60 protein-coding genes, 2 tRNA genes and 1 pseudogene (1 of these 63 running past the window's edge) are annotated in these 54,455 nt (G+C 62.7%); 35 read left to right on the forward strand and 28 right to left on the reverse strand.

Annotated features, from left to right (window positions below):
* Window positions 1-137 (forward strand): annotated as a pseudogene (locus NOV72_RS32905) (IS4 family transposase); the annotation flags it as partial.
* Between the two features lie 75 nt (window positions 138-212).
* On the opposite strand, the gene NOV72_RS28850 reads toward NOV72_RS32905, so the two are convergent.
* Together NOV72_RS28850 and NOV72_RS32910 are read right to left on the reverse strand one after the other, a co-directional pair.
* A complete protein-coding gene (locus NOV72_RS28850) occupies window positions 213-788 on the reverse strand; it encodes a phasin family protein (RefSeq protein WP_061121751.1) in 576 nt (191 codons plus the stop codon).
* Window positions 789-1,184: 396 nt separating this feature from the next.
* Window positions 1,185-1,769, reverse strand: a complete 585-nt coding sequence (locus NOV72_RS32910) for a hypothetical protein (RefSeq protein ID WP_245933198.1) — start codon at window positions 1,767-1,769, stop codon at window positions 1,185-1,187.
* On the opposite strand from NOV72_RS32910, the gene pbpG reads away from it, so the two are divergent.
* On the forward strand, window positions 1,756-2,751 hold the full coding sequence (gene pbpG / locus NOV72_RS28855; protein WP_245933199.1) for a D-alanyl-D-alanine endopeptidase: 996 nt from the start codon (window positions 1,756-1,758) through the stop codon (window positions 2,749-2,751). The two genes, NOV72_RS32910 and pbpG, sit on opposite strands and share 14 nt — an antisense overlap.
* A gap of 75 nt (window positions 2,752-2,826) precedes the next feature.
* On the opposite strand, the gene NOV72_RS28860 is transcribed toward pbpG, so the two are convergent.
* Window positions 2,827-3,633 carry an IclR family transcriptional regulator gene (locus NOV72_RS28860; protein WP_106857941.1) on the reverse strand — a complete coding sequence of 269 codons (807 nt, stop codon included), beginning with the start codon at window positions 3,631-3,633 and terminating at the stop codon, window positions 2,827-2,829.
* A gap of 180 nt (window positions 3,634-3,813) precedes the next feature.
* Between NOV72_RS28860 and NOV72_RS28865 the strand changes: the two genes are divergently transcribed.
* Entirely contained in the window at window positions 3,814-4,548 is a 735-nt protein-coding gene (locus tag NOV72_RS28865; RefSeq protein ID WP_106857942.1) for a (Fe-S)-binding protein, read from the forward strand.
* 10 nt (window positions 4,549-4,558) lie between these two features.
* The gene (locus tag NOV72_RS28870; protein ID WP_106857943.1) at window positions 4,559-5,971 is read left to right on the forward strand and encodes a lactate utilization protein B; all 1,413 of its coding nucleotides are present in this window, start codon (window positions 4,559-4,561) and stop codon (window positions 5,969-5,971) included.
* A gap of 38 nt (window positions 5,972-6,009) precedes the next feature.
* Here NOV72_RS28870 and NOV72_RS28875 read toward each other — a convergent pair whose 3' ends face one another.
* Window positions 6,010-6,534 carry a hypothetical protein gene (locus NOV72_RS28875; RefSeq protein WP_106857944.1) on the reverse strand — a complete coding sequence of 175 codons (525 nt, stop codon included), beginning with the start codon at window positions 6,532-6,534 and terminating at the stop codon, window positions 6,010-6,012.
* A gap of 254 nt (window positions 6,535-6,788) precedes the next feature.
* On the opposite strand from NOV72_RS28875, the gene NOV72_RS28880 reads away from it, so the two are divergent.
* Window positions 6,789-7,007: a hypothetical protein gene (locus NOV72_RS28880; protein ID WP_106857945.1), complete on the forward strand. Its 219-nt coding sequence runs from the start codon at window positions 6,789-6,791 to the stop codon at window positions 7,005-7,007.
* A gap of 75 nt (window positions 7,008-7,082) precedes the next feature.
* On the opposite strand, the gene NOV72_RS28885 is transcribed toward NOV72_RS28880, so the two are convergent.
* Entirely contained in the window at window positions 7,083-8,282 is a 1,200-nt protein-coding gene (locus NOV72_RS28885) for an amino acid aminotransferase (protein WP_106857946.1), read from the reverse strand.
* 324 nt (window positions 8,283-8,606) lie between these two features.
* Here NOV72_RS28885 and uvrB point away from each other — a divergent pair, with 324 nt between their 5' ends.
* The 6 genes from uvrB to NOV72_RS28920 all read left to right on the forward strand — a co-directional run bounded on the left by uvrB (window position 8,607) and on the right by NOV72_RS28920 (window position 14,756).
* A complete protein-coding gene (gene uvrB, locus NOV72_RS28890; RefSeq protein WP_106857947.1) occupies window positions 8,607-10,703 on the forward strand; it encodes an excinuclease ABC subunit UvrB in 2,097 nt (698 codons plus the stop codon).
* 349 nt (window positions 10,704-11,052) lie between these two features.
* Window positions 11,053-11,598, forward strand: coding sequence for an iron transporter (locus NOV72_RS28900; protein WP_106857949.1), 546 nt, complete (start codon window positions 11,053-11,055; stop codon window positions 11,596-11,598).
* 55 nt (window positions 11,599-11,653) lie between these two features.
* Window positions 11,654-11,986 (forward strand): cupredoxin domain-containing protein, encoded by a 333-nt coding sequence (locus NOV72_RS28905; protein WP_106857950.1) that lies wholly within the window; start codon window positions 11,654-11,656, stop codon window positions 11,984-11,986.
* Between the two features lie 67 nt (window positions 11,987-12,053).
* Window positions 12,054-12,905 (forward strand): FTR1 family iron permease, encoded by an 852-nt coding sequence (locus NOV72_RS28910; protein ID WP_106857951.1) that lies wholly within the window; start codon window positions 12,054-12,056, stop codon window positions 12,903-12,905.
* Entirely contained in the window at window positions 12,902-14,305 is a 1,404-nt protein-coding gene (locus NOV72_RS28915) for a 4Fe-4S binding protein (RefSeq protein ID WP_181291181.1), read from the forward strand. The genes NOV72_RS28910 and NOV72_RS28915 overlap by 4 nt, the downstream gene beginning before the upstream one ends.
* Before the next feature lie 37 nt (window positions 14,306-14,342).
* Window positions 14,343-14,756: a GlcG/HbpS family heme-binding protein gene (locus NOV72_RS28920; RefSeq protein ID WP_106857953.1), complete on the forward strand. Its 414-nt coding sequence runs from the start codon at window positions 14,343-14,345 to the stop codon at window positions 14,754-14,756.
* A gap of 259 nt (window positions 14,757-15,015) precedes the next feature.
* Here NOV72_RS28920 and hemP read toward each other — a convergent pair whose 3' ends face one another.
* The 4 genes from hemP to NOV72_RS28940 form a co-directional block, all read right to left on the reverse strand.
* Window positions 15,016-15,264: a hemin uptake protein HemP gene (gene hemP / locus NOV72_RS28925; RefSeq protein ID WP_106857954.1), complete on the reverse strand. Its 249-nt coding sequence runs from the start codon at window positions 15,262-15,264 to the stop codon at window positions 15,016-15,018.
* 147 nt (window positions 15,265-15,411) lie between these two features.
* On the reverse strand, window positions 15,412-15,900 hold the full coding sequence (locus NOV72_RS28930; protein WP_106857955.1) for an SRPBCC family protein: 489 nt from the start codon (window positions 15,898-15,900) through the stop codon (window positions 15,412-15,414).
* A gap of 40 nt (window positions 15,901-15,940) precedes the next feature.
* Window positions 15,941-16,339 (reverse strand): OsmC family protein, encoded by a 399-nt coding sequence (locus tag NOV72_RS28935; RefSeq protein WP_106857956.1) that lies wholly within the window; start codon window positions 16,337-16,339, stop codon window positions 15,941-15,943.
* Between the two features lie 135 nt (window positions 16,340-16,474).
* On the reverse strand, window positions 16,475-17,347 hold the full coding sequence (locus NOV72_RS28940) for a pirin family protein (RefSeq protein WP_106857957.1): 873 nt from the start codon (window positions 17,345-17,347) through the stop codon (window positions 16,475-16,477).
* A 165-nt stretch (window positions 17,348-17,512) separates the two neighbouring features.
* Between NOV72_RS28940 and NOV72_RS28945 the strand changes: the two genes are divergently transcribed.
* Entirely contained in the window at window positions 17,513-18,475 is a 963-nt protein-coding gene (locus NOV72_RS28945) for a LysR family transcriptional regulator (protein WP_106857958.1), read from the forward strand.
* Between the two features lie 325 nt (window positions 18,476-18,800).
* Here NOV72_RS28945 and NOV72_RS28950 read toward each other — a convergent pair whose 3' ends face one another.
* The 9 genes from NOV72_RS28950 to NOV72_RS28990 all read right to left on the reverse strand — a co-directional run bounded on the left by NOV72_RS28950 (window position 18,801) and on the right by NOV72_RS28990 (window position 26,274).
* Entirely contained in the window at window positions 18,801-19,223 is a 423-nt protein-coding gene (locus NOV72_RS28950; RefSeq protein WP_106857959.1) for an ExbD/TolR family protein, read from the reverse strand.
* 18 nt (window positions 19,224-19,241) lie between these two features.
* The gene (locus NOV72_RS28955; protein ID WP_106857960.1) at window positions 19,242-19,988 is read right to left on the reverse strand and encodes a MotA/TolQ/ExbB proton channel family protein; all 747 of its coding nucleotides are present in this window, start codon (window positions 19,986-19,988) and stop codon (window positions 19,242-19,244) included.
* A 29-nt stretch (window positions 19,989-20,017) separates the two neighbouring features.
* Window positions 20,018-20,749, reverse strand: coding sequence for an energy transducer TonB (locus NOV72_RS28960; protein ID WP_106857961.1), 732 nt, complete (start codon window positions 20,747-20,749; stop codon window positions 20,018-20,020).
* A 303-nt stretch (window positions 20,750-21,052) separates the two neighbouring features.
* On the reverse strand, window positions 21,053-21,289 hold the full coding sequence (locus tag NOV72_RS28965) for a (2Fe-2S)-binding protein (protein WP_106857962.1): 237 nt from the start codon (window positions 21,287-21,289) through the stop codon (window positions 21,053-21,055).
* A gap of 175 nt (window positions 21,290-21,464) precedes the next feature.
* Complete coding sequence (murI, locus tag NOV72_RS28970; RefSeq protein ID WP_106857963.1) at window positions 21,465-22,346, reverse strand: glutamate racemase; 882 nt, start codon at window positions 22,344-22,346, stop codon at window positions 21,465-21,467.
* Window positions 22,347-22,350: 4 nt separating this feature from the next.
* The gene (gene bfr, locus NOV72_RS28975; RefSeq protein WP_008350427.1) at window positions 22,351-22,827 is read right to left on the reverse strand and encodes a bacterioferritin; all 477 of its coding nucleotides are present in this window, start codon (window positions 22,825-22,827) and stop codon (window positions 22,351-22,353) included.
* Between the two features lie 204 nt (window positions 22,828-23,031).
* Window positions 23,032-24,555 (reverse strand): fumarate hydratase, encoded by a 1,524-nt coding sequence (locus tag NOV72_RS28980; RefSeq protein WP_106857964.1) that lies wholly within the window; start codon window positions 24,553-24,555, stop codon window positions 23,032-23,034.
* A gap of 50 nt (window positions 24,556-24,605) precedes the next feature.
* A complete protein-coding gene (locus tag NOV72_RS28985) occupies window positions 24,606-25,145 on the reverse strand; it encodes a TIGR00645 family protein (RefSeq protein ID WP_216858898.1) in 540 nt (179 codons plus the stop codon).
* Between the two features lie 229 nt (window positions 25,146-25,374).
* Window positions 25,375-26,274, reverse strand: coding sequence for a DMT family transporter (locus tag NOV72_RS28990; protein ID WP_106857966.1), 900 nt, complete (start codon window positions 26,272-26,274; stop codon window positions 25,375-25,377).
* A 331-nt stretch (window positions 26,275-26,605) separates the two neighbouring features.
* Between NOV72_RS28990 and acs the strand changes: the two genes are divergently transcribed.
* The 4 genes from acs (at window position 26,606) to NOV72_RS29010 (ending at window position 31,147) form a co-directional block, all read left to right on the forward strand.
* Complete coding sequence (gene acs, locus NOV72_RS28995) at window positions 26,606-28,588, forward strand: acetate--CoA ligase (protein WP_106857967.1); 1,983 nt, start codon at window positions 26,606-26,608, stop codon at window positions 28,586-28,588.
* 78 nt (window positions 28,589-28,666) lie between these two features.
* Window positions 28,667-28,993 carry a DUF4212 domain-containing protein gene (locus NOV72_RS29000; protein WP_106857968.1) on the forward strand — a complete coding sequence of 109 codons (327 nt, stop codon included), beginning with the start codon at window positions 28,667-28,669 and terminating at the stop codon, window positions 28,991-28,993.
* Window positions 28,990-31,014, forward strand: a complete 2,025-nt coding sequence (locus tag NOV72_RS29005) for a sodium:solute symporter family protein (protein WP_106857969.1) — start codon at window positions 28,990-28,992, stop codon at window positions 31,012-31,014. Before NOV72_RS29000 ends, NOV72_RS29005 begins: the two co-directional genes overlap by 4 nt.
* 43 nt (window positions 31,015-31,057) lie before the next feature.
* A tRNA-Ser gene (locus NOV72_RS29010) sits at window positions 31,058-31,147 on the forward strand.
* A gap of 705 nt (window positions 31,148-31,852) precedes the next feature.
* Here the strand turns inward: NOV72_RS29010 and NOV72_RS29015 are convergent.
* From NOV72_RS29015 to NOV72_RS29020, 3 genes are all read right to left on the reverse strand, one after another.
* Entirely contained in the window at window positions 31,853-32,395 is a 543-nt protein-coding gene (locus tag NOV72_RS29015) for a hypothetical protein (RefSeq protein ID WP_181291182.1), read from the reverse strand.
* Between the two features lie 49 nt (window positions 32,396-32,444).
* Window positions 32,445-32,585: a hypothetical protein gene (locus tag NOV72_RS32465; protein WP_181291183.1), complete on the reverse strand. Its 141-nt coding sequence runs from the start codon at window positions 32,583-32,585 to the stop codon at window positions 32,445-32,447.
* A gap of 152 nt (window positions 32,586-32,737) precedes the next feature.
* A complete protein-coding gene (locus NOV72_RS29020) occupies window positions 32,738-33,541 on the reverse strand; it encodes a CHAD domain-containing protein (RefSeq protein WP_106858001.1) in 804 nt (267 codons plus the stop codon).
* Between the two features lie 428 nt (window positions 33,542-33,969).
* Here NOV72_RS29020 and NOV72_RS29025 point away from each other — a divergent pair, with 428 nt between their 5' ends.
* Window positions 33,970-35,556, forward strand: coding sequence for an inorganic phosphate transporter (locus NOV72_RS29025; protein WP_106857971.1), 1,587 nt, complete (start codon window positions 33,970-33,972; stop codon window positions 35,554-35,556).
* Between the two features lie 10 nt (window positions 35,557-35,566).
* Here the strand turns inward: NOV72_RS29025 and NOV72_RS29030 are convergent, their stop codons facing one another.
* The 4 genes from NOV72_RS29030 to NOV72_RS29045 form a co-directional block, all read right to left on the reverse strand.
* On the reverse strand, window positions 35,567-36,082 hold the full coding sequence (locus NOV72_RS29030) for a hypothetical protein (protein WP_106857972.1): 516 nt from the start codon (window positions 36,080-36,082) through the stop codon (window positions 35,567-35,569).
* A 152-nt stretch (window positions 36,083-36,234) separates the two neighbouring features.
* The gene (locus NOV72_RS29035) at window positions 36,235-37,734 is read right to left on the reverse strand and encodes an esterase-like activity of phytase family protein (RefSeq protein ID WP_106857973.1); all 1,500 of its coding nucleotides are present in this window, start codon (window positions 37,732-37,734) and stop codon (window positions 36,235-36,237) included.
* A 35-nt stretch (window positions 37,735-37,769) separates the two neighbouring features.
* Window positions 37,770-39,176 carry a glycerophosphodiester phosphodiesterase family protein gene (locus NOV72_RS29040; protein ID WP_106857974.1) on the reverse strand — a complete coding sequence of 469 codons (1,407 nt, stop codon included), beginning with the start codon at window positions 39,174-39,176 and terminating at the stop codon, window positions 37,770-37,772.
* 160 nt (window positions 39,177-39,336) lie between these two features.
* A complete protein-coding gene (locus NOV72_RS29045) occupies window positions 39,337-39,612 on the reverse strand; it encodes a hypothetical protein (RefSeq protein ID WP_106857975.1) in 276 nt (91 codons plus the stop codon).
* A 239-nt stretch (window positions 39,613-39,851) separates the two neighbouring features.
* Between NOV72_RS29045 and NOV72_RS29050 the strand changes: the two genes are divergently transcribed.
* Together NOV72_RS29050 and NOV72_RS29055 are read left to right on the forward strand one after the other, a co-directional pair.
* The gene (locus NOV72_RS29050) at window positions 39,852-40,424 is read left to right on the forward strand and encodes a hypothetical protein (protein ID WP_106857976.1); all 573 of its coding nucleotides are present in this window, start codon (window positions 39,852-39,854) and stop codon (window positions 40,422-40,424) included.
* A gap of 469 nt (window positions 40,425-40,893) precedes the next feature.
* Entirely contained in the window at window positions 40,894-41,436 is a 543-nt protein-coding gene (locus NOV72_RS29055) for a DUF2968 domain-containing protein (RefSeq protein WP_245933200.1), read from the forward strand.
* A 62-nt stretch (window positions 41,437-41,498) separates the two neighbouring features.
* Here NOV72_RS29055 and NOV72_RS29060 read toward each other — a convergent pair whose 3' ends face one another.
* Window positions 41,499-41,810: a hypothetical protein gene (locus tag NOV72_RS29060; RefSeq protein WP_245933201.1), complete on the reverse strand. Its 312-nt coding sequence runs from the start codon at window positions 41,808-41,810 to the stop codon at window positions 41,499-41,501.
* On the opposite strand from NOV72_RS29060, the gene NOV72_RS29065 reads away from it, so the two are divergent.
* Entirely contained in the window at window positions 41,809-42,051 is a 243-nt protein-coding gene (locus NOV72_RS29065; protein ID WP_106857979.1) for a hypothetical protein, read from the forward strand. The genes NOV72_RS29060 and NOV72_RS29065 overlap by 2 nt on opposite strands.
* Window positions 42,052-42,109: 58 nt before the next feature.
* Here the strand turns inward: NOV72_RS29065 and NOV72_RS29070 are convergent, their stop codons facing one another.
* Window positions 42,110-42,616: a PRC-barrel domain-containing protein gene (locus tag NOV72_RS29070; protein WP_106857980.1), complete on the reverse strand. Its 507-nt coding sequence runs from the start codon at window positions 42,614-42,616 to the stop codon at window positions 42,110-42,112.
* 111 nt (window positions 42,617-42,727) lie between these two features.
* Here NOV72_RS29070 and NOV72_RS29075 point away from each other — a divergent pair, with 111 nt between their 5' ends.
* Window positions 42,728-43,408, forward strand: coding sequence for a ribonuclease HI family protein (locus tag NOV72_RS29075; protein ID WP_106857981.1), 681 nt, complete (start codon window positions 42,728-42,730; stop codon window positions 43,406-43,408).
* 29 nt (window positions 43,409-43,437) lie between these two features.
* On the opposite strand, the gene NOV72_RS29080 is transcribed toward NOV72_RS29075, so the two are convergent.
* Window positions 43,438-44,181, reverse strand: coding sequence for an SDR family oxidoreductase (locus NOV72_RS29080; RefSeq protein ID WP_106857982.1), 744 nt, complete (start codon window positions 44,179-44,181; stop codon window positions 43,438-43,440).
* Window positions 44,182-44,397: 216 nt separating this feature from the next.
* Here NOV72_RS29080 and NOV72_RS29085 point away from each other — a divergent pair, with 216 nt between their 5' ends.
* The 14 genes from NOV72_RS29085 to NOV72_RS29150 form a co-directional block, all read left to right on the forward strand.
* On the forward strand, window positions 44,398-45,567 hold the full coding sequence (locus NOV72_RS29085) for a porin (protein WP_106857983.1): 1,170 nt from the start codon (window positions 44,398-44,400) through the stop codon (window positions 45,565-45,567).
* 67 nt (window positions 45,568-45,634) lie between these two features.
* Window positions 45,635-46,267, forward strand: a complete 633-nt coding sequence (locus tag NOV72_RS29090; RefSeq protein WP_106857984.1) for a LysE family translocator — start codon at window positions 45,635-45,637, stop codon at window positions 46,265-46,267.
* Between the two features lie 475 nt (window positions 46,268-46,742).
* Window positions 46,743-48,287, forward strand: coding sequence for a peptide MFS transporter (locus NOV72_RS29095; RefSeq protein WP_106857985.1), 1,545 nt, complete (start codon window positions 46,743-46,745; stop codon window positions 48,285-48,287).
* A 39-nt stretch (window positions 48,288-48,326) separates the two neighbouring features.
* A tRNA-Met gene (locus tag NOV72_RS29100) sits at window positions 48,327-48,403 on the forward strand.
* A gap of 283 nt (window positions 48,404-48,686) precedes the next feature.
* A complete protein-coding gene (locus tag NOV72_RS29105) occupies window positions 48,687-48,983 on the forward strand; it encodes a transcriptional regulator (RefSeq protein WP_106857986.1) in 297 nt (98 codons plus the stop codon).
* Window positions 48,984-49,062: 79 nt separating this feature from the next.
* A complete protein-coding gene (locus tag NOV72_RS29110) occupies window positions 49,063-49,434 on the forward strand; it encodes a hypothetical protein (RefSeq protein ID WP_106857987.1) in 372 nt (123 codons plus the stop codon).
* Entirely contained in the window at window positions 49,431-50,186 is a 756-nt protein-coding gene (locus NOV72_RS29115; protein WP_146150057.1) for a hypothetical protein, read from the forward strand. Before NOV72_RS29110 ends, NOV72_RS29115 begins: the two co-directional genes overlap by 4 nt.
* Entirely contained in the window at window positions 50,143-50,643 is a 501-nt protein-coding gene (locus tag NOV72_RS29120) for a RusA family crossover junction endodeoxyribonuclease (RefSeq protein WP_106857989.1), read from the forward strand. Before NOV72_RS29115 ends, NOV72_RS29120 begins: the two co-directional genes overlap by 44 nt.
* Window positions 50,640-50,903, forward strand: a complete 264-nt coding sequence (locus NOV72_RS29125) for a hypothetical protein (protein ID WP_106857990.1) — start codon at window positions 50,640-50,642, stop codon at window positions 50,901-50,903. The genes NOV72_RS29120 and NOV72_RS29125 overlap by 4 nt, the downstream gene beginning before the upstream one ends.
* A 12-nt stretch (window positions 50,904-50,915) precedes the next feature.
* Window positions 50,916-51,125 (forward strand): hypothetical protein, encoded by a 210-nt coding sequence (locus NOV72_RS29130; RefSeq protein WP_106857991.1) that lies wholly within the window; start codon window positions 50,916-50,918, stop codon window positions 51,123-51,125.
* Window positions 51,126-51,131: 6 nt separating this feature from the next.
* Window positions 51,132-51,626: a hypothetical protein gene (locus tag NOV72_RS29135; RefSeq protein ID WP_106857992.1), complete on the forward strand. Its 495-nt coding sequence runs from the start codon at window positions 51,132-51,134 to the stop codon at window positions 51,624-51,626.
* Window positions 51,619-52,953: a primase-helicase family protein gene (locus tag NOV72_RS29140; protein WP_106857993.1), complete on the forward strand. Its 1,335-nt coding sequence runs from the start codon at window positions 51,619-51,621 to the stop codon at window positions 52,951-52,953. Before NOV72_RS29135 ends, NOV72_RS29140 begins: the two co-directional genes overlap by 8 nt.
* A gap of 635 nt (window positions 52,954-53,588) precedes the next feature.
* Window positions 53,589-54,308: a hypothetical protein gene (locus NOV72_RS29145; RefSeq protein ID WP_146150058.1), complete on the forward strand. Its 720-nt coding sequence runs from the start codon at window positions 53,589-53,591 to the stop codon at window positions 54,306-54,308.
* Between the two features lie 19 nt (window positions 54,309-54,327).
* Window positions 54,328-54,455, forward strand: partial view of a site-specific DNA-methyltransferase gene (locus tag NOV72_RS29150; RefSeq protein WP_106857995.1) — the beginning only. It continues 1,138 nt past the right edge of the window; only the first 128 of its 1,266 coding nucleotides appear in the window; the start codon lies at window positions 54,328-54,330; its stop codon lies off the right edge, out of view.

A 54,455-nucleotide genomic window follows, 5' to 3' on the forward strand; every position in this document is an offset into this window, starting at 1 on the left:
CCGCCTGCCTTCAGCGTCTGCGCGAAAGGCTCAAGTCTCTGCCCAACGAAAAACGACCCGGACGCGCATGCGACCGGGTCGTCAAATCCCGCCCCAAACGGTACACCGTTCGCTATCTAAGAAAAGACCTTAACTGAACGGCATTACGGCGCGGAGGCCGGGTTCTTCGTCATGCGTGCTGCACTTAACCGGGCAGAGGCCCAGCAGCAAACTTACGCAACCGACTTCTTGGCGGCGCGGGTAGCTTGCTCGGTCGCTTGCGTAGCGGCCTTCGTCGCAGCCGTGGCGGCAGCGTTGAAGTTGCTTTCGGCGATCTCGACAGCTTGCTTCGTTGCCTTGTGAACCGTTTCGTACGTCGTGTTGGCGGCGGTGATAGCCGACTTCATCACGGCGACAGCGGTTTCCGAACCGGCCGGTGCGTTCTTCGCGACGTTGTCGACGAGCGTTTGCACCTTGCGGTTCTGCTCTTCGTACTGCGCTTCCGCGACGCGGGCGAATTCGGCTTGCGTGGCCGATGCGATTTCATACAGGTGACGGCCATACGACAGCACCTTTTCCGCGACCGGCTGCGTCAGGCTGGCTTGCAGCGCGAGCAGTTCTTGCGCGTCCTTCACCGACAGGGCGCGCTGCGCGTTTTCCTGGCTTTCGGCCAGCGTGGACTTCACGACTTGCAGGTTCAGTTCGACCAGCTTCTCGACGCCTTCGAACGCCTTGTTCGTCAGACCGAACAGCGTGTCGAAGTTGGCTTTTTGTGCGGCGGCGATTTGCTCGGGGGTCAACAGCGTCATCTCAGGCTCCTGATGGCCGACCCATCAAAAACGCGGGTCGTGGTTTGGGTAGATCCGGCGCGATGAACCTGGCCGGCTAGGTGCAAGCGCGATTGGTGCGTCGCAACATGAGACCCATTTTAGAGATATTCCTATGGATGTCAAGCGCTTTTTGTGCGCCGCACAATCGGCGGAAATCGTATGTTAAACAAGGACTTACTTGATCAGCGCGCGCGCGTCTACCGCCTCGGTGGAAACCCTATGCACCGAAGCTGAGCATGGACTTGGGGACCGGCTGACGCGTCCTCGGAGTGTGGATGAAATCACGTCTAAATGAAAATTTGATGTTGCCCGTGCGCCCGAAATCTGGAATTTATCGCAATGCGGAACGAGAAATTTCTCATGTATGTCTTATTTTTAAGATGTTGCCGTACACCAAATTGTTGAAGAAACGTTAACATTTCGGCTGTCTGATCTGCCGAGAGTCTGTTTCGGCATCTGACCGCCCATCCCGTCGATTCGAAGTTCTGCGTTTTGTCCGATCCGGTTCACACGTTTGACTAAAGTCGTGGAAAGTTTTGCCGATAGTGCGTTTGCCGTCGTGTAGAAAAGCGCGCTTTTGGCAGCACGGTTTCCGCCGGGACGATCGTTTTTTCCGATCGAGGCGCGCTGTTGATCGGCAATATGCAACCCAGGCTTACAACTCAGTTTAACGAGTGCCGATAAGTGCTTAATATTGCTTAAATTTCGTTGCTTCACTACACTTGGCGGTACCCTCCAGCCGCCCAACAGAACACTAATGAAAACCGAAATGTTTTCGTCGTTGAAGGTGGTGCATGGCGTGGCAGTGCGCTCCGCATTGTCCATTGCTGTCTCCATCGCAGTAGCGACGTCCTTCGCAGCGGCTCCGGCTGAAGCCCTCGCAAAGACCGCCACCCCAACCAAAACCGCAAAACAGTCCACCGCCAAAGCCGGAAAGCCCGCGCGCGTGGCGAAAACCACGCTCAAGGCGCCGAAGCCCGCGAAGGCCGCCAAGGTCGCCGCCACGGACGATGACGACGACGCGCCGCGCGCATCGCGCAAGCATCGCGTCTCGTATCGCATGGACGCGCGTGCGCGCCGCGGCGCGGTGCACGCGGTTGCGTTCCAGCCGCGCGCGCCGTCGGTCGGCCAGGCGTTCGGTCTGCATGACACGCCCGACAGCCTCGCGCTGCGCTCGAGCGTCGCGTATGTCGTCGATCAAAGCACGTCCGAGACGCTCTTCGACAAGAACTCGCGCGCCGTCGTGCCGATCGCCTCGATCACGAAGCTCATGACGGCAATGGTCGTGCTCGATTCGCACATGCCTCTCACCGATGAGATCAGCGTCACCGACGAAGACCGCGACTACGAGAAATTCACCGGTTCGCGGCTGGCGGTCGGTTCGGTGCTCAATCGCGAGGACATGCTGCATATCGCGCTGATGGCATCGGAGAATCGGGCGGCGGCTGCATTGTCGCGCTACTTCCCGGGCGGCCGTCCGGCGTTCATCGCCGCGATGAACGCGAAGGCGAAGTCGCTCGGCATGGCCGATACGCACTTCGAAAATTCGACGGGTCTGACGAGCCAGAACGTGTCGAGCGCGCGCGACCTCGTCAAGATGGTGAACGCGGCGTATCAGTATCCGCTGATCCGCAAGTTCTCGACCGACCGCAGCTACGACGTCTTCACCGGCAAGCGCAATCTCGCCTACAACAGCACGAACGCGCTGATCCGCAATGCATCGTGGGATATCGGCTTGCAGAAGACGGGCTTCATCAACGAAGCGGGCGAATGTCTCGTGATGCAGGCGAACGTGAACGGCCGGCCGGTCGTGATCGTGCTGCTCGACTCGTACGGCAAGTATTCGCGTTTCGCCGATGCAGGCCGCCTGCGCTCGTTCCTCGATACGCTCGGCGAGCCGCATATCATGAGCGCCGATATGGGCAGCGGCGCAAATCCTTGAGCGCCTGATTTTCGCTCGCCCAAAAGAAAACGGGATTCGTCGAAAGACGAATCCCGTTTTTTCATGCGGCTCGAATCAGCGATGCGCGTGTTGTGTCTCGGCGGCAGCCTGTTCCGGGTGATACCCGAGTTGCTGTGAGATTTCGAGCGCCGTGTGACTTAGTTGCTTGAGCCACGCGTCCTGCAGACGATCGGCGGGCGCGGAGAGCGAAAGACCGGCCACGAGGCGCCCGGTGTCGTCGTAGATGCCGGCCGCGATGCAGCGCACGCCGAGCTCCAGTTCCTCGTTGTCGCGCGCGCACGCTTGCTGACGCACCAGCGACAGTTCGCGTTCGAGCTTCGAGAGGTCGGTGATGCTGTTTTGCGTGTGGCCGGAGAGACCGGTGCGCATCGCGTAGGCGCGCACGCGTGTGGCTTCGTCGGCGGCAAGGAACAGCTTGCCGACCGATGTCAGATGCAAAGGCGCCCGCCCGCCGATCGCCCGCACGACCTGCATGCCCGAGCGCTCCGAATACGCGCGCTCGATATAGACGATCTCGTCGCCCTGACGCACGGAGAGATTGACGGTCTGCCCGGTCTGCCGATGCAACTCGCGCATCGGCGGCATCGCGGCTTCGCGCACCGAAAGACGCGCTTTCACGAGATTGCCGAGTTCCAGCAGACGCATGCCGAGCCGGTACGTGCCCGGATCGGACCGGTCGACGAGGCGGCACAACACCATGTCATTAAGGATGCGATGCGCCGTGGACGGATGCAGCTCCGTGCTCTGGGCAAGCTCTTTCAGGCTGACGGGGTCCGTGTGATCGGCGAGGGCGTCGAGAAGACGCATCATGCGCTCGATCACCTGAATGGACGTTTTGGATTCCGGGTTCGTATCGCTCATCGTGAAAAATCGGTTGATGCGTCAAACAGCGGAATGGCGATTGTATCTCATAATGTGAAAAAAGCGAACACCGCTCAAAATTCGACGATGCGCGCCGGGCGTCGCAAGCCCGTCGGCCGGGACTTTCACGGATAATCGGCGGGCGTTCACATCACTTTTACAAAACAGGAAACGCCCCCAATGCGAGTCGGACTATTCGTCACGTGTCTCATCGACATGATGCGCCCGGAAATCGGCTTCTCGGTCATCAAGCTGATCGAGCGGGCGGGCTTCGAGGTCGTCGTGCCGCCGTCGCAGACGTGCTGCGGCCAGCCCGCCTACAACTCGGGCGATCGTCCGCTCGCCCGCGATCTCGCCGAAAAAACGCTCGGCGAATTCGAGCAGTTCGACTATGTCGTCGTGCCGTCGGGTTCCTGCGGCGGCATGATCCGCGCGCACTACGGCGATCTCTTTCGCGACGATCCGCAACTGATGAGCCGCTTCGCGCGTCTTCAGCCGCGTGTTTTCGAACTGACCGATTTTCTCGTGAATGTCGCGAAGGCGCGCATGGAGCCCGGCGCATTCGACGGCATGGTGACCTATCACGATTCCTGTTCGGGCTTGCGCGAACTCGGCGTGAAGTCGCAGCCGCGCGAGTTGCTCGCGCAGGCGGGCGTCGCGGTCACGGAGATGGCCGGCTGCGAGCATTGCTGCGGCTTCGGCGGCACGTTCGCGGTGAAGTACGGCGACATTTCGACGGCGATCGTCGACGAGAAGTGCGCGAACATCAAGGCGAGCGCGGCGGACACCGTCGTGCTGGGCGATCTCGGCTGCATGCTGAACATCGAGGGACGCTTGCGCCGCACCGGCGACACCTCCACGCGCGTGCTGCACATCGCGCAGTTGCTCGCCGGCGACGCGACCAACCGCGCGTAAAGGAGACCCGATGCAAGTCCAGACGATGCACTTCAAGGCGCGCGCTTCATCCAAACTCGCCGACGAGCGCCTGCAACAGAACCTCACGAAGCTCTCGACCAAGTTCGTCAGCGCGCGCGCGAGCGCGGTGCGGGACATCGACTTCGAGGCGACGCGCGCGGCGTTGAAGGAGCGGCGCAATCGCGCACTCGACAATCTCGACGTATGGCTCGAAACCTTCGAGCGCGAAGCGACCCGGCGCGGCGCCACGGTGCTCTACGCCGAATCGACGCAGGACGCGGCGCGGCTCGTCGCGGACATCGCCCGCAAGCACGACGTGAAGAAGGTCATCAAGACCAAGTCGATGGTCTCGGAAGAGATGCAGTTGAATCGCGTGCTCGGCGAGATGGGCGTGCAGTCCATCGAGACCGATCTGGGCGAATACATCCTGCAGATCAACGACAACGAGCCGCCGAGCCACATCATCGCGCCGGTCGTCCACAAGGATAAGGAGCAGATCGCCGATCTCTTCGCGAAGACGCACAACAAGCCGCGCCTGACCGATATTCCCGAGATGACGCGCGAGGCGCGCGAAGTGCTGCGCCCGCATTTCATGTCGGCGGACATGGGCGTGACGGGCGGCAACTTTCTGATCGCGGAAACGGGATCGGTGGCGGTCGTCACGAACGAGGGCAACGAAGGCATGTGCACGGTGATGCCGCGCGTGCACGTCGCGGTGACGGGCATCGAAAAGGTGCTGCCGACGCTCGAAGATCTCGCGACCGCGATGCGCCTCCTGCCGCGCTCGGCGACCGGGCAGACGATCTCGAACTATTTCTCGCTGCTGACCGGGCCGCGCGCGCCGGACGAATCGGACGGTCCCGAGCACATGTACTTCGTGCTCGTCGATGGCGGGCGCACCGGGCTCATCGGCGGGGAGTTTCAGGAGATGCTGCGCTGTATCCGCTGCGGCGCGTGCATGAATCATTGCCCGGTGTATCAGAAGATCGGCGGACATGCGTATGGCTGGGTCTATCCGGGACCGATGGGCTCGGTCTTGACGCCGGCATATGTCGGGATCGACAAGGCGCTCGATCTGCCGCAAGCCGCGACGCTCTGCGGCGAGTGCAACAGCGTGTGTCCGGTGGGCATTCCGCTATCGGATCTGCTGCGCAAGTTGCGCGAGAAGCAGATGGAGCGCCGGTTGCGTCCGTGGAACGAGCGCGCCGCGCTTGCCGCGTGGGGTTATCTGGCGAAGCGGCCGGCCGCTTATGCAATTTTCACGAAGCTCGCCGTGCGCGTGCTCGAACGCATGGGCGGCGACAAGAAAGCGATTTCGCGCTTGCCGTTCGGCGGAGGATGGACCGGCACGCGCGACATGCCCGCGCCGGTCGGGCGCACGTTCCGGGAACTGTACAAGGCGCAGCACTCGCACATCGGATAGAAAAAAGCCACGGCGAATTTGCCGTGGCCTGTCTTGTCTTATCCGCCGTAGCGACCGATGAAGCCTCGCGAATTGCCGCTCTCGCGGCCGCCGCCATCCGACGAAGGCGGTGCGCGATTCGGCCCCGGCGGCCGACCGCCCACAGCCTTGGGCATCGGCGCGCCGCCGTTCGCCTGCGGAGGCTGAGCGGCTGGCGGACGGCCACCGCCCGCCTGTGGCGGCGGGCCGTTCGGATGTCCGCCTCCCGCTTGCGGCTGCCCGCCCGGACCACGATCGCGTGACTGTCCACCATGCCAGCCGCCCGGCGGCGGGCGACGCCAGCCCGGACCGTCATCCCAGTAACGGCTGCGTCCCGGACCGTAATACGCCGGACCTGAGTAATATCCGCCGCCTATGACCACGCCCGGCTGAACGACCGGCGGACCGCCGTAATAACCGTAGCCCGGATCGTCATAGACACCGGGATAGCCGCCGCCGTAGGCCGAACCATCCGGATAGACCGCGCAGCCGCCGAGCAATGCGGCAGACGACGCGAGAAGAAGACCAACAACAGCGGATTTCATGATCTTGGTAGAACCTGTCGAACCATTACCGTATGAGACAGCATCGGCGGGCGGATGTCCCCAACAACTTTGTAAGCCTTTATGACGGCCAAGTGTCATAAAGTCGCTCGCCAATGCTTGTTGTCGCGAGTGCAACAATCGTTTGCTTTTCAATGGCTTTTTAAGATCGGGACGATTACTTACAATTCGAAGTGTCCAGAAGTGGGTCTCCAAAACGGGTTACCCGCTGCGACATTTCGATCAAAGGCAGTCCCATGAAAAAGACAATATCGACTTACTGGCCCGTCGCCATCGTGCTTCCGATTGCGCTGGCGTTCTGCATGCACGCCGGCGAAGGCGGCAGCACGGCCACACGCCACGAAGAAACCAGCGTGGCCGGCGTGAGCGCTGAACTCGCCCGCGCGATTTCGCTCGGCTTCGTCGAGGACGACGACGCAACGCCCGCCGTCACGTCCGCGCAAAAGACGCTCTGAATCGCCGCTTTCGATGTGCACAAAAAATGGCGCCCGCGAAGGGCGCCATTTTCATTTGAAGCGGGCCGAACGAACTTACTTCAGCACAACCGCGACGGCGTTCGCCACGGCGTCGAGGTTGCGCGTGTTCAGCGCGGCCACGCAGATGCGGCCGGTGCTCACGGCATAGATGCCGAATTCTTCGCGCAGGCGATCGACTTGCGCCGCCGTCAGGCCCGAATACGAGAACATGCCGCGCTGCTTGTTGACGAACGAGAAGTCGCGATCGACGCCGCTCGCCTTCAAACGCTCGACGAGACCGTTACGCATCGCGCGGATGCGATCGCGCATTTCGCCCAGTTCCTGCTCCCAGGTCGCGCGCAGTTCCGGCGAAGCCAGCACGGCCGCGACGATCGAGCCGCCGTGCGTCGGCGGGTTCGAATAGTTGGTGCGGATCACGCGCTTGAGTTGCGACAGCACGCGGGCCGATTCTTCCTTGCCCGTCGTGATGATCGACAGCGCGCCGACGCGCTCGCCGTACAGCGAGAACGACTTCGAGAACGACGACGACACGAACACGTTCAGATCGGAGCCCGCGAAAAGACGCACGGCGGCGGAGTCCGCGGCGATGTCGTCGGCGAAGCCCTGATACGCCATGTCGAGGAACGGCACGAGATGCTTCGCCTTCACGACTTCGACGATCTGCTTCCACTGATCGTCCGACAGATCGACGCCCGTCGGGTTGTGGCAGCACGCGTGCAGCACGACGACCGTGCCCGGCGCGTAGCTGTTGAGCGCCGCGAGCATGCCGTCGAAGTTCACGCCGTGCGTGGCGGCTTCGTAGTACGGGTAGTTGACCACTTCGAAACCGGCGCTTTCGAAGAGCGCGCGGTGGTTTTCCCAGCTCGGATCGCTGATCGCGACGATTGCGTCCGGATTCACGCGCTTCAGGAAGTCCGCGCCGATCTTGAGCGCGCCCGTGCCGCCGAGCGCCTGCGCCGTCACGACGCGGCCCGCGGCGATCAGCGGCGAATCGTCGCCGAGCAGCAGTTTCTGCACGGCGGAGTCGTAGGCGGCGATGCCGTCGATCGGCAGATATCCGCGCGGCAGGGCGGCGTCGACGCGCGCCTTTTCGGCTTCGCGCACGGCGCGCAGGAGCGGAATCTTGCCTTCCTCGTTCGTGTACACGCCGACGCCCAGATTGACTTTGGTCGTGCGCGTATCGGCATTGAAGGCTTCGTTGAGGCCCAGGATCGGGTCACGGGGAGCGAGTTCGACGGCAGAGAAAAGAGACATGATCTATCGGCAGTGAGGGAAGGACGTGCGGCAAGCGGCGAAAAGCAGTCAGGGCCGGTGCGCCGAGTCGTCAATTGTAGCGAATCCCGCGCGCCTTTTTGGGTGAATATGGTGCGAATGCGCGTGCTTTTTGTCCCTTTTTCGCGCGATGCCGCTTGAAAAGGGCGATAAAAAAGGGCGCGAGTCCGCGTGCTTGAGTTTGCGGATCGATGCCCAATCTGAAGACGATCCGCCTCCGAATCCCGGTCACGTCACGGCGAGCGCGCCGATTGCGTACGACGCTAGAATGCTTGTTTGCGCCGACGTTGACTTTCTCGATCTCTCATGTCCGACACTCTCATCGAATCACCCGAAGAACTGGACGAATCGAAGTTCGTCACGTTCGAAGGTTCGCCGTTTCAGCTCTATCAGCCGTATCCGCCGGCGGGCGATCAGCCCGACGCCATTGCTAAGCTCGTCGAAGGCATCGAGGACGGTCTCTCGTTCCAGACGCTGCTCGGCGTGACCGGCTCGGGCAAGACCTTCACGATGGCGAACGTGATTGCGCGGATGGGCCGTCCGGCGATCGTCTTCGCGCCGAACAAGACGCTCGCGGCGCAGCTCTACGCCGAATTCCGCGAGTTCTTTCCGCGCAATGCCGTCGAGTACTTCGTCTCGTACTACGACTATTACCAGCCGGAAGCGTATGTGCCGCAGCGCGATCTGTTCATCGAAAAGGATTCGTCGATCAACGAGCACATCGAGCAGATGCGGCTCTCGGCCACGAAAAGCCTGCTCGAACGGCGCGACGTGGTGATCGTCGCGACCGTGTCCGCGATCTACGGTATCGGCAATCCGTCCGAGTATCACAAGATGATTCTCACGCTGCGCACCGGCGACAAGCTCGGTCAGCGCGACGTCATCGCGCGTCTGATCGCGATGCAATACACGCGCAACGAAGCCGATTTTCAGCGCGGCTCGTTCCGTGTGCGCGGCGACACCATCGACATTTTCCCGGCGGAGCACGCGGAAATGGCGGTGCGCGTCGAGCTTTTCGACGATGAAGTCGAATCGATGATGCTCTTCGATCCGCTCACCGGCCGCGTGCGCAACAAGATTCCGCGCTTCACCGTGTATCCGTCGTCGCATTACGTGACGCCGCGCGACACCGTGATGCGCGCGATCGAAACCATCAAGCTCGAACTGCGCGAGCGGCTCGAGTTTTTCCACGGCGGCGGAAAGCTCGTCGAAGCGCAGCGGCTGGAGCAGCGCACGCGCTTCGATCTCGAAATGCTTCAGGAGCTCGGCTTCTGCAAGGGCATCGAGAATTATTCGCGGCACTTTTCGGGCGCGGCGCCGGGCGAGCCGCCGCCGACGCTCGTCGACTATCTGCCGCCCGACGCGCTGATGCTGCTCGACGAATCGCACGTGCTGATCGGCCAGTTGAACGGCATGTACAACGGCGACCGCGCGCGCAAGGAAAATCTCGTCGACTACGGTTTTCGCATGCCGTCCGCGCTCGACAACCGGCCGCTCAAGTTCAACGAGTTCGAGCGCAAGATGCGTCAGGCGATCTTCGTCTCCGCGACGCCCGCCGATTACGAAAAACAGAAGGCGGGGCAGGTGGCCGAGCAGCTCGTGCGGCCGACCGGTCTCGTCGATCCGGAAATCGAGGTGCGTCCGGCGCGCTCGCAGGTCGACGACGTGCTGTCGGAAATCAACGCGCGCGTCGCGGTGCATGAGCGCGTGCTCGTCACCGTGCTCACGAAGCGCATGGCCGAGCAACTGACCGAGTTTCTCGCCGATCACGGCGTGAAGGTGCGTTATCTGCACAGCGACATCGATACCGTCGAGCGCGTGGAAATCATTCGCGACCTGCGGCTCGGCACGTTCGATGTGCTCGTCGGCATCAACCTGCTGCGCGAGGGGCTCGATATTCCGGAAGTGTCGCTCGTCGCGATTCTCGACGCCGACAAGGAAGGTTTCCTGCGCGCCGAACGCTCGCTGATCCAGACCATCGGCCGGGCGGCGCGCAACGTGAACGGCAAGGCGATTCTCTACGCCGACAACATGACCGACTCGATGACGCGCGCCATCGGCGAAACCGAGCGGCGCCGCGCGAAACAGATCGCGCACAACGAGAAGATGGGCATCACGCCGCGTGGCGTCGAGAAGCGCATCAAGGACATCATCGATGGCGTCTACAACGCCGACGAAGCCCGCGCCGAACTCAAGGAAGCGCAGGCGCGCGCGAAGTTCGAAGATATGTCGGAGAAGCAGATCGCGAAGGAAATCAAGCGCCTCGAAAAGCAGATGATGGACCACGCCAAGAATCTCGAATTCGAAAAGGCGGCGCAGACCCGCGACCAATTGGCGCTCCTGCGGCAGCGCGTGTTCGGCGCGAATGTCGGCGATCATGTGAGCGGCATCGGCGGGAAATGAGCGGCAGGTAAGCGTAAAAGCGCGGCGGAACGGATGTTTCGCCGCGCTTTTTTATCCGCCGCGATCATCCGACATCCGCGAAAAGCCTTGCTGCGCCTGGGTCTGTAAGGTCACTCAAATTGTTCCGGGTGTCGAACGATGCTAAACTGGCGAACATTGAGAATGGTTCGTATTAACGTTCACAGAGTGCTGCTCGCGCGCGCTCTGCGGGACGGCGATGCGGGCCTTCCAACAGGGAGGCATTGCCCGGCCTGCGCTGCTTGTCCAGGCGTCAGGCGTGCCGGTCCGGTACTTCAGTGGCAAGACTCGCGTGGCACGCGCGCCAGTCGATAACAACAAGGAGTTTCTGATGGGTTCAACGTTGGTGCGCGGCCTCGTCGCCGCCGCAGGTCTCACGGCGATGATGGCGGCATCGGCCGCCGAATATCCGATCGGCAAGCAGCACATCGAGGGCGGCATGGAAACGGGCGCCGTGTACCTTCAGCCGATCACGATGGCGCCGGAAGGCATGATGCGCAAGGCATCGGATTCGGATATCCACCTCGAGGCGGACATTCACGCGGTCAAGAACAACCCGACCGGTTTCGCCGAAGGCGACTGGATGCCGTATCTGAACGTGACGTATGAACTCACGAAGGTCGGCACGACGCAGACCCAGAAGGGCGACCTGATGCCGATGGTCGCGAGCGACGGCCCGCACTACGGCGACAACGTGAAGCTCTTCGGTCCGGGCAAATACCATCTGAAGCTGCACATCTCGCCGCCGTCGCAGGAAGGTCACATGGCGTTCGGCCGTCACACCGACAAGGAAACGGGCGTCGGTCCGTGGTTCAAGCCGTTCACGATCGAATACGACTTCCCGTTCGCGGGCATCGGCAAGAAGGGCGGTTACTGATCGCCGCAGGCGCCCGGCATCCCGGACCGGGCGCGTTCATCCTCAGGAAGCATGCATGAAATTGAAAATCCAGTTGGCCGCGCTCGCGATGTCCGTGTTCGTCTCCGGGACCGCGCTCGCCGTCGACCTGCCGACGTTCAAGCTCGAAATGAACGACGGCAAGCTCAACCCGGCGCGCATCGAGGTGCCGGCGGGGCAGCGCATCAAGATCGAAGTGCATAACGTCGGCAAGGGCGCCGCCGAGTTCGAAAGCGTGCAGTTGCGCAAGGAAAAAGTGCTCGCGCCGGGCGCCGATTCGTTCGTCGTGATCGCGCCGCTGGACCCGGGCGAATACAAGTTTTTCGATGACTTTCATCAGAGCGCGCAGGGCGTGATCGTCGCGAAGTAACCGCCGTGCCGGCGCGACACGTCCTGTCGCGCGTGGCCGATCGAAGTGGAATGGCTGGAGGTTTGGAATGGGGCAGGTACTTTTCATCGTGTGGCGGGAGAGCGTCGAGGCGTTGCTCGTCGTCGGCATTCTCTACGCGTGGCTGAAGAACGGCGATCATCAGGCGCGCCGCGGCCTGCCCTATCTGTGGGCCGGCGTCGTCATCGGTCTGCTCGCGGCGGTGGCGCTGGGCGCCGCGCTGATCGGCTTCACCGAAGTGCTGTCGGGCAATGCGCAGGATTACTTCCAGACCGCGATGGTGCTGGTCGCGTGCGTGCTGATCGTGCAGATGGTCCTGTGGATGAAGCGTCACGGCCGCACGCTGAAGCGCGACATGGAATCGTCGCTGCAAAAGAACACGCAGGACGGGCACTGGTGGGGCATCGCGCTGCTCGTCGCGCTCGCGATCGCGCGTGAAGGCAGCGAAACCGCCGTGTTCCTGTACGGCGTCGGCTTCGGCCAGTCGGGGCACGTCGATGCGTCGCAGTATGTGGCGATCGTCATCGGCTTCGGCCTCGCGCTGCTGACGTTCTATGTGCTGCAGCTCGGCGGCAAGATCTTCTCGTGGCGCTCGTTTTTCCGCGTCACCGAAATCATGCTGCTGTTCCTCGCGGCGGGCCTGTTCGAGACGGGCATCGACAAGCTGATCGACATGGAAGTGCTGCCGGTCATCGTCAATCAGGTGTGGAACACGTCATGGCTGCTCGACGATTCGAGTACCTTTGGCTCGCTCGTTGCTACACTCACCGGTTATCGCGCGCATCCGGCGGGTATGAATCTCGTCGCGTATGCGGTGTATTGGGTTGTCATCTATCTCTTGATGCGTCATTCGAAAAACCAGATGGCGCAAAAACAAAAGGCGGCAAGCCGTCCAGCATGAGTTCTGTAATGCCTAGACCGGGCCGGCTGCAACAAGCCGGCCACTGGATGCAACGTCACGGCAGCGCGATCCGCATGATTCAGTGGGTCGTCGTTGCCGTGTACGCGTTTCTGATCGTCGTTCCCGCCGTGATGCCGCTGCCCGATGGCTCCGCGCATCTGTGGAGCAATCTCACGCTCGCCGCGCAGTTCGTGTTCTGGGGCATCTGGTGGCCGTTCGTGCTGCTGTCGATGGTCATGCTCGGCCGCGTCTGGTGCGGCGTGCTGTGTCCCGAGGGCGCGCTGTCGGAGTTCGCGAGCAAGTTCGGCCGCGGCTGGGCGATCCCGCGCTGGATGCGCTGGGGCGGCTGGCCCTTCGTCGCGTTCGGCCTGACGACGATCTACGGTCAGATGGTCAGCGTCTATCAATATCCGAAAGCGGTGCTGCTCGTGCTCGGCGGCTCGACCGTGGGCGCGATGATCATCGGCGTGCTGTATGGCCGCGAGAAGCGCGTGTGGTGCAAATATCTGTGCCCGGTGAACGGCGTGTTCTCGCTGCTGGCGCGGCTCGCGCCGTTTCACTACAAGGTCAGCGAAGACGCGTGGCGCCGTTCGTACAAAGAGGGCGAGCACGGTCATCGCGTCATTCCGATCAACTGCGCGCCGCTCGTCCCGCTGCGCAACATGAAGGGCGCCGCGGATTGCCACATGTGCGGCCGATGCAGCGGCCATCGCGACGCGATCGCGCTCACGTGGCGCTCGCCCTCGGAAGAAGTCGTGAAGCTCGGCGACAAGGCCGCGAATCCGTGGGACACCGCGCTCATTCTTTACGGCCTGCTCGGTATCGCGATCGGCGCGTTCCACTGGACCGTGAGCACGTGGTTCGTCGATCTAAAGCAATATCTCGCGGCGTGGCTCATCGATCACGACATTCTCTGGCCGCTCGATACCAACGCGCCGTGGTTCCTGTTCACGCATTACCCGGAGCAGAACGACGTCTTCTCGTGGCTCGACGGAACGATGGTGATCGGCTATATCGTCGCGACGGGGCTCGTGTACGGCACCGCGCTGCTCGCGCTGCTCGCGCTCGGCACGCGTATGCTCGGCAAGATGAACGCGACGCGCCTGCATCACCTGACGCTCGCGCTGATTCCGATTGCGGGCGTCGGCGTGTTTCTCGGCCTTTCCGCGACGACGGTATCGCTCTTGCGCGCCGAACATTTGCCGTTGTGGTGGGTGCCGGGCCTGCGCCTCGGTTTGCTCGGCGCGGCGAATCTGTGGAGCGCGTGGCTCGCGTGGCGCGTGACGGGCCGCTATACGCGCACGCTTGTTCCCCGCGCGCTCACGATGGTATGGTTTGTCGCTGCGCTGGCCGTCGCGGACAGCGCGTGGTACCTGATGTTCTGGGGCTTCAGCCGATAAACCGTCCACGCCGCACGCGCGGCAACGAGAGCGAGAAGTGAGAACGAAACCCGTATTGACCGACGAAGACGTCAAGGCCATGGCCGCCGCCGCCGAGGCGCATGCCAGGGAACACAACTGGAACGTGACGATTGCAATCGTCGACGATGGCGGACATCTGCTGCATCTGCATCGTCTGGACGGAGCGGGCGCGAGCACCGCCGAAATGGCGACGGGCAAGGCGCGCACCGCCGTGCTCGGCCGCCGCGAAACCAAGGTCTACGAAGACACCATCAAGCAGGGCCGCACGGCATTCCTCAGCGCGCCCTTGACCGCGATGCTCGAAGGCGGCGTGCCGATCTTCGTCGGCGCGGATATCGTCGGGGCGGTGGGCGTGTCGGGCGTGAAGTCGGATCAGGATGCGCAGATCGCGAAGGCGGGCATCGCGGCGCTGGGTATCGAAAACGTCTGAAGCCTTCGCGCAATAAAAATGGCACGTCTTCGTCACGAAGGCGTGCCATTCTGTTTTCGGATGCAGCGCTTTTCGGCGCGCATCGTAACAACCCAAGCAGGAACCAAAAAAAGCGGCTTCGCTTGCTATCGACGACTGGCTGGTGTTTGCACGAAGGGGTCTAAATTCTCGCGTGCAAGTCGTCCTCGCTGGCTAAGGCCAAACACCTCTTGGCGAGGTGGTCCCCACAATACCCGGTACGTACTGCCGTTCTTGCCTGTTACTTCGTCAGAATCAGTTTGCCCAGACGCGTCGCGCGCAACTGATAGGTCTCCCCGTTATGCACGATGCTCACGTGGCTGCGTCCCTGCAACAGCGCGTCGCTCTTGAGCGAACGCTCGCCGTTGCTTTCCGCTGCGTGGGCGACGTGAACCGTGGTCACCGTGGTCGCCTTCGGGCGGGTGATCGCGGCGTCGCGGACAGCCGGGCGGCGTAGCCTGAGCGTGGAGGATCGCGGCGTGTCGGTCATGTCGGAAGTGTGCGTTCGTTGATTCGATGGGTCTATAGTAAATGATAATTATTCCTATTTGCAACTAGACTTTCCGATTGAAGCACAACTTTTGATAGCCAATTTCGATGCAGCGACGAAGCATTCGTCACCGCATCGGCGAAACGCTCAGTGCAGCGGGCTTTCGTCTTTCCGGCCGTGCACGAACTGGCGAATGAGCCGCACGGTGTCGATATCCGACTCGCGATAAGCCGACTTCACGATCTCCTGCGTCTGACGCTCATCGGCAGTGGCGTTTTCGTTCTCGGGCAGCGTCGTGCGGTACGTGAAGCGCAGGAATAGCTGGAGCGGGTCGGGCTGCTCGATCGCCATCGTGAGCGAGCCGCCGACGTAATCCGCCGTCGGCAGGATGTCGTAGCGCACGCTCGAACCGGGCGTGAGCGTCACGCGATCCCGCACGGTGGCCTGGCCGTAGTGCAGCTCGCGTTCCATCGTGTCGCCATCGCGCGCGAGGATGTCGCAGCTATCCAGCCCCAGCACGAACAACTGCGGCTGCTCCGCGCGCAGAACGAGGCCTTCCCAAAGCTCGTCAGGCGTGAGCGAATCGACGAGCGGGTTCAGCGGATCGTTGATCTGGATGAGGTGTTCGAAATTCAAAACGACGGTTTCCTTCTACGTTCGTGGTGCCTGCGATGCATCACTGCGGCGTGAGCCCGGACTCGATCTGAATCGCGCCGGACAGAACCTTGTGCATCGGGCACGCGTTGGCAATTTGCAAGAGCCGTTCCCGCTGTTCGTCGGACAGCGCGCCTTGCAGCGCGATGCGCCGGTCGATGTGCGTGCCTTCCGCGGTGCTCTTCATCGACAACTCGACGTGCACGCCTTCCAGCGGCCATTCCTTGCGCTTCGCGTACATTTTCAGCGTGATGGACGTGCATGCGCCAAGACTGGAGAGCAGCAGCGACGCCGGCTCCGGACCCGTGTCGCCGCCGCCGATGCTGGCGGGCTCGTCGGCGATCCACGCGTGCGTGCCGTCGGCGAGACGGACTTGGTAGTCGAGTTCGCCGATATCGGCGGTCACGGAAGGTCCGGCCATGCGTTGCTCCTTTTTTGTGAGAAAAACTGCAAGCGTGACGAAAAACGGTGCGGCAAGAACGGTCATTGTGACGCAATGTGTCCGTTCATGCCTCACCGTTTCGCCGATTCCGCTCCGGTACGCGGGCGAGGGCGCTCAATGCGTGATCGCGCCCATCCGGCCCGCCTGATAGTCGACCACCGCCTGACGGATTTCTTCCTCCGTGTTCATCACAAACGGGCCGTAACGCACGACCGGTTCCTTCAGCGGCACGCCGCCGATCAGCAGAAGCTCGACGGGCTCATCGCCTGCGGTGACGGCGATCGTATCGCTGTCGTCGCGAAAGACCACCATCTGCTGCGCGCGGACCGGCTGGCTTTGCGGGCCATACAACGCGGTGCCCGACAGCGGATAGGCGAACACGCGGTAATCGCGCGGCACGGCCAGCTCGATCTGTGCGCCGGGCTTCAGCGAAAAGTGCTGATACAGGATCGGCGTGCGCGTTTCGATCGCGGCCTTCACGCCGAGCGCCTCGCCCGCGATGACCTTCACGCTGACCTTGCCGTCCTCGCTCGTCGCGACGGGAATCCGCGCCGACGGAATCTCCTGATAATGCGGCGCGATCATCTTGTCGCGCTGAGGCAGATTCACCCAAAGTTGCAGGCCGTGCACGCGGCCGCCGCGTCGCGTGAAGTCCTCGGCCGGCATTTCGCTATGCACGACGCCCGCGCCGGCGGTCATCCATTGCACGTCGCCGGGGCGCAGCGTGCCCGAATGCCCCGCCGAGTCCTTATGGCCGAACTCGCCTTCGAGCATGTACGTCACGGTCTCGAAGCCGCGATGCGGGTGGTCCGGCGCGCCTTTGGCCTCACCGGGCGCGTAGTCGGCGGGGCCCATCTCGTCGAGGAGCAGGAACGGGTCGAAGTCCATCAGAAGACGGGTCGGAAACGGGCGATGCACGACGAAGCCGCCGCCTTCGACAGTGCGGATCGCCGGAATGATGCGTTCGATGCTGCGGCTGGTGGACATGGTTGCCTCGCGTTGCGACTTCGGAAGTAAGGGAATAGCGATAAATTTGAAACAGAGGTCTATTATATGGGCCGCGTTTCGCGATAAAAGACGCTGCGGCGCAATGGATTGTCGCGCTGGCGATAACGACCGCGTCTTTTCGAATCCCTGCCTTCACGAGCGACCATGAAAGCCGACTCGCACGATCTGAACGATCTGATGTATTTCTCGCACGTCGTCGAGCACGGCGGATTTTCGGCTGCGGAGCGCGTGCTCGGCATTTCGAAGTCGCGGCTGTCGCGGCGCGTGTCGGAGCTCGAGGCGTCGCTCGGCGTGCGGCTGCTCCAGCGCTCGACGCGCAAGCTCGCGCTGACCGAAGCCGGCCAGCTTTTCTACCAGCATTGCCAGGCAATGCTCGCGGAAGCCCAAGCGGCCGTGAACGTCGTGCAGAGCCTGCGCGATTCACCGCGCGGCACGGTGCGCGTGAGCGTGCCGGTGACCATCGCGCAGACGTTTCTTTCCGCGGTCATGCCGGACTTCATGCATCGCTACCCGGAAGTGCGCATCGTGCTGCGCGTGACGAATCGTGTCGTCGATCTGTTCGAGGACGCGGTCGATGTCGCGCTGCGCGTGCGCTCGGAGCCGCCCGCGAGTTCGAACGTCGTCGCGCGGCCGCTGTGGCGCACGGAGCAGATGCTGGTCGCGGCGCCGTCGCTGCTGAAGTCGAATGCGCCGCCGATGACGCCCGCCGAACTCGCCCAATACGACACCATCGACACGCCTTCCGCCGATGGCCGCCACGTCTATCGGCTGATCGCGCCGGACGGCACGCGCCACGAGTTCGAGCACGAGCCGCGTCTCGTCACGGCGGACCTGTCGATGATCCGCGAAGCCGTGATGCGCGGCGTCGGCATCGCGGCGCTGCCCGAGATGATGTACGGCGCGCCGCTGCGAACCGGGCAGCTCTCGCCGGTGATGCCGGGCTGGACGTTTCCGTCGCCGCAACTTTATGCGGTCTTTTTGTCCCGTCAGGGCATGGTCCCTGCAGTGCGCGCGTTCGTGGATTTTCTGGTCGAGTCGATCGGCAGCGGCCAGCGCTTCCCCGGAGAATGTCCTGTTCAGGAAGCGCCGGAACGGGAAACAGTTTGACCGCATCCGCGTATGTCATTGGTTTATGACATTGAAGCGCGCGTTTGCGATGGACAGATTCAATTGATCGTCATTTTTTGTGGCGGTATAGTGAAGTTCCTTCGCTAAGGAGCTCCTTATGCGGAAACTCACGGCTGCTCTGATAGTTAGCCTGATAGGGTTGATTGCACTGTCCGTGTCGACCACGGCTGCTGCATGTGACGGGACTTCTGGTTCTGGCTATTCGAGCCCAAAGTGACCGCCTCACCCGAATGCGCCGAGCGCGCACGAAAAAAGGCCTTCATCCGACGATGAAGGCCTTTTACTTTGAGGCTCGGAAAAGCGCTTACTTGCCGCTCTTCGGCTCCGTGACGAAACCGATCTTCGTCAGTCCGCCAGCCTGCGCCGCCGACATCAGATCGGCGACTTTCTCGTACGCAACCTGGCGGTCCGCGCGCAGGTGAATCTCCGGCTGCGGATTCTGCTGCGCCGCCTGCGCGATGCGCGCATTGAGCGTCGCGTCGTCGATCGGCTGATCGTCCCACAGCGTCGTGCCGTCGGCCTTGATCGCGACGTTCACGTGCGCGGGCTTCTCGTCCTGCGGCTGGCTGCTCGCGTGCGGTAGATCGATTTTCACCGCGTGATGCATGGCCGGAATCGTGACGAGGAAGATGATCAGGAGAACCAGCATGACGTCGACGAGCGGCGTCATGTTGATTTCGCTCATCATGCCGTCGTCTTCATCTCCGGCAAAAGGGCTCATGGCCATGTTGCGAATCTCCCGGACTTACGACGCGCGCGTCGCGAGACGCAGGCTGTCGGTCGAGGCGTTCGTCGCGCGCTTGGTCGACGAGAGCTTCGAGCCCGTGACGAAGAACGCGTGGAGGCCGTGCGCGAAGCGGTTCAGCTTGGTCACGATGCCTTTGTTCGCGCGGGTGAGGGCGTTGTAGCCGAGCACCGCCGGAATCGCGACGAAGAGGCCGAACGCGGTCATGATGAGCGATTCGCCGACCGGACCGGCAACCTGATCGATCGACGTCTGGCCCGTCGCGCCGATGGTCAGCAGCGCGTGATAGATCCCCCAGACCGTGCCGAAGAGGCCGACGAACGGCGACGTGGAGCCGATCGACGCGAGAATCGCGAGACCCGACTGCATGCGGCCGACGCCTTCGTCCATCACGTCCTTGAGGCAGCGCGTGATCCAGTCCGACACGTCCATGCGGTCGTGCAGATGCGGTTGCGTCTGATGATGATGGTCGGCGGCTTCCTGGCCGGCGAGCGCGAGCGCGAGAAACGGGTTGTCCGCGGGGCTCGACGACTGGCTGCCGAGCTTCTTGATGCCGTCGTTGAAGTCGTCGGAATGCCAGAACGCCTGTTCGGCGTTCTTGGTCAGGCGCTTCAGGCGCACGACGTTCCACGCTTTCACGACGATCACCGTCCACGAAAGCACCGACATGATGACGAGCGCGAGCGCGATGCCCCGCGTCACGAAGTCGCCTTGCGCCCAGACGTGCGCAATCCCGTAGTTTTCCATTTCTCTTTCCTTGTATCTAAAAAAATCGATCAGTCGTTCAGACTGAAAACGAATGGCACCGTGGCGGTCGCGCGAATCGCTTCGCCATTTTCCTTGTACGGGCTGCACGCGCTGCCGCGTACGGCCTCGAGCGCCGCGTCATCGAGCCGAGACGAACCGCTGCTCTTTTGCAGGGTCACGTTTTCGATCTTTCCCGACAGGCCCACCGTCAGACGGACGACGGTCGTGCCGGTTTCGCCGCGGCGCTTGGCCATCGCCGGATAGTCTGGCTGCGCGATGTTACAACCGAGGTGCGCGACGTTCTTCGGTGCGGCCAGTTCCATGTTCGGCTTGCCGATGGCCGGCGCGACAGGCGGCGGCGCGGGTTGAGGCGGAGCAGGCGGCGTGGGTTCGGGCGCGGGCGCCGCGATCTGCGACGGCGCCTCGGTCACCGGCATCGGCGTGGGCTTCGGCTCGATTTTCGGTTTGACCTTCGGCTTGGGCTGGGGCTTCGGAACGGGCTGCGGAACCGGCTTGGGCGGCGGCGGCGTTTCGATCGCGACCGGCTGCGGCGCGGGCTGCGGCGTTTCGCTGATCAGTTGCGCGGTGATCGATTTGGCTTCGACCGGTTTCGGCAGCGGCTCGTGACGCATCGTCAGCGCGACGCCCAGAAGCGCGGCGTGAATGACGACGACAGCGGCGCACGCCGCGATGACGCGCGGATTGGCGTTCGTCGCTGGCGCCGTCTGAAAAGCGGCGGGAGTAGTGGTCGGGGACTGCATTGTTATTGGCTGCTTGCGATACTGCGTGAGTGCTTGCCGATGCCTTCCAGCTCAAGGTCCAACGACTGCACAGGCACGGTGCGGAAGATACCAGACGACGTCATTTTCGGAAAATAAGCAGGGAGATAAACAGGGTGGCCACGAAGCCGATCAGCAGTTCCATCTTTCCCTCCATGGGTAAGGGTTGCGCGGCTGGCTGAAAGTGACCGGAAGTTCGAAGGTAACCTGGCTTGCTGGAGTCGAGAAAACGACCTGACGACGCGTCGGGATAAACGGGCGTCGTCGGTTTGAGCGCGGCGCGCTTCAGGCGGCCTGGCGCTCGTAGAACATGAGCGGCGCAACGTGCTCGCGCTGCTCGATACCGCAGCGCGACGCGCAGACACCGCTTTCCGCCATGACATCGCGAACGCTCGCTTCGCACTTGCCGCAACACAGCGCGACGCCGAGCTCGAATTGCAGTTCGTCGAAAGAGTCCATTCCCTCGGCGATGGCGGCTCGGATCTTGCGGTCGGACACTGATTTGCAGACACAGACAATCATGATCGTTCGCGATAGCTTGCGTTAATGCGAATTATTATCATTCAGTATGGGCAGCTTTGCAAGCGGGGCTCGGTGTTTTTTGTAACAGAGCGCGTGAGTTAGCGGGTTTATTGCTAGGCGCCCTGCCGGGCGGGGCAAAGCGCCCGATGTACCGGACGGGACGGGAGAGAAACCCTCAGACGATGTCGGGTTCAGCGAGGCGCGTGCGGCGCGAAGGGATATCGACGTGCTCGACTTTCGCGTCGAGCCGAAGCAGGGCGGCGGCGAGCTGGCGCTGCGATTCGCCGTCGGCCGTGGAGTGGAAGCGCGGCAGGGTGTCCGGCGGCGTGACGAGGTTTTTCAGCGCGTGCGCGTCCAGCAGACGATCGAGCTGCCGCGCAATGGCGACGCTCGTATCGACGATCTGCAGCCGCTCCCCGGCGATGTCGCGAATCGCGCGATCGAGAAAAGGGTAGTGCGTGCAGCCGAGCACGAGGGTGTCCGCGCCGGCGTCGAGCATGGGCGCGAGATAGCTTTCGAGCAGCGCCATCAGCGCCGGCGACGACGTGTCGCAACGCTCGACCGCCTGAACCAGCCCGTGTCCCGCCTGACAGATGAAGCGGCAATCGCCCGCATAACGATCGAGCAGCGACTGAAAGCGCGCCGAGCGCAATGTGACGGCCGTGGCGAGCACGCCGACCACGCGCGATTTCGACACCGTGGCGGCGGGCTTCACGCCCGGCTCGACGCCGACGAGCGGAATCGTCAGGCGTTCGCGCACGAGCGCGATGGACTGCGCCGTGGCCGTGTTGCACGCGACGACGAGCGCCTTCGCGCCTTGCCCGACGAGCCATTCGCCGATCGCCATCGCGCGGTCGACGATGAAGTCGTCGTCGCGCTCGCCGTAGGGCGCGTAACGCGAATCGGCGACGTAGATCAGACGTTCGTGCGGCAAAGTCGCGCGCACGGCGCGCAGCACCGACAGCCCGCCGAGACCGGAATCGAAAATGCCGACCGGCGCGCTCGCGTCCGGCGCGGCACGCTCGTTCGGCTTCAGGGAAGATGCTGCGCCGGGCATACGATTACTCGTGATCGCCCATCATGGTCTGCTGGTAGTTCTGGATGCCGACCTTGTCGATCAGATCCAGTTGCGTTTCCAGCCAGTCGATGTGTTCTTCGGTGTCGTGCAGGATCTTTTCGAAGATTTCGCGCGAGACGAAGTCACGCACCGACTCGCAATAAGCGATGGCTTCCTTGCAGGTCGACTGGGAAATCTGCTCGAGTTTCAGATCGCATTCGAGGATTTCCTTGGTCTCTTCACCGATCAGCAGCTTGTGCAGGTCCTGCAGATTCGGCAGACCGTCGAGCATGAACACGCGCTGGATCAGCCAGTCGGCGTGCTTCATCTCGCCGATCGATTCGTCGTATTCGTGCTTGTTGAGCTTCTCGAGGCCCCAATGCTGATACATCCGGGCGTGCAGGAAGTATTGATTGATCGCGGTCAGTTCGTTCTTCAACTGCGCGTTCAGATATTCGATGACTTTCGCGTCGCCTTGCATGATTTTGTTCCTGTTCTTAACGTGGGGCTTCTGAAAAGATAAACCTTCAGTGTGGCAATGCCAAGGTTGAGTAGATATTTTTTGTTTCAGACGAAACTGAGAATGAAAACCTTTCTCGACTCGCGGCGTTGCAAAGAAAAGAGCCGGGCGGATTGCCCGGCTCCCGTCAATCTCCAGCGGTAATAAGCCGCCAATAAGCTGCGATCAAGCCGTCGCGACCGGAATCTTGCCGATCTTCGCCTGCCATTCCGCCGGACCGGTCTTGTGGACCGACGTGCCGCTCGAATCGACAGCAACCGTCACCGGCATGTCCTGCACGTCGAATTCGTAGATCGCTTCCATGCCGAGGTCTTCGAACGCGAGCACCTTCGCTTCGCGGATCGCCTTCGACACGAGATACGCCGCGCCGCCGACCGCCATCAGATACGCGGCCTTGTGATTTTTGATCGCCTCGATCGCGACCGGGCCGCGCTCGGCCTTGCCGATCATCGAGATCAGCCCGGTTTGCGCGAGCATCATTTCGGTGAACTTGTCCATGCGCGTGGCCGTGGTCGGGCCCGCCGGACCGACGGCTTCGTCGCGCACCGGATCGACCGGGCCGACGTAATAAATCACGCGATTCGTAAAGTCCACCGGCAGCTTTTCGCCCTTGGCGAGCATGTCGGCGATGCGCTTGTGCGCGGCGTCGCGGCCCGTCAGCATCTTGCCCGACAAGAGCAGCGTCTGGCCCGGCTTCCACGATGCGACTTGTTCCGGCGTCAGCGTGTTCAGGTCGATGCGCTGGCTCTTTTCAGTATCCGGTTCCCACTGCACTTTCGGCCATGCGTCGAGCGGCGGCGCTTCGAGCTTCGCGGCGCCCGAGCCGTCGAGCGTGAAGTGCGCGTGGCGCGTGGCCGCGCAGTTCGGGATGATCGCGACCGGCTTGCTCGCCGCGTGCGTCGGCGCCGCCATGATCTTCACGTCGAGCACGGTCGCGAGGCCGCCGAGACCTTGCGCGCCGATGCCGAGCGCGTTCACTTTCTCGTGCAGTTCCACGCGCAGCTCTTCGATCCAGTCTTGCGGGCCGCGCGCGATGACGTCCTGAATGTCGATCGGGTCCATCAGCGATTCCTTCGCCATGACCATCGCCTTTTCAGCCGTGCCGCCGATGCCGATGCCGAGCATTCCCGGCGGGCACCAGCCGGCGCCCATCGTCGGCACCGTCTTCAGGATCCAGTCGACGATCGAATCCGACGGATTGAGCATCGCGAACTTCGACTTGTTCTCCGAGCCGCCGCCCTTGGCCGCGACCTGAACATCGACCTTGTCGCCCGGCACGATCTCGTAGTGGATCACGGCCGGCGTGTTGTCCTTCGTGTTCTTGCGGCCGCCTTCGGGCGGACTCACGATCGACGCGCGCAGCACGTTGTCCGGGTTCAGATAACCGCGGCGCACGCCTTCGTTGATCATGTCGGTGACGGACATCGTCGCGCCGTCCCAACGCACATCCATGCCGACTTTCACGAACACCGTGACGATACCGGTGTCCTGGCAGATCGGGCGCTTGCCTTCGGCGCACATGCGGCTGTTGGTGAGGATCTGCGCGATCGCGTCTTTCGCGGCGGGGCTCTCTTCCAGCTCGTAGGCCCGGCCGAGCGCCTGAATATAGTCGAGCGGATGGTAGTAGCTGATGTACTGCAGCGAATCGGCGATGCTCTGAATCAGGTCTTCCTGCTTGATGACTGTCATGGCTTGGGCTCTGGGGGACGAAATTTTTTGTGTGCGTTCTGAGGGACGCTTCAGTCGAGCGCGCTTCGGGGCGCGATGGGTTCGCTGTGAAAGTGTTGCGGATGCGTATGCGTGGTCAGCCGGTCGACGTACGCCATGATGAGCGCGGACACGAGGAAGGCGACGTGGATGATCACCTGCCACAGCACCGTGTGGAATGTCTGCTGGTCGGGGCTGATGAAGGTTTTCAACAGGTGGATCGACGAGATGCTGATGAGCGCCATCGACAGCTTCACCTTCAGCACGCCCGCGTTGACGTGATCGAGCCATTCGGGTTCGTCGGGATGACCTTCCACGCCGAGCCGCGACACGAAGGTTTCATACCCGCCGACGATCACCATGATGAGCAGATTCGAGATCATGACCACGTCGATCAGGCCCAGCACGACGAGCATGATGTTGGTTTCATCGAGCGTCAGCGCGTGGGTGACGAGGTGCCACACTTCCTTCAGGAACAGCACGACATACACGGCTTGCGCGACGATCAGGCCCAGATAGAGCGGAACCTGGAGCCAGCGGCTCATGAAGATGACTTTCGGCAGCACTTTCATCGAGCCGGGCTGAGAGGGCGAGGCGGAAGAATGCTTGGGAGCGGACATGGGCGGCTTTTCAGTCGGGGCGGGTCGGACCGGAAATGATGACGGGCGAATATGACGAACAAAAACGTACGATGCGCCGGCAAACGCGCGCGGGAGCGCATTCGCGGTGTCAGGAAGCCCGCTATTGTAGCGCGTCGCCGCGCGGGCCTGCCGAAAGCTTTCAGAATGCGCCGAAGCGTTACTAGACGCCCGTTTCCCGCGGCACGGAGCCCGCGGCGCGCGACTTGAGGCTCGCGAGCGCGATGCCCGTCACGACGCACGCGAGCGCGACGCCATGCGCGAGCGTCGGCCGCTCGCCGAGGAAAACGATGCCATAGAGCGCCGCCGCGATCGGCAGGACCGCGCAGAACACGCCGGCGAGACTGCCGTCGACGTGGCGAATGCCTTTCATCCACAGCCAGAACGAGAAGATGCTGGCGGAGAGTCCATACCATAAGACGAGCGCCCACGTTTGCCCGCCGACGCTGCTCCAGTCGAAGCGCGCGAGCGAGGTCGCGCCGAGCGGCAGCATCAGCAGGAGACCGATGGCGTGCGTGTACGCGCAGATGTCGATGGCGGGCAGCGTCTGCGTCAGACGGCGCGACAGGATCACATAGAGCGATTCGCAGCACACGGCGCCGAGCACCATCAGATTGCCGGGCAACGAACTCGCGCCCGTATCGCCGGCCTGCGCGACGTTGATGACGAGCACGCCCGCGATCGCCAGTCCGATGGACGCGAACGCGCGGCCGGCCGGTTTCTCGCTCAGGAGGATCCACGCGAAGAGCGCGACCACGGCCGGAATCGTGCTCGTGATGACGCCCGCCGCGACGGCGCTCGTGCGCGCGACGCCATTGAGCATCAGCAAGGTGAAACCGAATGTGCCGAACAACGCCTGCAAGAAGAGATTGATCCACTCGCCACGCGCGACGCGCTTCATCTTCGACCAGCGCAAGAGCGGCCAGAGCACCGCGAGCGCGATCACGAAGCGCAGCAGGGCGAAGAGCGGGACGGGCACGGAAGCGACGATCGATTTGCCGATGCCGACATTGCTTCCGACGAGCAACATGGCGCCGATGAGGAATAGGGCGTAGCGATTCAAGCTGGATACCGCGCGGGTAGTTCAGTTACGATTGTGGGGACGCATTGTAGAAGCCGCGCGGACTCCGTGTATACCCCGTGCCCATTGGGCCGGTCACGTAAGAAGCGGGTAAGTTCAACGGCTTATCTTGAATTCAATGCAGGCTGTCGCGGGCAAACGAATGCGCCCTGACTGGCCACCGCGCCGCCCGGCGCGCTTCAAGGGAGACAAGGTTGGACACGGGAACGCCGCGCGCATCCCGGTTCGAACCTTAAAAGCATGCGGCGCACGCAACCCATTCAGCGATGCGCGCGCCGCCGGATTTCGGAAACACCATCAGGAGAGGTTGTCGATGTCTGCGATCGAGTCGGTTCTTCATGAAAAACGTGTGTTCCCGCCGTCAGCCAAGGCGACTGCGGGTGCGGCAATCTCGGGCATGGACGCCTACAAGGCGCTCGTAGCGGAAGCGGAGCGCGATTACGAAGGCTTCTGGGCGCGCATCGCGCGCGAGACGCTCGCCTGGCACAAGCCGTTCACGAAAGTGCTGGATGAATCGAAAGCGCCGTTCTACTCGTGGTTCGAGGACGGCGAGCTCAACGCGTCGTACAACTGCCTGGACCGTCACGTCGAAGCGGGACGCGGCAACGAGAACGCGATCATCTTCGAAGCCGACGACGGCGCCGTCACCAACGTCACCTATCAGGACCTGCTCGAGCGCGTCAGCCGTCTCGCGAATGCGCTCAGGAAGCGCGGCGTGAAGAAGGGCGACCGCGTCGTGATCTATCTGCCGATGTCGGTGGAAGGCGTCGTCGCGATGCAGGCGTGCGTGCGCATTGGAGCTACGCATTCGGTGGTGTTCGGCGGCTTCTCGTCGAAGTCGCTCAATGAACGTCTCGTCGATGTCGGCGCGGTCGCGCTCATCACCGCCGACGAGCAGATGCGCGGCGGCAAGGCGCTGCCGTTGAAGAGCATCGCCGATGAAGCCCTCGCCGCCGGCGGCTGCGAGAAAGTGAAGGACGTCATCGTGTATCGGCGCACGGGCGGCAAGGTCGCGTGGACCGAAGGCCGCGACGTGTGGCTGCACGAGATCGTCGAGAACGAATCGGCGCAGTGCGAGCCGGAGTGGGTGAGCGCGGAGCATCCGCTTTTCATCCTCTATACGTCCGGTTCGACGGGCAAGCCCAAGGGCGTGCAGCACAGCACGGCGGGCGTGCTGCTGTGGTCCGCGCAAACGATGAAGTGGACCTTCGACATGAAGCCCGGCGATGTCTTCTGGTGCACGGCGGACATCGGCTGGATCACGGGGCATAGCTATATCGCGTACGGGCCGCTCGCGATCGGCGCGACGCAGGTGATGTTCGAAGGCGTGCCCACGTATCCGCACGCGGGCCGCTTCTGGGAGATGATCGCGCGCCACAAGGTCACGATCTTCTACACGGCGCCCACGGCCATCCGCTCGCTCATCAAGGCATCGGAGGCGGACGAGAAGGTGCATCCGAAGAGCTTCGATCTGTCGACGCTGCGCATTCTCGGCACGGTCGGCGAGCCGATCAATCCGGAAGCGTGGATGTGGTATCACGAGAACGTCGGCCGAGGCCGATGCCCGATCGTCGATACATGGTGGCAGACCGAAACCGGCGGCCACATGATCACGCCGCTGCCGGGCGCGACGCCGCTCGTGCCGGGTTCGTGCACGCTGCCGCTGCCGGGCATCATGGCCGCGATCGTCGATGAAACCGGTCAGGACGTGCCGAACGGGCAGGGCGGCATTCTCGTCGTGAAGCGTCCGTGGCCGTCGATGCTGCGCACCGTCTGGGGCGATCCGAAGCGTTATCAGACGAGCTACTTCCCCGAGGAACTCGGCGGCAGGCTGTATCTCGCCGGCGACGGCGCGGTGCGCGACAAGGAAACCGGCTACTTCACGATCATGGGCCGTATCGACGACGTCCTGAACGTCTCGGGTCACCGTCTCGGCACGATGGAGATCGAGTCGGCGCTCGTCGCGAATCCGATGGTCGCGGAAGCGGCGGTCGTCGGCCGGCCGGACGACACGACGGGCGAAGCCGTGGTCGCGTTCGTCGTGCTGAAGCGCACGCGTCCGGAAGGCGACGAAGCGAAGCAGATCGCAACCGAGCTGCGCAACTGGGTCGGCAAGGAAATCGGGCCGATCGCGAAGCCGAAGGACATCCGCTTCGGCGAAAACCTGCCGAAGACGCGCTCGGGCAAGATCATGCGGCGTCTGTTGCGCTCGCTTGCGAAGGGCGAGGAGATCACGCAGGACGTGTCGACACTCGAAAATCCCGCCATCCTCGATCAGCTCGGCGAAGCGCGCTAAGCCCCTCGAGACCGCCGCCCGCAGCGAGCGGCGGTCTTTCCTGATTGCCGACGCCATGCGGTTTTGTTAAAAGACCGCATGTCCGATTTTTCCAGCCCGACGCCCGCCTCGCCACCGCCCGTATCGGCGGCGATGGCGCGCGCGCATCGGCGCTACTGGCGTTTCAATGTCGCGCTGATCGCCGTGCTGATGACGACGGGCTTCGTCGTCTCGTTCGGCCTGCCGCTTTTCGCGCAGCGTTTCCAGCATGCGCGCGTCGCGGGCTTTCCGCTGCCCTTCTACTTCGGCGCGCAGGGCGCGATTCTCGTCTATCTCGCGCTGATCTTCGTCTATATCGTGCTGATGCAGATCGCCGATGCGCGTCTTCTGCGTGCCGCCCGGTCGGAACAAGGCGGCGTGGCATGAAGCTCACGAACCGGCTGATCCTTTCCTACGCGCTCTATACGCTCGGCTTTCTGCTTTTCATCTTCTTGATGGAACGCATCGAGCGCACGACGGGGCCGGGCATGTGGATCGGCTATGTGTTCCTGTTCGTGCCGATCGCGGTTTATGCGGTGATCGGGCTTTTGTCGCGCACATCCGATCTCGTCGAATACTACGTGGCGGGGCGGCGCGTGCCGTCGGCGTTCAATGGCATGGCGACTGCCGCCGACTGGCTTTCGGCTGCGTCGTTCATCGGTCTCGCCGGTTCGATCTACGCGAGCGGCTACGATGGCCTCGCGTACGTGATGGGCTGGACGGGCGGCTACTGCCTCGTCGCGTTCCTGCTCGCGCCCTACGTGCGCAAGCTCGCGCGCTACACCATTCCCGACTTTCTCGGCACGCGCTTTTCGAGCAATCTGGTGCGCGCGCTCGCGGCCGTCGCGGCGATTCTCTGTTCGTTCGTGTACCTGGTCGCGCAGATTCAAGGCATCGGATTGATCGCGTCGCGCTTCATCGGCATCGAGTTTTCGATCGGCATCTTCTGCGGGCTCGCGGGCATTCTCGTGTGCTCGTTTCTCGGCGGCATGCGCGCGGTGACGTGGACGCAGGTCGCGCAATACATCATCCTCATCAGCGCGATGCTGATTCCCGTCTCGATGATCGCGCATCGCGAAGGGCTCGGCTGGTTTCCGCAATTCAACTATGGCCGCGTGATGGAGCGCGTCGAGGCGCTCGAACGCGCGGTCGCCGTTTCGCCCGATGAAGCCCTCGTGCGCGCCGATTTCGAGCGGCAGGCCGCGCAGATGCAGCAGCGTATCGACGCGTTGCCGCGTTCGTTCCACGGCGAGCATGCGCGTCTCGTCGCCGAGATCGCCGACTTGCGGCGGCACAACGGTCCGCTGCGCGAGATCAACGAACGTGAGCGCGAGCTCGCGGCCTTTCCGCGCGATCCCGCCGATGCGCAAGTCAAATGGACGCGCGAACGCGACGCGCTGAGCGAGCGCGTCGCCGCGCCCGTGCCGATGACCGAGGCGTTCGCGCCCGGCTCGTCCGGCGACGAGAGTCCGCGCGTGCATCAGGTGAACTTTCTGTCGCTGCTCTTGTGCCTGTCGATCGGCACGGCGAGCCTGCCGCACATCCTCACGCGCTACAACACGACGACGTCGGTATCTTCCGCACGGCGTTCGGTCGGCTGGACGCTGTTCTTCGTCGCGCTCTTCTATTTGACGGTGCCGGTGCTCGCGGTGCTCATCAAGCACGAGATATTGACGGGCATCGTCGGTCATCGCTTTGCGGATCTGCCGCAGTGGGTGACGCAGTGGCGGCGCGTGGAGCCGTATCTGATCCGCATCAGCGATGTGAACGGCGACGGCATCGTGCGCTGGGCCGGAATCCAGATGCAGCCGGACATGGTGGTGCTCGCGGCGCCCGAGATTGCGGGGTTGCCGTACGTGATCTCCGGATTGATCGCGGCGGGCGCGCTGGCGGCTGCGCTCTCGACGGCCGACGGCCTGCTGCTCACGATCGCCAATGCGCTGTCGCACGACGTTTATTACTGCATGGTCGATCGCCGCGCGACCAGCCAGCGGCGCGTGACCATCTCCAAGATCCTGCTGCTCGGCGTGGCCTTGCTCGCGTCGTATGTGGCGTCGCTGAATGCGGGCAATATTCTGTTTCTCGTCGGGGCGGCGTTTTCGCTGGCGGCGTCGAGTCTTTTTCCGGCGCTCGTGCTCGGCGTGTTCTGGAAGCGGACGACGCAGCGCGGCGTCGTCGCGGGGATGATCGCGGGGCTCGTCGTGTGCGTGTACTACATCGTGTCGACGTATCCGTTCTTCGTGCAGCTGACGGGCTTCGCGGGGCCGCGCTGGTTCGGCATCGAGCCGATCAGCTCGGGCGTGTTCGGCGTGCCGGCGGGGTTCGCGGTGGCGATCGTGACGAGCCTTTTCGATCGCAAACCGGATGCGTATACGCGCGCGCTCGTCGATTACATCCGTCATCCGTAGGGGCTGGCGCGCGCGCGGGAAGTTGGTATAATCGCGGTCTTCCGGAGAGATGGATGAGCGGTTTAAGTCGCACGCCTGGAAAGCGTGTATAGGGTAAAACCTATCGGGGGTTCGAATCCCCCTCTCTCCGCCAGTAGAATGCGATGAAGCCCCTTAATTCAATGAATTAAGGGGCTTTTGATTTTTTGGTCTTGCATAACGCTTGGTCCTAAGAGGACCAAGCGTTATGCAAGACCATTTGACGATGGCGTCAAATTCAACGCTGCGAACTCAAACGCTTTTATACTCACGGGCGCTGCTTCCGTTATTCGATTGTCTGAACCGAGAGCGAATCGAACTCAACTGCGATGGCAAATCCGGCTGTCGGATGAAGCCTCAATTTGGGTATTTGGATGGGCTCGCTCCATCGAGAGTACGATATTAACGGTGCCTCCGTTATCGACGCCCAATCTGGACATGCCTTGAAAGACGACATTTACTCGACGGGTGTCAAGTTTGAGACTTAAGCCTGAAGCGTAGTCGCGAATCCGACTCACGGCCGACTGATCCCGCTACCCCAAAATACGGCTATCTAAATAAATTCCGACGCACACATTCAGCACCGAAGCGAGCAAGCGCATTCGAGAGGATCGGGATGAGGAGGAGAACGGGCGGGAATGAATGTCGTAAGAGTAATGGGCGCCGGTATGACTGCGCCTCTAATAATGCTCGATGAACTCTCGCACATGGCAGGGTGCAGCGGCCCATGCGACCCATCTCTTACGACATTCAGAAGGATAGTCGATGCGTGAAAGAAAGGAATCGGAATAATCGCGTTGTACGGCAGTCAACCTTCGGTTCAACGACGCACCGGTTTCCGGGCAAATGCCGCGATGGGATCATCGTCGACCGCGGTTTGAACGGCCGGCCTGTGCGTTGCCGTTTTGCTTTTCTGCAATGCAACAGACCTCTGCCCGGTGTGCGTGACTGCGGCGTTCGAGATCCACTGCTCGGTGTATCTGGCGCTGGCGGGTCCGGCGCTCGAAAAGAGCGCGACCGCGGCCGGAATCAGGATGAGGCTGCGTGTTCGCATGGTTTTGATGTAGTTCTGGAACGATAAGGCATCGCGAAGCGGTCTGGCCCGCCGCGAATGAAAAGCCCCGCGCAAGGCACGGGAGTACGACGGGCGGACCATCTGTGCGGTTTGATTTTCGACGTCGTAGTGCAAGGCCGATTTCATCGCGCGTCCCTCGAGAACGGCGATGAGCGGCAGTTTCCCTTCTGCAGCCGCGCGCATCAGATTCAGGATGTCGCGCTGCATGATATTTACCACCGACATCTGCAGTTCAAAAACCAAAGGTCTGCATTTAAGCGGCTCAGGCAGTAAAAAACGCTCGGACAAATCCGATTACCTCGACACGCGACGATCCTTTACCTTTGTAAACGATCGCTCATGCGAAGAGTCGCACGAACGCACGCCAGAAGGCGTTCCAGCGGCCCGGCGCAACGACGCGCGAGGCATCCATGTCGCGTTGCCAGGTCGCGTTTTCCTGATCGTTGCGCGGCTGAGTGACGAGTGTCCCGAAGTACATGGCGAAGCTCCTTTGCGGATATCGATGACGGAAGCCGTCGATACGAGCGACAGCCATGCGTTCAGGATGCCAATGCTTCGCCGGCGGCAAAACCCGCCCGAGGAAGGGAGCGGAGCCGCCGCACGGAGATGGACGAAAGGAGGGGGAGCGCGTCAGGCGGGATGCGGCAGCGCGCGCAGGCGCTTGAGCGCCGCGCGCGATTCGTCGCGCGCTGTCTTGTCGAGCCAGCGCACGGCTTCGTCGACGGCGTCCTTGTCACTCAGCGCCGGCGCGACACGACGCAGAACCGCCTCGCTCGCGAGCACGTCGTGGAGTCGCACGAACGCCGCCTGCGCCGCGAGCAGATGCGTCATCGTATGCCGATGGCCGCGCTCGAGCACCGGCGCGAACATCTCGAGCAGGCACTGCAGTTTCGTCGCGGCTTCTTCGATGCTGCGCAATGCCTTCGCATCGACACGCTTCATCTTCGACGCCCGATGTTCCCGCTTGCTGAGCATGTCGTCGGCGAGCGAGACGCGTTGACGCGCGAACTCTTCCAGCGTGCGATCGTCGTCGCGCGCTTCGAGACGCCGCCGCGCATCCGCGAGCGCGCGGCGCAGCAACACATCGACATGGGCCTTGCGCAGCGTCACGCAACTCGTCGCCGATGCGTCACGCCGCTCCAGTCGCAGCGTGCGCACGACCGGCCCGAGGCGCGCGCAATCCTCGGTGGCATGCGAGAGCAGATCGCACGCGGCATCGAGTTCATGCGGCTCGCCCGCGATGTCCGCGAGACGCTTGAAGCGCTTGCGCACCACGCGCGCTTCCTTCTCGTCGAGCAGCGGTTCGAACGCCCACCAGATCGCGCGCAATCGCTTCAGCGCCGAACGCAGCCGTTCCAGCAATTCGATGTCGGTGCGCTCGGCCATCAGTTCCGTCTGCTGAAATGCTTCGCTGGCGAGCGGGGCGGTCAGCATGACGAAAGCATCGGCGACGGGCTGATCGCGAAGAGAGAAGGGATCGGAAACGCGCATGCGCGCCGGGGCGGAATGAGGGCCGAGCGAACTGCTCAGACTCTTGCGGACAAGCGCTGGGTCGAAATTCAGTGTCATCGTCTCGGTGTGCACTTAGCTCGCACGACGCTTCTCTTTATTGCATTTTCGTTTTCGCGCCGATGATTCTCGCCGGCGATCCCGCGCGCGTGCTGGCGGAAACATAGTGATCCGGAATGTCAGCCGTATGACAGCGTGGGCGATTCCCGATGAAATCGTTCTCGCGTCCACGCCATGGCTCTTCGATGCAAAAGGCGAAAGTTAAACGTGAACTATTGACACAAAATATTCACAGCGAGAGAAGTCAGCAGAACGTATGCTTTGCACCGCCACGGTAATCGCGCGAGGCAATCATGCCGGATGTCGCATTTCCTCAGCAAGCCGGCGCGAGCAATCGCGCGCGCCGCACCAGTCTCCTCGTTTTCATCCTCATACTTATCGGCGGCCTCGGTTATGTCGGATTGCATCTGGCATCCGATCTGGAGTCCGTCCGGCTGAGTTCGGCACTCCCTTACTTTCTGCTCGGCGTCGCCCTTTTGATCGCGCTCGGATTCGAGTTCGTCAACGGTTTTCACGACACCGCCAATGCCGTCGCGACCGTCATCTATACGAACTCGCTGACGCCGAATATCGCGGTGGTCTGGTCCGGAATGTGGAATTTCATCGGCGTGCTGATTTCGAGCGGCGCGGTCGCATTCGGCATCCTGCAACTGCTGCCCGTCGAATTGATTTTGCAGGTCGGCAGCAGCGCGGGTTTCGCGATGGTCTTCGCACTGCTCATCGCCGCGATCATCTGGAATCTCGCAACGTGGTACTTCGGCTTGCCGTCGTCGAGTTCGCATACGCTGATCGGCTCGATCATCGGCGTGGGACTGATGAATCAGTTGATACGCGGGCCGAACGGCACGAGCGGCGTCGACTGGTCGCAGGCCGCCGGAGTCGGCAAGTCGCTGCTGCTCTCTCCGATCGTCGGTTTTGTCTGCGCGGCGCTGCTGCTTCTGCTGCTGAAGGCGCTCGTGCGCGTGCCGGCGCTCTACAAGGAGCCGAAGAAAAATCATCCGCCTCCGTTCTGGATTCGCGCGCTGCTGATTCTGACCTGCACGGGCGTGTCCTTCGCGCACGGCTCGAACGACGGGCAAAAGGGCATGGGTCTCATCATGCTGATTCTGATCGGCACGGTGCCCACGGCTTACGCGCTCAACAAGGCGGTGAGTCCCGCCGACACGCAGACCTTCATCGCCGTGGCGCACGAGGCCTCCGCGACCTTCACGAAGTATCTGAACAACGCGCCGCCTTCCACCAATGCGCGCGAGGACACGCAAGCCTACGTGCGCACGCGCCAGCTTTCACCCGCGACGTTGCCCGCGGTCAAGCAACTGACCGACACCATCGCGAACCAGGTCGGCGAATCGGGATCGCTCGCCGCGGTGCCGAAAGACATGGTCGATAACGTGCGCAACGACATGTATCTGGTTTCCGAGGCGATCCGCCTGATGGAGAAGGCGAATACGCCCGCGTTCGCGCCCGGTGACCGCACCGTGATCGACAACTACAAGAGGGAGCTCGATCACGCGACGAAGTTCATCCCGACGTGGGTGAAGGTCGCGGTGGCGATCGCGCTCGGGCTCGGCACGATGGTCGGCTGGAAACGCATTGTCGTCACCGTCGGCGAGAAGATCGGCAAGCAGCATCTGACGTACGGGCAGGGCGCGTCGGCCGAACTGGTCGCGATGTTGACCATCGGCGCGGCGGATGCCTACGGCCTGCCGGTCTCGACGACGCACGTGCTGTCTTCGGGCGTCGCAGGGACGATGGCGGCCAACGGATCGGGGTTGCAGTGGAACACCGTGCGCAGCCTCGTGCTCGCGTGGGTGTTGACGCTGCCTGCCTCGATCGCGCTGGCGGCCGGTTTGTACTGGGTCTTCCGGCACCTCTTCTGAGGTTCGGCGTTCAGGCGTTCGCAGGACGGCCGGTCTTGACCGTTTCGAGCGCCTTGATCGCTTCGACGAGGCGCTTTTCGGGCGCGGCGTCGAGCATCGCGAGCGCGGCGCGCAGCAGTTCGCTCTTCTTCACGCGCACGCCGTTCTTCTGGCACTTCTCCTTGAGCGAGGCGAACTTCGCGTAGTCCGTCTTGGGCATCGTGAAGCTGTCGCGCACGACTTTTTCCTTCTTCACGCGTCGGGTTTTCGCGTCGGTCTTGGGCTGGCTGTCGGCTGCTTTCTTCGCGGCGGCGGCTTCGACCGGAGGCGTCTTCGCGGCAGGCGCCTTGGCCGGCTTCTTCGCGGTCTTCTTCGTCGCGGCCGGCGCTGCGGCCTTCGTCTTGGCCTTCGGCGCAGCGGCCGTTTTCGCCTGGGTCTTCTTGCCTGCTTTCTCGTCGGCCTTCGCGGGCGCTTCGGCCGTGTCGGCGGCGCCCTTCGGGAAATGGAACGCCTTCTTGGTCGGCGCCTTGACTTGCGGTGTGTTCATTTGTTTTCTCCTCGTCTGTGGAGAAAACAGTATATACGGTTTATTGGCGCGCGTTTCCCGAACGTGTCTGGAAAACGCTCGCCAATCAACGCGATAGGCGCACAGCGACGGCTTGTCCACCGGAACCGTGGACAAGCCCGCGATCCGACGCGTTACTTGCCGTGACCATGCTCGTGATCGTCGTGGTCGTCGTGGTCATGATCGTGGTCATTCCGGTCGAACCGGCAAGCCTTGTCATCGCGGCCGTGCGCGCCGGGCAGACGTTGCGCGACATAGTCCGGCAGGTCGGCCGTATCGACGGCGAAGACGAAGAACTGATTCGGATTGTCGATGCCGCCCGGGTGATTCGTGTCCGTCACCGTGCCGACGAAGTCGTTGTCGTTTGCGATGAAAAGCGTGTGCTTGAGCACGCCGCCGATTCGCACGTCCGGCCCGAACGCGAGGCTTTCGAGCTTCGCGGGAATGTCCGTCGATGCGATCTTGTGCGCGTTCAGCACCTGCACGACGTCGAGGAAGAGCGTTTTCGCGAGCGCATAGGGCGCGAGGCCGCTCTCGCCGCTCGTCTGGCTCACGTCCTGCGCGTTTGAGATATCGACGCGATACACACGCTTGATTTTCGCCGTCGAGTTGTCGCCGAGTCCCTTGCCGTCGCGTTCGTCGAGCAGGAGTTCGTGATCGTTCACCGCGACGATGTCGCTGATGGTCGGATAGTTGGGCGCGTCGGCCGTGCCCATGTTGGTGAGCGGATACGCGGACTGCGTCGTCTTGCCCGTGCGCAAATCGATGCGCAGGATGCGCGTGTACGCGCCGTTGGTGCCGCCGTCCTGCAGGAGCGGGCTCTGCATCACGCCGAAGAGCGCGTCGCCGTCGGGCGAGATCGCGAGGCCTTCCATGCCCTTGTTCGCGACGCGGCCCGAGGCGTTTTCGCTGATCTCGTCGTTGCCGACCGGCGAAAGCTTCGTCACCGCGAACGACGCCGGCACGCGATAAGCCGCGATGCGCTCGCCCGTGCGCCGGTCGAATCGATAGACGTACGGACCGTACTCGTCGGAGATGAAGACGCTCGCGCCGTCACGCGACACGCGGATGCTCTCCGGGTCGAAGCGCGCATCGCGCGGAAAGGTGGAGGGCTGCGTCGGCGTGAAGTTGTCCGAGCGGCCCGTGAAGTAGTGCGTGTGGTTCGATTCGTTCAGCGCCGGCGCGCCGTTGCCGACGTTCGCCGCGGCGCCGTCGCCATAAACGAGCGGCTCGCGCGCGTGGAGCAGCGTCGTATCGACGAGCTTCGGATTGAGCGCGTAAGGCAGCCCGTTGCCCTGCGTGCCGGCTTCGAGGCGCAGGATCAGCGTTTGAAAGCGGTTGATGTACGACGCGGTGTCGTCGATATCCTTGTTGTACGAGATCGCGTTGGGGCCGCGGTCGGGCACGGCCAGAAACGTGTCGCAGCCGGCGTACGCGAGGCCCGAGCCGAGCCCGCCGAGCAGATTGCCGGCCGCGCCGTTTTCGAGCGGCGCGGCCGTCGCCTTCGAGCGATCGGCGGCGTTGCCGCTCAACTGGCCGATCGCGATGAGATCGACGCTCGCCCACGCGGACGAACATGCGGCGGTCAACGCGGACAACGCAAACGACAAGGCACATGCACGAACGCGATCCATGAACGTCTCCTTTCGATGAATGTAGCGAAGCAAGTCTAGCGGCCGAGTTCGTGCAGATAAGCCGTTCGGGACGCGAAGCCGGTGTTGGCGAAATCGGTGAACACGCCATCGACGCCGAGCCGGAAGAACAGCAGATATTCGCCGGTCGGGTCGCCGTTGTAGCTGGCCGCCAGATACTTCTTCTCGTTGCGGAACGTGAAGACGTGCACGAAGAGCCCGGCCTTGTGCGCATCGCCGACGACGCTCGTCGGGGCTTGCGTCGCCGCCTGCGAAGTCGAGCCGGTGAACGGCGTGCCGTCCGGATTGGTCGCGGGGAAAGGCGTGATCTTGAGCGGCACGATCTGCGGTTTCCACGGACCGATGCCATCGGCGTAGGTCTTGATCTGCGCGAGTCCCGAAGGCGTGAGCATCGCGTCGAACCAGCGCGGGTCGCCGGCGACGGTCCAGTCGAACGGCCGGCTGTCGGTGATTTCGTTGTAGATCACGGCGCCCGAGCGCAAATCGACGTCGTAGCCGTCGATGAGCTGCACGACCTTCGTGTTCAGCCCGTGCGCGCGCATGTACTGGAGACTGCCCGGCTCGAAGCTCTGCACGAACACCGGCGCGCTGCGGGTGTTGAGACCGTTGTCGTTCAGGATCTTGATGAGCGCGTCCTCCAGCGGACGACTGCCCGCCGCGCCGCAGCCATTCGCAATCGCCTGCGCGTTGTTCCAGGTCGGATTTTTCGTCTCCGGATACACGGAGATCGCGCGCCCGGTCGACGCGCTCTTCGCCTTCGCGATATCGATGATCTGCTGGAACGTGAGGATCGGAGACTTGCCGTTGAACTCGGTCGGGCGCTCGTTGGCGGCGTCGTAGGTCGTGCCGCCGAGAAGCGTGCCGAGTTCGGCGGCGGTGAAGTCCGTGATCGACCAGTCGCCCGTGTGATCCTCGCCATCGACGATCAGCGATTTCAGCACCGACTTCGGATCGGCCGGGTTGGTTAGGTCCGTGAGGTACTGGGACGGTCCGGTGTCCGGCGTGGTCTGCCATTTCACGTTGACGAGCACGCCGGGCACGGTGCGCTTTCTTGCGGCCACCGCCGGGTTGGTCTTCGCCACATCGGCGACGTTGGTGTTATCGGAAAGCCACGGATTGTGCCGCGCGACGAGCACGCAATCCTTCGACAGATGCAGGTCTTCTTCGAGCGCGTCGGCGCCGCTGTCGGCGGCGAGTTCGTAGGACGGCTGCGTTTCTTCGGGCCGCAGTCCCGGCAATCCGCGATGACCGATGACGAGCGGCATCTGGCCGTCGAGCGTGGAGAACGCGGTCGGTGTCGTGGCGGCCGGCGGGGGAGTCGAGGCGCCGTCGCCGTCGCCGTGACAGGCCGCGAGTACGAATGAGAAAGCGAGCGCGGCGCGCGCCGCGATGGAGTGCCTACGATGCGTTCGTGCAAGCTTCATTTCGCTTCCTGTTCGCTTCGAATTGTCCCCGCGCATTATTACGAGTGGCGGGTGACGTTTGTATGACTAAGGAAGCGACCCTTTAATTGTCAGAACGATTGAAATGCCGCGAAAAAAACGCCGGCACGTGGCCGGCGCCGCAAGCGAATCGTGCGACAAATTATTGCTTCATCGTTCCGGTCGATTGAGAACCTTTCGCCTGATTCGGCGACATGCCTTGTTCGCGTTGCTCCATGAGCGTGCCGCTGCCGGACGAGCCGGACTGCACGCCTCCTTGGGACGCGTCGCCGGTGCGGGGAGCGGGCATCGTTTCGTTCTTGCCGGGCTGCATTTGCTGCTGGCGCTGCATCAACTGTTCGCGGGACATTTCCTGCGAAAGTGCGGCCGTGCTGGCGAGCGCGAGGAGCGTTCCAGCAATCAGGATCGGGGTTCTCATGTCTGTCTCCTTGAAACCGGCGCCAGGTGCGCCGCTTACAGGCTTGTCAGCATCGAACGTGCCGCATTGAACACGACTTAGGATTGTCCTTATTTATGTCTGAAACGGCGATAAATCGTCGATAAAAGGATAGGATATTTGATAGGCGATCCGGGGCGCGAGTCTATTGCAATTCGCGATCCAAACAATCACGAACCAACAGAACTCGACTCAAGGGCTGAACGCCACGGAGTATTTTCATGTCGATCTCACTTAACGATTTATTGGAATGGCACGACCGCCTGCTTGAACAGTCGGGCGAAGAAGCGCACATGTTGCGTGCGCTGATTGCACGCCGGGAAAAGGAATTGCGCACGCATATCGCAGATATGATCGCGCTGGCCAGCCAGCGCGAGAACTGGAAGCTGCAGCGCTGTGCGGCGATTGCACGGCGCGTCGAGCAGGCGCCGGTTCAGCATCTCGAATCGATTCACAAATTTTTCCTGGATCGCGACGAAGGCAAGCAGCAAGTCAGGGTGCCTGCGATTCTCTCCGACTTCTTCGCGGAGCATCGGCAAGAAGCAGATGTGCCGCGTATTCCCGTGCAAACGCCCCCGACGGCCACGATCAGGGCCAGCATTCCTGTGCCGATCGCCAATCTGTACGGCGTGATGCACATGCTCGAATCGCGCGTCGCCGCTACGCCGGGAATCGCATGCGGCATACAGGGCATCCGGCTCATGCGCATGGTTGCGCTGATGTCGAAAGCGCGCTCCGCCCAGATCGCGAAAATGAGAATGAGCGGCACGCAAGCTATTTATCGGCACTCGTGATGTTCGCCGGTATTTCATCGCGTCATTACTCGTGCTTTATTTGCCGTGAAATTCGCATGCCGTTTCAGTGTATTTCTCGTTTCGTTTGAAACGTCGAATGTCTGACCTATACTTAATTCGAAAGCTTAATTAAGTGAAGCCAATCGATGTCGTTCGTCATGCAGAATAATCGGGCGCTGCATTCAGGAAATTCGAATAACGTATGTTGCGGTCCCGTTTTCCGCTAACGTGACTGCGTAACGGCTGGTGCTGAAAGAGAATCCGCCAGGGAGCTATCGTGAAAAGTCTGCTGAGCAGAAGAGGGAGCGTGCTCGACAATGCGCCGTCGTTTCTCGTGCGCCAAAAGATGCACAGTCCGGATCGTTTCCCGACGCACGAGATCGATGCGGATGATGATCCCAAGGACGAAAAACTCCCCGCAGCGCCGTCTCCCACACGGGTAACGCCGTTGCGGCCGGCGGGGGTTCCGGTGCAGTCATCAACCAGGCAGTTGCAGGCCGCCCAAATCGCGGAAATCGAATGGCTCGTGCAGCAAGGCTCGCTTTCGACGTTTCGTGAATTCGAGAGCTTCGGTTATTCAGCCAGTTTGCTGTTTTATCCGCGCGATCTGACCTATTACGCCGTGCTGTATCACGAAGGTGACGTGTGGCGCGTGCTCAAGGCCGGCGACATCGACGCAGCCGAACCCGCGTTCCGGCATTTCATCGAGCAAGCGATGCGTTTCGCCGAAGCCGAAATGCGGCGCGCGCATCTCGAAGCGCAGAACGAGCAGTTCTCGCGTCTCATCGCGGAATCGGAGGCACAGATCGAGCGCGTGCGTGTCGATCTGAATCGAGGCAGCGAGCACGACCAGGAAGTTGCGCTGAAGCAGCAGGAAGTCCGCAAGACGCTGGCGCAACTGGAAGGGCGGCGCGTCGCTGCGCAGGCGCAATTGAACAAGCTGCGCCGTCAGGCTCATCAGCTCGATACGACTGTGAACGAGAGCGTGCCGCATTTGCCGTCGTTGCGATAAGATTCATCGCATTTGTCGGAAGAAAACTTTCCGATCTCGCGTAGAATCGCCCGTTCGGGCAGCTAGTCGAATCTTTCGGCATACTCCGCACCGAACTTCGCAATGTATGTGCTGAGCCCGCGTCCGGCGCGGGCGAGTTGCTTCATTTCCTCGACGCGCGTGCGACCGGGCACGCGATAGTCATACAAGTATGTCCCGCCGCTGACGAAGCGCACCTTGATGCCGTTGGGCAGGATGTCGAATGCTTCGACACCCGAATTGCCGGCGAGATTTCGATAGGTTTGCATGGCGTCTTCAAGCTCGATCTCACGCAAACGATTGCGTTGTCGAAGCTGGCCTAAAGTTTTGTCGGCCGGGACCGTTAAGGGTGTCATGAACAAAGATCAATTCCCGTTCCTCGACTCGGACGACCCGCACTTTCAGCACGCACGCGCGCTGAGCCTGTCCGTGGGTGCGATCCGACGTGCGCAGGGCAAGAGCAGTCCCAACGACTTCCCGGTCGGCTCGCTCGAATGGCACTTCGCCATCGAGGACTTCGCAGGCGACGTCCTGCAAGCGCTGATGGGCGAGACCGAAAACACCGACATCCAAGTCGGAGAGCGTCGGCGCGACTGACCGCGCGCACGCTCTTCGCCTCATTCAGTCCGCCATTCGGCGGCGATTCTCCTTTTCGTCACAGCTTCACGCCGCCTGCTTCGGGCGCATCCACGCCGCCCGGCGGAATGGCGCCGCCCGGGCCGACATCGCGCGTGCGGTCGTTCGCCCAGTACGGCTCGCGTCCATAGTGCTGATGCACGGTGCTCGCCCAGACGTGGTCCGCCATCGACGGCCACGAATCCTTGTCGAAGCCCGGCGAGTTGCGCACTTGCTCGGCTGTCGCGTCAATGCGAAAACAGCGGTTGTCGGTATCGAGCGTGAGCGCGCTCCACGGCACCGCGAGCAGTTTGTCGCCGATGCCGAGAAAGCCGCCGCTCGACAGCACCGCATACGCGATTCGTCCGCTCGTCACGTCGAGCATGATCTCCTTGAGCGAGCCGACATCGTGCCCGTCGCTGCTCGTCACCGAATTGCCGTCGAGCGTGCTGGCGGCCATGACATCGGGTCCGGGTCCGGCGGCCGTCGCCGCGCCCTTGCCAACGATCTTCGCGCCCGCCGAAGACGGCTCCGTCGATTGAATCATGATCCGCTCCTTGACCGGTTGTGTGGGTACGTTTGGATTAGCAACGGCCGTACCCATGACGCGTCACGGACGTCTGCTAAGCTCGGGGCTCGTTCAATCCTTGCGCCGCCCATGATCGCTTTCGAGGAACTGCTTGCCGTCGCGTACAAGAAGGAGCGCCTGCAGAGCCGGCGGCTCGCCAGAGGCGCGGCGATTTCCGAGCATGCGGCGCTCGTGACGACACTGGAAAAAGCGGCGGCGGGGCAATCCTTGCGCAATTTGATCGATGCACGCCGCGCCGCGCAAAACCGGCACGCCGATGCGCTGCGTGCGCGCGAAAGCCGTCGCGTCGAGCGCGCGAGCCGGGCGAAGCAGCGCAGTACCGAAATCGAAGCCCATGGATGGCGCGGCTGGTTCGACGGCTCCGCGCTGCCAAATCCCGGCCGGCTCGGGATGGGCGGCGTCCTCGTCGGGCCGCTGGGCGAGACGGTCGAAATCAGCGTCGCCGCCGGCACGGGCGACAGCAGCGCGGCGGAGTATCTCGCACTTATCGCCGTGCTCGAAGCGGCGGCGCGCGCGGGCGTCACGGATGCGGTGATCTACGGCGACAGCCGCGTCGTGATCGACGACGTCGCCGCGCCCGAAGGCGCGGGCATTCGCTCACTCGCGCATCATGCCGCGCGCGTGCGTGCGCTCATCGCGCGGATCGGCGACGTGCGGCTGCAATGGATACCGCGTGCCCGCAACGTTCGCGCGGACGCGCTGTCGCGCGGCGCGCTCGATCCCGCGCGCGCGGCGGTCGAAGCGGCCTGACGGCGGCTCGATCCAACCAGAAATCCCGGTCATTTCAAATCGCGGATATCCGCCGTCGGCGTGTCGCCGAATGCATCGCTCAACAGATAGTCGACGACCTTGCGCGCCGACTGCGCGGGCGTCGCGAGTTGCCCATCGCGTTTGAGTGCGTCGAAGCGTTCGCGCATCGGAAAGCGTTCGAGTTCCGTGCCCCGGATTTCGGCCTGCATGTCGGTATCGACGACGCCCGGCGCGACGCTGCCGATGCGCAGCCCGCGATGGCCGTCGAGTGCGACCGCGCGCGCGTGATGATCGAGCGCCGCTTTGGTCGCGCAATAGATGCTCCAGCCGGGATAGGCATTGCGCGCGGCGCCGCTGGAAATATGGACGATGCGCGTGTCCGTCGCCTGCGCGCTCGCCTGGACGACGGCTGCCGCGAGCATCAGCGGCGCGGCGACGTTCACGCTGACCGCGCGCGCGATGGCGTTCGGCTCCTGATCCGCGAGACCGCCCACCGGCGCGAGCATCCCGGCGTTGTTGACGAGCAGCACGCGTGCCGCTCCGGAAACGAAGCCGGACAACGTTTCGCCCGACAGCCAGTCGGTGAGCTTCGTCAGATCGGCGAGATCCAGTTCGATTTCGTGCAAACGGCCGGGATAGCGCGCGGCGAGTGCGTCGTTGCGTTTTCGGGAAATCGCGAGCACGTCGGCGCCTTGGGCGAGCAGGCATTCCGCGAGCGCGGCGCCGAGTCCGCGGGTGTGGCCGGTGAGAATGGCGCGAGTCTGATGGGGCATGGGCGGATCAGGTTGGCTGAGGTCGTTTCGATTCTATCGGCTAGCGCGGTCATGCGTCGTCTACGCCCAATCGCGGCGATCTCGCAAGATCAAAACGCGTGCAGCGGGTCGATCGTTGGTTCCAGGAGACAGCGGCGAGCACGGGCTTTTTTCCGACTGACAAACGCCTTCGCACAATTGACAATCGACCTCAAACGAGAATCGCCGGAGAGTGCCATGCCGAACCGCGCCAAAGCGTCCCGAGCTGTGTCGTCGATCTCCGTAGCCGGTCATGCCTGTGCGCCCGACCTGCGCTCATTCACGTTTTCGATCGCGGTGTGCGCGACGCTCATCGGCTTGCCGGCGGCCGCCCGTGCGCAGAGCTCGGTGCAGCTTTACGGCGAGCTGGACACCGGCGTCGCGTACACCAGCAACGTGGGCGGCCATTCGCTGTACCGTCTGACGACCGGAACTATCGACGGCAGTTACTGGGGTTTGCAAGGTACCGAAGATCTGGGCGGCGGCGCGCGCGCGATCTTCCGGCTCGAGCGCGGCTTGTCGGTCGCGACGGGCGAAGGCCTCAACGATCATCCGCTGTACGTTGGAATCGGCACGGATACGCTCGGTACGATCACCTTCGGCCGCCAGTACGATTCGATTCACGATTATTTCCAGACCTTCACGCTCACCGGCAACACGGGCGGCACCGCTTTCGCGCACGTGCTGGACAACGATAACGCCAACAACTCGTTCCTGGCCGCGAATTCCGTCAAGTACACCAGCGCGAATTACGGCGGCTTCAGCTTCGGCGGCCTCTACGCGTTCTCCAACGAGGCGGGCGCGTTTTCGGACAACCGCGCCTACAGCGTCGGCGCGAACTACTCGGCGGGATCCTTCAATGCGGGCGCGGCCTATCTGCACAACAACGGGCGCGGCAACACGACGGGCGGCGCCTACGATTCGCTCACGCTGCCCGGCTCGGGCAACACGATCTTCAACGCGAACGTGCAGCAGCAGAACACGTTCGGCGTCGGCGTGAGCTACGCGCTCGGCGAATTCACGCTCGGCGGCGCGTTTTCCCGCGCGATCAACTCCGGCGTCACCGATGCCGACACCGGCGACCTGATGCCGTCGCTAGCGCTCAACAACTACGAAATCAACGGCATCTACAAGCTGACACCGGCCATCCAGCTATCGGGGATGTACGTGTACACCAACGGCGGCGGCGCGCACTGGCACGAGGGCGCGTTGCAAGTCGACTATCTGCTGTCGAAGCGCACGGATGTGTATCTCGAATCGATTTATCAGCGGGCTTCGTCGGGCGCGCCGGCTGTCATCAACACCAACGATCCGTCGAGCGGCCGCAATCAACTGATGCTGGGCACGGGCATCCGTCATCGTTTCTGAGGATTTTTGGGGCGCCGCGCGCGTGCTAATTTAAGCGGTCCACTTTCCGCTGTTCAGCAGGTGTCCCATGTCGCTCCAGACCTTTTCGATTTTTCTGCCCGCGTGCTTCGCGATCAACATGGCGTTCGGGCCGAACAACGTGCTGTCGCTGTCCAACGGCGCGCGCGACGGGGTGCGCGCATCGGTGCTGGCGTCGTCGGGACGGATCGTCGCGTTCGCGATCATGATCGCCATTGCCGGACTGGGGCTCGGCGCGCTGCTGCTGGCGTCGCAGACGCTTTTCACGGCGATCAAGCTGGCCGGCGCGGCCTATCTCGTCTGGATCGGCGTGAAGCTGATTCGCTCGGGGCCGTCGCTCGTCGTCAAGGAAGAGGGCGGGGCGCGCGGCCCCGCGAGTCTCGCGCGGCTCACCAAGCAGGAGTTCTGGGTCGCCGCCGGAAATCCGAAGGCGATACTCGTGTTCACGGCGTTCTTTCCGCAATTCGTCGATCGCAGCGCGTACGCGACGAGCTTCGCAATGCTCGGCGCGACGTTCCTGGTGCTCGAAGTGGTGGCGATCGTCATCTATGCCGCGCTCGGTGCGCGCCTGGGTTCGCTTTCGCGCGGCGCGCGCGGCTTCGTCTGGTTCAATCGCGTGAGCGGGGCGCTCATGATCGGCTTTGGCGTCATGCTGGCTTTCGTGCGCCGGCCTGCGACGTAAATCGGCGAATATCTAAATCGAATAATCGCGCAGATTATTACGTTGAGTGATGGAGAATAACGGCGCATTAAGTCTTTAGGGCTATCCCCGAGTGACCCGAAACACAAATAACAACAAAATTCGACACTCGCGAATCACATGATTCAACCGAGACGCATGGGAGCGATCCTTCCGCGCGTGCTCAATCCGAAACGATCGAACGCTCGCCATACGCGAGAAACCGGTCAGGAAAATGGAAGATCAATGAAAGTTCAATCTTGCACGCCCATCGCCGTTGCGCCGGGCGTCGTGTCTCCTGCGCCTTCCTATGTATTTGTTGACGACAAGCAGTCGATCGTCAGCAATTTGCGATAATCGCGTGTTTTATCCATGGATAATCGCGCACGCGTTCCCTGCGACTGTTCCGTGTTATTGCTTTCGATCGGCAACCTGAATCGCGCCGATCCGCTTATCGTTGTCTGAAGGATTTTCTCCGATGCTTACTCACTCGTCCGGCACCTCGCAGACGCGCTCGTTCACGACCGTCTTTCTGATCGAAATGTGGGAGCGTTTCGGTTATTACGGCATGGCCGCGCTGCTCGTGCTGTTCATGATCGACAAGATCGGTTTCGCCGACGATCACGCCAACCTCACCTGGGGCGCCTTCACCGCGCTCGTGTTTTCGGCGCCGTCGATCGGCGGCTGGATCGGCGACAAGATACTCGGCGCGCGCCGCACGATGACCGCCGGCGCCGTCGTGCTCGCGTTCGGCTATCTCATGCTCGCGCTGCCCGTCGACACGCTCGGATTCATGTACGCGTCGCTTGGCGTGATCGTCGTCGGCAACGGGCTTTTCAAGTCGAATGCGGCGAATCTCGTGCGCCGCATCTACGAGGGCGACGACGCGCGCATCGACAGCGCGTTCACGATCTACTACATGGCCGTGAACATCGGCTCGACGTTTTCGATGCTGGCGACGCCGTGGATCAAGGATCACTGGGGCTGGCACGCGGCGTTCGCCGTGTGCTGCGGCGGCATGCTGTTGGGCTTGCTCAATTTCGCGTTGATGCGCCGCACGCTTGCGCACATCGGCTCCGCACCGGACGATGCGCCCATTCGCTGGAAGCACGCGTTCGCGGTGGCGGCGGGCGGGATCGCGCTCGCGGCATCGACCGTGTTCGTCCTGCAGCACAAGGCGGTGGCCGTCGCGTGCGTCTACGCGGCGGGCGTCGCGATTCTCGCGATCTTCGGCTACATGCTCACGAAGTGCGACCGCAGCGAGCGCGCCGGCCTCGTCGCCGCGCTGATCCTGACGCTGCAGGTCATCCTGTTCTTCGTGTTCTATCAGCAGATGTCGACGTCGCTCACGCTGTTCGCGCTGCGCAACGTCGATCCGTCGTTCTCGATCGGCGGCGCCGAACTGTTCACGTGGGGCGCGGCGCAGTTCCAGGCGCTCAATCCGATCTGGATCATGCTGCTGAGCCCGATCCTCGCGTTCGTCTACACGCGGCAGGCGCGCCGCGGCCGCGACATTCCGGTGGCGGCGAAGTACGCGCTGGGCTTCGTCGTCGTGGCGGTCGGCTTCTTCGTCTTCGGTCTGAGCGGACGCTACGCGGTGGAGGGACGTGTGTCGTCGTGGTTCATGGTCGCGGGCTACGGTCTTTATTCGCTCGGCGAACTGCTCGTGTCGGGTCTCGGCCTCGCGATGATCGCGCGTTACGTTCCGGCGCGCATGAGCGGCTTCATGATGGGCGCGTATTTCGTCGCGACGGGCGTGTCGCAGTATCTGGGCAGTGTCGTCGCCAACTTCGCGCGCATGCCGTCCGGGAATCTCGAGCCGCTGCAATCGCTGCCGCTCTACACGCATCTGTTCTTCGGGCTCGGCTGGCTCGCGGCGGGCGGCGCGGCGGTCGCCATGGCGCTTTTGCCGGTCCTCGGCACACTGTCGCGTGCGCATCAGCGTGCGGTGGAGCAGGCCGTCAATGATGGCGCGAAAGAGCGTGCGCAGCGTGCGTCGATGTTGAGTGCAAACAACGTTTGACTTCGATGAACGCTTCGGTCTATAATTTAATTCTTCAGACGCGGGGTGGAGCAGTCTGGCAGCTCGTCGGGCTCATAACCCGAAGGTCGTAGGTTCAAATCCTACCCCCGCAACCATTTTTATAGACACGTTTCCGACTGTATTTGCAATAAGTCGCTCGGAAACGTCGTCAAAGCTAGCGTAGTAAGCCTCGTCACGTTTCTCTACCGTGATCGGCCCGAAGAGGGTGGCAATAATCTGCCGGGCTTCATCTGTGCTTCCAGCTAAAACTTCCTTCAGTTCAGTCGCTCGCGGACTATACCGGCCCATCTGTTACCGATCGGTTTTTCGGGTGATTGACGACGGCGTTTTCAATGACTAGTTTTCTTCTCGTCATTCGATTTCTCATTCGCCACCATCATGAAGCGCTCTGGTTTTGAAGCTCCGGCCTTCGATGGGCTGATGCTGGCGGTGTCGATATGCGACACGCAGAAGGAACTGGCGCGACGGCTAGACAAGAACCCGTCGCTGGTGTGGCGGTGGCTGCATCGGCAGGGTGCAGTGCCGGTCGAGTACGTGCCGCGTGTGGTGCAGGCGGTGCGCGATCCGCGCGTCACGCCGTACACCTTGCGCCCGGACTATCCGTACTGGCGACTGCTGGCCGTGCAACTGGCGTGCGAACAGATAGATCGGGATGCTGGCGTCGTACGCGATTGAGGCGAATGCGCCTTGCCATCGGAGTTCGGCGAGCAGCTAAGGATCCACGGAACGTTCACTTGACGAAGGAGTGTCCGAAATGAAGCACATAGAACATAGTACTGCGAATGAATTGGTTTCGGTGCGACGACTGGCTGGGCGACCGCCCGAGGCAGGCGTTGATAGCTGGGCGAACGTACCGCTCGCGGAAGCCGAAGTCATGAGCAAGCCAGCCGAGCAATCCGGCAAGGCGCCGAAGCGTAAAACGGGCAAGCCAGCGGAGCATTCGCGGGCGGTGATCGTCCCGGTCATACACGTGTTGACCGCTGAAGAGATGCGCGCGCTGCTCGCGCAACACGCGAGGCTCAGCGAGCCCGATCCGCGCGCGCGTGGGTTGGTGCGTGACGCCTCCGGTATGCGGCCCGGCGACGTGCTGATAGAGCACATGCAGGGGCTCGAGAAGTCGGAGTGAGCCTCGTCGACTATTTCGTCGATGACCGGAACGAAAGGCCAGACGCTCATGCAATCCGGCCAGATCTACTGCAATGCGAGAGGCGAACGATGTCTGAGCGAGTCGTCAGCAAGTCTTTGACGGTTGCCGCCGCTGAGGTGAAGCAATGCGAGCAGACAGCCGATGGCGCGATCGATGTGCGCTATGCGGACATGTGCCGTGCTATTGCGCAATGCCATCAAGTCGACGAAGTGAAGCAGATCCGCGACAAGGCGCTGGCGCTGGAAATCTATAGCAAGCAGGCGCGCAATACCGACGCGGAACGCCGAGCTGCCGATATACGCCTGCGTGCCGAACGTCGTGCGGGTGTGCTCTTGGAGGAATTGGCCGAGGCGGAAATGCGCGAGACGCGGGGTGGCGATCGGAAATCAAAGTCGACGAGCACGACATTGATCGACCGGCCTGTCGCGCCGACACTCGCGAACCTCGGTATCACGCGCGATCAATCGTCGAAGTGGCAGCAGCTCGCCAAGATCCCGGAAGCGCAGTTCGATGCGGCGTTATGCGATTCGGAGAAGAAACCGAGCACGGCCGCGCTGATTCGCGCGATCCGATGGCGCTGTCGCTTGACGAGCCCGGGGTCGCCAGATCCATCGTGCGGTTCGGTCAGGCAAGGTCGCACTGGGTGCGATGCGCCGGCCATTTACATTCTTCCACGCGAGGTCACGTATGACCGTCATCGCCTTCACGATCCTGGGCGAAGCGGCGAGTAAGGCCAACAGCCGCGCGATCGTCACACGTCGTTCGCGCACGGCGACGGGCGAAGTGCGCGCGCGGCCGGCGTCGATCAAGTCGGATAAAGCGCGCGCGTTCGAACGCTCGGCCCTGCGGCAGATTCCGGTGGCGTGCCGAGTGCGTCTCGACGGTCCGCTACGCATCACGCTGAAGCTGTTCTACGCCAGCGAGCGGCCCGATCTTGCCGAGGACTTGGTGCTCGACGTGCTGCAGGATCGCTGGGCCTATGTGCGGCGCGACGGCGTGCGGATGCGCGAACGCGTGCAGGACGGCGTCTACCGCAACGACCGGCAGATCCGCGAAAAGCACGTCTATCACGGCATCGATCGCACGCATCCGCGCGTCGAGATCGTGGTGGAGCCGCTGGCCCAACCCGCGTGCGCGTGGTCGGCCGGTCTCCACGTGCGACGAAACCCGACTGGAGCACCACGGTGAACCCGTTGTTCCGCGACATGCGTATCGCACATTGCGAGCAGCTGCGCGCCCGCGCGGTGCACGACGTGCCGCGCTTGCGCCGCGCGTTGCACCTGATCGGCCAGATCGCCGAACACGAACGTCGGGGCAGTGCCTCCACGTACGCGATGCACCGTATAGCGCAGCTCGCGCGCGCGGCACTAGTGGTGTCGACGCCGCCGGATGATGACGGCGGTCCGGACACCGATCATCGCGTGGATCACCTCGGCAATCACCCTTGAGCCGGGTTCGTCATGAAATCCGTGACTGCGCAGCGCTTTGATTTCCTGCGACCGCTGCCCACGCTGGGGGAACAGGTGCGGGCCGAGGCGAAGCGTCGTGGTGGCGATTTCGCGCGGCGCGCGGACCACTACGCGGCGCTCGCTGAGCGCGAGTACGGACGACGACCGCTGCGCGGCGAGGAGCGGCGGATCATGTTCGACGATGTGTTCCGCCATGGATGAACGATCATGTTTCGCAATCGGCACGACTCGTCAGCATCGGCTTCGGCGGCAACCATGTCGCGGCCGGTCATGTCGCTGCTCGCGCGCCTCGAAGGCGTGCGCCAAGTCGCGCCCGGTCGCTGGCGCGCGATGTGTCCCGCGCACGCAGGCCACCGCCCGGCGCTGGCCATCTCCGAATGCGCCGACGGGACGGTACTGATGCATTGCTTCGGCGGCTGCGGCGTCGCGGAGATCGCCGCGGCGCTCGAGATGAACCTCGCCGATCTCTTTCCGAAGGATTGGCGCGACGATGGTGACGCGCCGGACATGCACCGCGTTCGCCGTATGAAGCACGCGTTCATCCCCGCGCAGATGCTGCCCGCGCTCTCCATCGATCTGCTCGAAGTCGCCATCATCATTGGCGCGATCCTACGCCGCGGCTCGGTCACCGAGAGCGAGTACGCGAGGCTGCTGCGCTCGCTGGCGCGCATCCTCGATGCGGAGAAATACTGCCATGACTGACTCCTCAAGCCGCCCTCGTTGGATCCGCGCGAAGGAAACGGACGATCTCGCGTCGAACTTCAGCTACGACGACTTTTACGCCTATCTTCCCACGCACGGCTATCTGCACGTGCCGACGCGCGAGATTTGGCCCGTCGCCAGCGTGAACGCGAAACTGCCGCGCCGCGAGCGGCTGAAGCCCTCGACCTGGCTGGACCGGCACCGTCCGATCGTGCAGCTCGTGTGGGTTCCGGGCGAACCGCAGCTCGTGCACGATCAGGTGATGATCGTCTCCGGCTGGCAGCCGCACTCGGGCGTGAGCGTCTATAACCTGTACGCGCCGCCGGCCGTGTTACCCGGCGATGCACGCCGCGCGAAACCTTGGCTCGATCATCTCGCGCGCCTCTATCCCGAAGACTGCGATCACCTCGCCAATTGGTTCGCGCACACGGTGCAATACCCCGGCGTCAAGATCAATCACGCACTCGTGCTTGGTGGCGCACCCGGCATCGGCAAGGACACGCTGGTGGAGCCCGTGCGCACGGCGGTCGGCGTGCACAATTTCGCCGACATCAATCCGCGCATCATGCAGGCGCGCTTCAATGGGTGGGTGCGCAACATCATCGTGCGCGTGTCCGAGGTGCGCGACCTCGGCGAACTCGACCGCTACACCTTCTACGAGCACTGCAAACCGCTGTTGGCCGCGCCGCCGGACGTGGTGCGCGTCGACGAGAAGAACCTGCGCGAGTATTACGTCGCCAACGCCTGCGGCGTGATCTTCACGACCAACCATCTCACCGATGGCCTCTACCTTCCCGCGGATGACCGCCGCCACTTTGTCGCGTGGAGCGCCACGACCGCCGCCGACTTCAACGAGGACTACTGGCGTGCGCTGTGGACTTGGTATGCGGAGGGCGGCCACGGCCACGTGATTGCATGGCTGCGCACCCGCGATCTTTCCGGCTTTGATCCGAAAGCACCGCCACCCCACACAGCCGCGTTCTGGACCATGGTACAGGCCGGCGAGGCTCCCGAGCGCGGCGAGATGCGCGACCTCATCGAACTGCTCGGCAACCCGGCTGCGCTAACACTAGCCGATCTCGTCAGCGGAGCCATGCGCCACAACATGCGAACGGTCGAACAAGATCTGACAGATCGCCGTAATCAGCGTGCCATTCCACACTGGATGGAGCGCGCGGGCTTTACCGCCGTGCGCAATCCCAACGCGGAGGATGGCATGTTCAAGGTGGCGGGGCGACGCGTGGTGGTCTACGCGCAGCGCTCGTTGACCTTCGCCGACCAACTACGCGCTGCCCGCGAGCGCTCGAGAGCGAGCCTGCCGCTCTAAATTCGGTCGGTCACCCAAGTCACCGTAATCACCAGTCTGCTATCCCCACCATATAGCATGTTGAATTCATTTTTCAGGAAGGGCGCGCGTATACGTAGTAGATGCGTTGACTGGAGATAGCAGACTGGTGATTACGGTGACTTGGGTGACCAACATCGCGCTCGTCTCGAACGTCAGCAGCGCGCAATTTCGAGTGCGAGCCGAGGGCGAGAGAAGCCGCGTAACCCGCGCCGGTGCTGGGCTGGCCACCAAAAGGCGCGGAAGGCAAGAGGGTGTCGCATGAGGTCGACAGTGGATAAAGCAGGGGACAATGGCGTAAGGCGGGGTGAACGCGCGCGTGCGTAGAAGGCAGGCAAACGAGGAAGAGGCGGGTGTCGCGCGCGTGTTTGGCGAGTGCCGGGTCGCTAGAAGAAGTTGTCCACTGGTGCGAAGAACGACACCGTGTTTTATGTCTCATTCGACGGGCGAACGAACGCCGAAAAGTCCTCTTTTGGACCGACCTGAAACCGACAAGAAATGTCGGTTCGGTTGACATTCTTGCTTTCGCGCGCGCGATACCACCGCGCCCGGGTGCGCAAGGGACGCGACAGGACTCGCAGAGGAGGTCATTTTGACCCTGTTGGGCAGCAGGTCACTTGACATTCGACGTTTTCGGTCTATTCTGGGCAACTAAACGGTATGTGCCGAAGTGTGTCCAGCAACCCGCCCGACGATGTAACGATGGGCGGGTTTTTGTTTTTGCACATTCCGACTATTACGTCTCCATGAAGGACCACTACATCAGCACCGCCGAAGCGCTGCGCGACGCGCTGCGTCACACGGTCGAGTCCGGTAGCGTATCCTCGCTGGCGCCGCTGCATCAGAGCGCAGGCGCGAACATCGCCCTCGAGGGCACGGACGCGAGCGTGCAGGCCGCACGGATCCGCCGGCAACTCGAACGGCTGCCGATGGCCCAGCAGGCGATCCTGGTTGTGTCGTATGCGCCTCGGCACCAGCGTTGCAATTGTCGTCGCGCGTGCTGCGCCGGCCACTACGCCAATCCCGAATGGGCGACTGCGCTCACGTTCATGGTCGCGCACACCGCCGTAATCTTCGTCGGCCACATGCCGAACCTGAAGCTGCGCGAGGCGTTGGTCACCAACCTGCTCACGCACACGGCGGAGACGCAAGTGGCGCTCGCGCAGCGCTGCGGGGCGCATCGTCAAACGGTGGCGCAGCATATCGCGCTGCTCTCGCCTGTGCTGCTGGGCACGCGCACGCAGGGCGGCGCCTTCGATCATGCGTTCGCGCGTATCGATGAGCTGCTACGCGAAGGTGGCATCGTCGTGAGCGACACCGAGGCGCAAGCGGCCTGAAACGCCGAAGGATGCTGTCGTGGAACTGGTGCAGCGCTCGCTCGCGGATCTCGTGCCGTATGAACGCAACGCGCGCGCACATTCCCCCGCGCAGATCGATCTTCTCGTCGCGAGCCTGCGCGAGTTCGGCTTCACCAATCCGGTCCT

Source organism: Caballeronia novacaledonica (assembly GCF_900258035.1).
GTDB lineage: Bacteria > Pseudomonadota > Gammaproteobacteria > Burkholderiales > Burkholderiaceae > Caballeronia > Caballeronia novacaledonica.

What these genes read in the sequence shown, in the direction of transcription:
- NOV72_RS28950 (WP_106857959.1), bottom strand. Translation starts at nt 19,223, where the DNA reads ATGGCCATGAGCCCTTTTGCCGGAGATGAAGACGACGGCATGATGAGC.
- NOV72_RS29095 (WP_106857985.1), top strand. Translation starts at nt 46,743, where the DNA reads ATGCTTACTCACTCGTCCGGCACCTCGCAGACGCGCTCGTTCACGACC.
- NOV72_RS28900 (WP_106857949.1), top strand. Translation starts at nt 11,053, where the DNA reads ATGGGTTCAACGTTGGTGCGCGGCCTCGTCGCCGCCGCAGGTCTCACG.
- NOV72_RS29080 (WP_106857982.1), bottom strand. Translation starts at nt 44,181, where the DNA reads ATGCCCCATCAGACTCGCGCCATTCTCACCGGCCACACCCGCGGACTC.
- NOV72_RS28945 (WP_106857958.1), top strand. Translation starts at nt 17,513, where the DNA reads ATGAAAGCCGACTCGCACGATCTGAACGATCTGATGTATTTCTCGCAC.
- NOV72_RS28980 (WP_106857964.1), bottom strand. Translation starts at nt 24,555, where the DNA reads ATGACAGTCATCAAGCAGGAAGACCTGATTCAGAGCATCGCCGATTCG.
- NOV72_RS28985 (WP_216858898.1), bottom strand. Translation starts at nt 25,145, where the DNA reads ATGAAAGTGCTGCCGAAAGTCATCTTCATGAGCCGCTGGCTCCAGGTT.
- NOV72_RS29110 (WP_106857987.1), top strand. Translation starts at nt 49,063, where the DNA reads ATGAAGCACATAGAACATAGTACTGCGAATGAATTGGTTTCGGTGCGA.
- NOV72_RS29105 (WP_106857986.1), top strand. Translation starts at nt 48,687, where the DNA reads ATGAAGCGCTCTGGTTTTGAAGCTCCGGCCTTCGATGGGCTGATGCTG.
- NOV72_RS29025 (WP_106857971.1), top strand. Translation starts at nt 33,970, where the DNA reads ATGCCGGATGTCGCATTTCCTCAGCAAGCCGGCGCGAGCAATCGCGCG.
- NOV72_RS29030 (WP_106857972.1), bottom strand. Translation starts at nt 36,082, where the DNA reads ATGAACACACCGCAAGTCAAGGCGCCGACCAAGAAGGCGTTCCATTTC.
- NOV72_RS29135 (WP_106857992.1), top strand. Translation starts at nt 51,132, where the DNA reads ATGTTTCGCAATCGGCACGACTCGTCAGCATCGGCTTCGGCGGCAACC.
- NOV72_RS29070 (WP_106857980.1), bottom strand. Translation starts at nt 42,616, where the DNA reads ATGATTCAATCGACGGAGCCGTCTTCGGCGGGCGCGAAGATCGTTGGC.
- NOV72_RS28940 (WP_106857957.1), bottom strand. Translation starts at nt 17,347, where the DNA reads ATGTCCACCAGCCGCAGCATCGAACGCATCATTCCGGCGATCCGCACT.
- NOV72_RS29060 (WP_245933201.1), bottom strand. Translation starts at nt 41,810, where the DNA reads ATGACACCCTTAACGGTCCCGGCCGACAAAACTTTAGGCCAGCTTCGA.
- NOV72_RS28870 (WP_106857943.1), top strand. Translation starts at nt 4,559, where the DNA reads ATGCAAGTCCAGACGATGCACTTCAAGGCGCGCGCTTCATCCAAACTC.
- NOV72_RS29020 (WP_106858001.1), bottom strand. Translation starts at nt 33,541, where the DNA reads ATGCTGACCGCCCCGCTCGCCAGCGAAGCATTTCAGCAGACGGAACTG.
- NOV72_RS29065 (WP_106857979.1), top strand. Translation starts at nt 41,809, where the DNA reads ATGAACAAAGATCAATTCCCGTTCCTCGACTCGGACGACCCGCACTTT.
- NOV72_RS29000 (WP_106857968.1), top strand. Translation starts at nt 28,667, where the DNA reads ATGTCCGATTTTTCCAGCCCGACGCCCGCCTCGCCACCGCCCGTATCG.
- NOV72_RS29045 (WP_106857975.1), bottom strand. Translation starts at nt 39,612, where the DNA reads ATGAGAACCCCGATCCTGATTGCTGGAACGCTCCTCGCGCTCGCCAGC.
- NOV72_RS29120 (WP_106857989.1), top strand. Translation starts at nt 50,143, where the DNA reads ATGACCGTCATCGCCTTCACGATCCTGGGCGAAGCGGCGAGTAAGGCC.
- NOV72_RS29040 (WP_106857974.1), bottom strand. Translation starts at nt 39,176, where the DNA reads ATGAAGCTTGCACGAACGCATCGTAGGCACTCCATCGCGGCGCGCGCC.
- NOV72_RS28875 (WP_106857944.1), bottom strand. Translation starts at nt 6,534, where the DNA reads ATGAAATCCGCTGTTGTTGGTCTTCTTCTCGCGTCGTCTGCCGCATTG.
- NOV72_RS28850 (WP_061121751.1), bottom strand. Translation starts at nt 788, where the DNA reads ATGACGCTGTTGACCCCCGAGCAAATCGCCGCCGCACAAAAAGCCAAC.
- murI (WP_106857963.1), bottom strand. Translation starts at nt 22,346, where the DNA reads ATGCCCGGCGCAGCATCTTCCCTGAAGCCGAACGAGCGTGCCGCGCCG.
- NOV72_RS28885 (WP_106857946.1), bottom strand. Translation starts at nt 8,282, where the DNA reads ATGTCTCTTTTCTCTGCCGTCGAACTCGCTCCCCGTGACCCGATCCTG.
- acs (WP_106857967.1), top strand. Translation starts at nt 26,606, where the DNA reads ATGTCTGCGATCGAGTCGGTTCTTCATGAAAAACGTGTGTTCCCGCCG.
- NOV72_RS28910 (WP_106857951.1), top strand. Translation starts at nt 12,054, where the DNA reads ATGGGGCAGGTACTTTTCATCGTGTGGCGGGAGAGCGTCGAGGCGTTG.
- NOV72_RS29085 (WP_106857983.1), top strand. Translation starts at nt 44,398, where the DNA reads ATGCCGAACCGCGCCAAAGCGTCCCGAGCTGTGTCGTCGATCTCCGTA.
- hemP (WP_106857954.1), bottom strand. Translation starts at nt 15,264, where the DNA reads ATGACCGACACGCCGCGATCCTCCACGCTCAGGCTACGCCGCCCGGCT.
- bfr (WP_008350427.1), bottom strand. Translation starts at nt 22,827, where the DNA reads ATGCAAGGCGACGCGAAAGTCATCGAATATCTGAACGCGCAGTTGAAG.
- NOV72_RS29140 (WP_106857993.1), top strand. Translation starts at nt 51,619, where the DNA reads ATGACTGACTCCTCAAGCCGCCCTCGTTGGATCCGCGCGAAGGAAACG.
- NOV72_RS28965 (WP_106857962.1), bottom strand. Translation starts at nt 21,289, where the DNA reads ATGATTGTCTGTGTCTGCAAATCAGTGTCCGACCGCAAGATCCGAGCC.
- uvrB (WP_106857947.1), top strand. Translation starts at nt 8,607, where the DNA reads ATGTCCGACACTCTCATCGAATCACCCGAAGAACTGGACGAATCGAAG.
- NOV72_RS28880 (WP_106857945.1), top strand. Translation starts at nt 6,789, where the DNA reads ATGAAAAAGACAATATCGACTTACTGGCCCGTCGCCATCGTGCTTCCG.
- NOV72_RS29035 (WP_106857973.1), bottom strand. Translation starts at nt 37,734, where the DNA reads ATGGATCGCGTTCGTGCATGTGCCTTGTCGTTTGCGTTGTCCGCGTTG.
- NOV72_RS29005 (WP_106857969.1), top strand. Translation starts at nt 28,990, where the DNA reads ATGAAGCTCACGAACCGGCTGATCCTTTCCTACGCGCTCTATACGCTC.
- NOV72_RS29090 (WP_106857984.1), top strand. Translation starts at nt 45,635, where the DNA reads ATGTCGCTCCAGACCTTTTCGATTTTTCTGCCCGCGTGCTTCGCGATC.
- NOV72_RS29075 (WP_106857981.1), top strand. Translation starts at nt 42,728, where the DNA reads ATGATCGCTTTCGAGGAACTGCTTGCCGTCGCGTACAAGAAGGAGCGC.
- NOV72_RS29130 (WP_106857991.1), top strand. Translation starts at nt 50,916, where the DNA reads ATGAAATCCGTGACTGCGCAGCGCTTTGATTTCCTGCGACCGCTGCCC.
- NOV72_RS29050 (WP_106857976.1), top strand. Translation starts at nt 39,852, where the DNA reads ATGTCGATCTCACTTAACGATTTATTGGAATGGCACGACCGCCTGCTT.
- NOV72_RS28935 (WP_106857956.1), bottom strand. Translation starts at nt 16,339, where the DNA reads ATGGCCGGACCTTCCGTGACCGCCGATATCGGCGAACTCGACTACCAA.
- NOV72_RS28955 (WP_106857960.1), bottom strand. Translation starts at nt 19,988, where the DNA reads ATGGAAAACTACGGGATTGCGCACGTCTGGGCGCAAGGCGACTTCGTG.
- NOV72_RS28960 (WP_106857961.1), bottom strand. Translation starts at nt 20,749, where the DNA reads ATGCAGTCCCCGACCACTACTCCCGCCGCTTTTCAGACGGCGCCAGCG.
- NOV72_RS28905 (WP_106857950.1), top strand. Translation starts at nt 11,654, where the DNA reads ATGAAATTGAAAATCCAGTTGGCCGCGCTCGCGATGTCCGTGTTCGTC.
- NOV72_RS28860 (WP_106857941.1), bottom strand. Translation starts at nt 3,633, where the DNA reads ATGAGCGATACGAACCCGGAATCCAAAACGTCCATTCAGGTGATCGAG.
- NOV72_RS32465 (WP_181291183.1), bottom strand. Translation starts at nt 32,585, where the DNA reads ATGTACTTCGGGACACTCGTCACTCAGCCGCGCAACGATCAGGAAAAC.
- NOV72_RS28915 (WP_181291181.1), top strand. Translation starts at nt 12,902, where the DNA reads ATGAGTTCTGTAATGCCTAGACCGGGCCGGCTGCAACAAGCCGGCCAC.
- NOV72_RS28865 (WP_106857942.1), top strand. Translation starts at nt 3,814, where the DNA reads ATGCGAGTCGGACTATTCGTCACGTGTCTCATCGACATGATGCGCCCG.